The organism is Streptomyces sp. NPDC088387, assembly GCF_044753385.1.
In the GTDB taxonomy this organism is placed as follows: Bacteria; Actinomycetota; Actinomycetes; order Streptomycetales; family Streptomycetaceae; genus Streptomyces.
Genome location: NZ_JBIVNC010000004.1, coordinates 512,803 through 569,860, shown reverse-complemented (window position 1 = coordinate 569,860; position 57,058 = coordinate 512,803). Strand labels below are relative to the sequence as shown.

The window sequence follows — 57,058 nt, the reverse complement described above, 5'->3', positions numbered from 1 at the left end:
CGGTCAGCGGGGCGACGGCGGTGAGGAGATCCGCGTCCAGCGCGGCATGTTCGGCGCCAACAACGGCGGCGACACCTCCGGCTACGGCGGCCTGGTCCGCTCGGTCCGCCTCCCGGGACCCTCCAACCGCCCCTACGGAGGCTGGTTCGACGAGGTCGCCGACGAGCTGGAAGGCGCCCTGGAGGAACAGGGACTGCTCCCCGAGAACGCGATCGACAAGACGATCGTCGACCGCGGCGAGCTCACCTTCCACATCGAGCGCGAGCACCTGGTGCGGGTCGCGAGCACCCTGCGCGACGACCCGGCCCTGCGGTTCGAACTGTGCACCGGCGTCAGCGCCGTGCACTACCCGAACGACAAGGGCCGCGAGCTGCACGCCGTCTACCACCTGCGCTCGATCACCCACAACCGGCTGATCCGCCTCGAAGTCAGCGCCCCGGACAGCGATCCGCACATCCCGTCCCTGGTCCCGGTCTATCCGACCAACGACTGGCACGAGCGCGAGACCTACGACTTCTTCGGCATCGTCTTCGACGGTCACCCGGCGCTGACGCGGATCATGATGCCGGACGACTGGCAGGGCCATCCGCAGCGCAAGGACTATCCCCTCGGCGGCATCCCCGTCGAGTACAAGGGCGCCCAGATCCCGGCTCCGGACCAGCGGAGGTCGTACTCATGAGCACGCAGCACGCCACTCCGCGCGAGACCACCGAGGGCACCGTCTACACGGTCACCGGTGGCGACTGGGACGAGGTCGTCCAGTCCGCGGCCCGCGCCGACGACGAGCGCATCGTCGTCAACATGGGACCCCAGCACCCCTCCACCCACGGAGTGCTCCGCCTCATCCTGGAGATCGACGGCGAGACGGTCACCGAGGCCCGCTGCGGCATCGGCTACCTGCACACCGGCATCGAGAAGAACCTCGAATACCGCACGTGGACCCAGGGCACCACCTTCGTCACGCGCATGGACTACCTCACGTCCTTCTTCAACGAGGCCGCCTACTGCCTCGCCGTGGAGAAGCTGCTCGGCATCGAGGACCAGATCCCCGACCGCGCGACGATCATCCGGGTGCTCCTGATGGAGCTGAACCGGCTCTCCTCCCACCTGGTGTGCATCGCCACCGGCGGTATGGAGCTCGGCGCGACCACGATCATGATCTACGGATTCCGTGACCGCGAGATGATCCTCGACATCTACGAGCTCATCACGGGCCTGCGGATGAACCACGCGTACATCCGCCCCGGCGGACTCGCCCAGGACCTGCCGCCCGGCGCGGTGGACCAGATCCGCGAGTTCGTGAAGAAGATGAACAAGAACCTCCCCGAGTACGACAAGCTCGCCACGGGGAACCCCATCTTCAAGGCCCGTATGCAGGACATCGGCTATCTCGACCTGGCCGGCTGCATGGCCCTCGGCGCCACCGGCCCGATCCTGCGCTCCACCGGTCTGCCGCACGACCTGCGCAAGACCCAGCCGTACTGCGGCTACGAGAACTACGACTTCGACATCCCGACCGCCGACACCTGCGACGCCTACGGCCGCTTCCTCATCCGCCTGGAGGAGATGCGCCAGTCGCTGAGGATCGTCGAGCAGTGCCTTGACCGGCTCCAGCCCGGCCCGGTCATGGTCGGCGACAAGAAGATCGCGTGGCCCGCCCAGCTCGCCCTGGGTCCGGACGGTCTGGGCAACTCCCTCGACCACATCCGGCAGATCATGGGCACCTCCATGGAGGCCCTGATCCACCACTTCAAGCTGGTCACCGAGGGCTTCCGGGTCCCGCCCGGCCAGACCTACGCGGCCGTCGAGTCCCCCAAGGGCGAACTCGGCGTACACGCCGTGTCCGACGGCGGCACCCGCCCCTACCGGGTCCACTTCCGCGACCCGTCCTTCACCAACCTTCAGGCCATGGCGGCGATGTGCGAGGGCGGCCAGGTCGCCGACGTCATCGTCGCCGTCGCGTCCATCGACCCCGTGATGGGAGGCGTCGACCGGTGACCACCTCATCCTCGGAACGCGGTGTCAGCCTGGGCATGCCCCAACTGCCCGCGCCCGACTACCCGGACGACGTCCGGGCCCGCCTGGAGGCCGACGCCCGCGAAGTCGTCGCCCGCTACCCGGACTCCCGGTCCGCCCTGCTGCCGTTGCTGCATCTCGTGCAGTCGGAGGAGGGCCATGTCACGCGCACCGGGATGCAGTTCTGCGCGGACGTGCTCGACCTGACCACGGCCGAGGTCACCGCGGTCGCCACCTTCTACACCATGTACCGCCGCAAGCCGAGCGGCGACTACCAGGTGGGCGTGTGCACCAACACGCTCTGCGCGGTGATGGGCGGCGACGCGATCTTCGAGGCGCTCCAGGAGCACCTGGGCGTCGGCAACGGGGAGACCACCGGCGACGGCAAGGTCACCCTGGAGCACATCGAGTGCAACGCGGCCTGCGACTTCGCGCCGGTGCTGATGGTCAACTGGGAGTTCTTCGACAACCAGACCGTGCAGAGCGCGAAGCAGCTGGTCGACGACCTGCGCACCGGCCGTGACGTGACGCCCACCCGCGGGGCGCCGCTGTGCACCTTCAAGGACACCGCCCGCATCCTGGCGGGCTTCCCCGACGAACGCGACGGGGCGGTGGCGGGCGGCGGCAGCGCCGGACCCGCGTCCCTGGTGGGACTCCGCCTGGCCAAGGGGGAGACCGGACCGGCGCGCGTGGTCCAACCGCGAGAGGGCGGCCCGGACAGCGGGCCGCGGGACGGGGCCCTGCACGAGCCCTCGCCCACCGAGCACCTGAGCTCACACGACGCGCCGCAGGACACGTCGGCATCCGATCCGGCCCACCCGGCGGGTCCTGCCGCCGAGGAGGGGGAGTGATGACGTTGGCACCCGAACTGAAGGACACCAGTCCGGAGAAGCTGCTCGCACCCGTGTTGTCGTCCTTCTGGGACGAGGACGAGTCCTGGACGCTGGACGTCTACCGAAGGCACGACGGGTACGAGGGGCTCCGCAAGGCTCTCGCGATGTCGCCGGACGACCTGATCGCGTACGTCAAGGACTCCGGTCTGCGCGGGCGCGGTGGGGCGGGATTCCCGACCGGAATGAAATGGCAGTTCATTCCGCAGGGTGATGGGAAACCGCACTATCTAGTTGTCAACGCCGACGAATCGGAGCCCGGAACCTGCAAGGACATTCCGCTCCTCTTCGCGAACCCGCACAGCCTCGTCGAGGGCATGATCATCGCGTGTTATGCCATCAGGTCTTCGCATGCCTTCATCTATCTGCGTGGTGAAGTCGTCCCCGTGCTGCGGCGGTTGCACTCGGCCGTCGCCGAGGCCTACGCGGCGGGCTTTCTCGGCGAGAACATCCTGGGCAGCGGGCTGAACCTCGACATCACCGTGCACGCGGGCGCGGGCGCGTACATCTGCGGTGAGGAAACCGCACTGCTGGACTCGCTGGAAGGCCGCCGTGGCCAACCGCGGCTTCGTCCTCCTTTCCCTGCCGTCGCGGGCCTCTACGCATGCCCGACTGTTGTGAACAACGTGGAGTCCATCGCGTCGGTTCCCGCCATTCTGAACAACGGCAAGGAATGGTTCAGGTCGATGGGCAGCGAGAAGTCCCCGGGCTTCACGCTCTACTCGCTCAGCGGCCATGTCACGAGCCCCGGCCAGTACGAGGGCCCGCTCGGCATCACCCTGCGCCAGCTGCTCGACATGGGCGGCGGCATGCGGGCCGGCCACCGGCTGAAGTTCTGGACGCCGGGCGGCTCCTCGACGCCGATGTTCACCGACGAGCACCTCGACGTCCCGCTCGACTACGAGGGGGTGGGCGCCGCCGGCTCGATGCTCGGCACCAAGGCCCTCCAGTGCTTCGACGAGACGACCTGCGTGGTCCGCGCCGTCACCCGGTGGACCGAGTTCTACGCCCACGAGTCCTGCGGCAAGTGCACACCCTGCCGTGAAGGCACCTACTGGCTCGTCCAGTTGCTCCGCGACATCGAGGCCGGCAAGGGCGCGATGTCCGACCTGGACAAGCTCAACGACATCGCCGACAACATCAACGGCAAGTCCTTCTGCGCCCTCGGCGACGGCGCGGCTGCGCCGATCTTCTCCTCGCTGAAGTACTTCCGCGAGGAGTACGAGCAGCACATCACGGGCCGCGGCTGCCCCTTCGACCCGGCCAAGTCGACGGCCTGGGCCGATCGCACGGAGGTGAACGCATGACGGTGACCACGAGCGCTCCCGCCGGTGGCGGAGAGGCGGCGGTCCCGCCGGAAGACCTGGTGTCGCTGACCATCGACGGTGTCGAGATCAGCGTACCCAAGGGCACCCTGGTCATCCGGGCCGCCGAGAAACTCGGCATCGAGATCCCCAGGTTCTGCGACCACCCGCTCCTCGACCCGGTCGGCGCCTGCCGGCAGTGCATCGTCGAGGTCGAGGGCCAGCGCAAGCCGATGGCGTCCTGCACCATCACGTGCACCGACGGCATGGTGGTGAAGACCCAGCTGTCCTCGCCGGTCGCGGAGAAGTCGCAGAAGGGTGTGATGGAGCTTCTGCTCATCAACCACCCGCTGGACTGCCCGGTCTGCGACAAGGGCGGCGAGTGCCCGCTCCAGAACCAGGCCATGTCCCACGGCCAGGGCGAGTCCCGCTTCGAGGGCAAGAAGCGGACCTTCCAGAAGCCGGTGCCGATCTCCACCCAGGTACTGCTCGACCGCGAGCGGTGTGTGCTGTGCGCGCGCTGCACCCGCTTCTCCAACCAGGTCGCCGGCGACCCGATGATCGAGCTGCTCGAACGCGGCGCGCTCCAGCAGGTCGGCACCGGCGAGGGCGACCCCTTCGAGTCGTACTTCTCCGGCAACACCATCCAGATCTGCCCGGTCGGCGCGCTCACCTCGGCGGCGTACCGGTTCCGCTCCCGCCCCTTCGACCTGGTCTCCTCGCCGAGCGTGTGCGAGCACTGCTCCGGCGGCTGCGCCACCCGCACCGACCACCGGCGCGGCAAGGTCATGCGACGGCTCGCCGCCAACGAGCCCGAGGTCAACGAGGAGTGGATCTGCGACAAGGGACGCTTCGCGTTCCGCTACGCGCAGAGCACCGACCGGCTGCGCAACCCGCTCGTGCGCAACGCCGAGGGCGAACTCGAACCGGCCTCCTGGCCGGAGGCCCTCCAGATCGCCGCCCAGGGGCTGCTCGCCTCACGCGGCCGGACCGGAGTGCTGACCGGCGGTCGGCTGACCATCGAGGACGCCTACGCGTACAGCAAGTTCACGCGGGTCGCGCTCGACACCAACGACATCGACTTCCGCGCGCGGGTGCACACCGGCGAGGAGGCCGACTTCCTCGCCGCGCGGGTCGCGGGCCGCGGACACGACCTCGACGGTACGGGGGTCACCAACTCCTCCCTGGAGAAGGCACCGGCCGTCCTGCTCGTCGGGTTCGAGTCCGAGGAGGAGGCGCCCGGCGTCTTCCTGCGGCTGCGCAAGGCCTGGCGCAAGCACGGGCAGAAGGTCTTCTCGCTGGCCACGCACGCCACACGCGGTCTGCACAAGGCGGGCGGCACCCTGCTGCCGGCCGCCCCCGGCACCGAGACCGAGTGGCTGGACGCGCTCGCGAGCGGCACCGGCCTCGAAGGCCCCGGCGAGCAGGCCGCACAGGCGCTGCGGGCCGAGGGCGCGGTCATCGTCGTAGGAGAGCGGCTGGCCGCCGTGGCGGGCGGGCTGACCGCCGCCGTGCGGATCTCGACCGCGACCGGGGCCCGGCTGGTGTGGATTCCGCGGCGGGCCGGCGAGCGCGGGGCGATCGAGGCGGGTGCGCTGCCGTCGCTGCTGCCCGGCGGACGCCCGGCCACCGACCCGCGCGCGCGGGACGAGGTCGCCGCCGTGTGGGGCGTCGCCGAACTCCCGCACCGCTACGGCCGCGACACGGGCCAGATCGTGGAGGCCGCCGTCTCCGGCGAACTCCAGGCGCTGCTCGTCGCGGGCGTCGAGATCGCCGACCTGCCCGACCCGGCACGCGCGCGAGAGGCGCTCGACGCGGTCGGCTTCCTGGTCTCGCTCGAACTGCGGCCCAGCGAGGTCTCCCGCCACGCCGACGTCGTCCTGCCGGTCGCGGCGGTCGCCGAGAAGGCCGGCACCTTCCTCAACTGGGAGGGCCGGGTGCGCTTCTTCGACGCCGCCCTCAAGCCCGACCAGGTCACCGGCCGCCTGGCGCCGACCGACGCCCGCGTGCTCCAGATGCTGGCCGACGCCATGGACGTACACCTGGGTCTGCCCGATCTGCGTACCGCGCGGGCCGAGATCGACCGGCTGGGCGCCTGGGACGGACCGCGGGCGACCGAACCGGTCGAGACGGCCGCCCAGTTGCCGCGCCCGGCCGTCGGCGAGGCCGTGCTGGCCGGACACCGGCTGCTGCTCGACCAGGGCGTCCTCCAGCAGGGCGACCAGGCACTGGCGGGCACCCGACACGCCGCACACGCGCGCGTGTCGAGCGCCACGGCCGTCGAGGCGGGCGTCAAGGACGGCGAGCCGCTCGTGGTGACCGGCCCCGCCGGAACCGTCGAACTGCCGCTGCGGATCACCGAGATGCCCGACCGCGTGGTCTGGCTCCCGCTGAACTCCACCGGTGGCGGCGTCGCCTCCGACACCGGCGCGCTGCCCGGCTCCCTCGTCCGCATCGGCCCGGCGGCCCCCGCCGGCGAGGCCCCCCAGGAGGTGGAGGCATGAGCCCGTTCCTGGCCGCTGAAGACCTCTCGATGTTCGGCCGCGACCCCTGGTGGCTGGTCGTCGTCAAGGCCGTCTTCTGCTTCGCCTTCCTGATGATCACCGTGCTGTTCTCCATCGTGTGGGAACGCAAGGTCGTCGCCTGGATGCAGCTGCGCATCGGCCCCAACCGGCACGGCCCCTGGGGCATGCTCCAGTCGCTCGCCGACGGCATCAAGCTGATGCTCAAGGAAGACCTCATCGTCAAGCGCGCGGACAAGGTGATCTACGTCCTCGCGCCGGTCGTCGCCGCGATCCCGGCCTTCATGGCGATCGCGGTGATCCCGTTCGGCCCTGCGGGCAACGAGGTCTCGATCTTCGGCCACCGCACCACGATGCAGCTCACCGACCTGCCGATCGCGATGCTCTACGTCCTCGCGGTCGCCTCCGTCGGCATCTACGGCATCGTCCTCGCGGGCTGGAGCTCCGGATCCACCTACCCGCTCCTCGGCGGCCTGCGCTCCTGCGCCCAGATGATCTCCTACGAGATCGCCATGGGCGCCGCGTTCGCCTCCGTCTTCCTCTACTCGGGGTCGATGTCGACCTCGACGATCGTCGAGGCGCAGGCGGACCGCTGGTACGTGATCCTGCTGCCGGTCTCCTTCATCATCTACATCGTCACGATGGTCGGGGAGACCAACCGCGCCCCGTTCGACATGCCGGAGTCCGAGGGCGACCTGGTCGGCGGCTTCAACACCGAGTACTCGTCGATCAAGTTCGCGATGTTCATGCTCGCCGAGTACGTCAACATGGTGACGGTCTCCGCGGTGTCGGTGACGCTCTTCCTCGGCGGCTGGCGCGCCCCCTGGCCCGTCTCCACGTTCTGGGAGGGCGCGAACCACGGCTGGTGGCCGATGCTCTGGTTCGTGATCAAGGTCCAGCTGCTGCTGTTCTTCTTCATCTGGCTGCGCGGCACGCTGCCCCGCGTCCGCTACGACCAGCTGATGAAGCTCGGCTGGAAGGTCCTCATCCCCGTCTCGCTGGTCTGGCTGATGCTGGTCGCGACCGTGCGGACGCTGCGCAACGAGAACTACGACTTCGCCGACATCGCCCTCTACGTGGGCGCCGGCGTCCTCGCTCTGCTGTTGCTCTCCTTCCTCGTCGACATGTTCCGCGACCGCGGCAAGCCAGGGCCCGAAGTGCCCGCCGAGACCGCCGGGTTCGACCCGATGGCCGGCGGATTCCCGGTTCCGCCGCTGCCCGGACAGGAGCTGGCACCCGTACCCAGGCGCCCCTCGCGCCGGGAGCGGGAGCTGATTGTCAGTGGCGCACCCGATACTCACAGTGACGGATCGACGGATGGAAAGGAGGCGTCCGATGGCTGAGGAACCCAAGGAGGCCGGGGCCGGGTCCAAGTCGCCTGGTTTCCAGAACCCCGTGGCCGGCTTCGGCGTGACCTTCAAGGCCATGTTCAAGAAGCGGCTGACGGAGCAGTACCCGGAGCAGCAGAAGACCACTGCCCCCCGGTTCCACGGACGGCACCAGCTCAACCGCCATCCGGACGGCCTGGAGAAGTGCGTCGGCTGCGAGCTGTGCGCCTGGGCCTGCCCCGCCGACGCGATCTACGTGGAGGGCGCGGACAACACCGAGGAGGAGCGCTACTCCCCGGGCGAGCGGTACGGGCGGGTGTACCAGATCAACTACGCCCGCTGCATCCTGTGCGGCCTGTGCATCGAGGCGTGCCCCACCCGCGCGCTGACCATGACCAACGAGTTCGAGCTGGCCGACTCCAGCCGCGCCAACCTCATCTACACCAAGGAGCAGCTGCTTGCCGGTCTGGACGAGGGCATGGTCGACTCGCCGCACTCGATCTTCCCCGGCACGGACGAACAGGACTACTACCGGGGCCTGGTGACCGAGGCCGCGCCCGGCACGGTCCAGCAGGTCGCGGTCTCCAAGGGCGAGCGGTATCCGTCGGCGAGCCCTTCGGGCGCGGTCACGGACGAGGAGGTGGACGTATGAGCGCGCAGCTCGCCGCCTACTCCACCTCCACCGGCGAGGCCGTGCAGTTCTGGGTCCTCGGCACGGTCGCGGTGATCGGCGCCCTGTGCACCGTGTTCATGCGGCGGGCCGTGCACAGCGCGCTCTGTCTCGCCGGAACAATGATCATCCTGGCGGTGTTCTACCTCGCCAACGGGGCCTACTTCCTGGGCGTCGTGCAGATCATCGTCTACACCGGCGCGATCATGATGCTGTTCCTGTTCGTGGTGATGCTGGTCGGTGTCACCGCGGCGGACTCCCTGACCGAGACCATCAAGGGCCAGCGCTGGCTCGCCCTGGTCTGCGGCCTCGGCTTCGGCGTCCTGCTGATCGGGGGCATCGGCAACGCCTCGCTGTCCGAGTTCAACGGCCTCGCGACGGCGAACGCCAACGGCAACGTGGAGGGCCTCGCGTCCCTCATCTTCACGAAGTACGTGTTCGCCTTCGAGATCACCGGCGCCCTGCTGATCACCGCCGCCGTCGGCGCCATGGTGCTCACCCACCGCGAGCGCATCGAGCGCGCCAAGACCCAGCGCGAGCTGGCCGAGGAGCGTGTGCGCGAGGGCAAGCACCTGCCGCCCCTGCCGGCCCCGGGTGTGTACGCGCGGCACAACGCGGTGGACATCGCGGGCCTGCTGCCCGACGGCACCCCCTCCGAGCTCACCGTCAGCAGCACGCTGCGTGAGCGCGGCCAGATCCGCGACGTGTCCACGGAGGCCATCAACGACCTGCGGGCGCTCGAACAGCGCGCGGAGGAGCGCCTGGAGCGGGACGAGATCGAGCCGCCGCACTTCAAGCGGACCGAGGAGGCGTCGAAGTGAACCCGGTCAACTACCTCTACCTCGCCGCCCTGTTGTTCACGATCGGCGCGACGGGCGTGCTGATCAGGCGGAACGCGATCGTGCTGTTCATGTGCGTCGAGCTGATGCTCAACGCCTGCAACCTCGCCTTCGTGGCCTTCTCCCGTATGCACGGCAATCTCGACGGACAGGTCATCGCCTTCTTCACGATGGTCGTCGCCGCCGCCGAGGTCGTGGTCGGACTCGCGATCATCGTGTCCCTGTTCCGCGCCCGCCACTCGGCCTCGGTCGACGACGCCAGCCTGATGAAGCTGTAAGGGGTCGGAAGAATCGTGGAGAACCTGATTGCGCTGCTCGTCGCGGCGCCTCTGCTCGGAGCCGCCGTCCTGCTGTGCGGTGGCCGCCGGCTCGACGCCGTCGGCCACTGGATCGGCACACTCCTGTCGTTCGTCTCCTTCGTGTTCGGCGTGATCCTCTTCGCCGATCTGCTGGGGGCGGACGCCGAGCACCGGACGCTGACGCAGCACCTGTTCAGCTGGATCCCCGTCGAGGGCTTCCAGGCGGACATCGCCTTCCGCCTCGACCAGCTGTCGATGACGTTCGTCCTGCTGATCACCGGCGTCGGCTCGCTCATCCACCTGTACTCGATCGGGTACATGGAGCACGACGAGCGCCGCCGCCGCTTCTTCGGCTATCTCAACCTGTTCCTCGCGGCGATGCTCCTGCTGGTCCTCGCCGACAACTACCTGCTGCTGTACGTCGGCTGGGAGGGCGTCGGTCTCGCCTCCTACCTGCTCATCGGCTTCTGGCAGCACAAGCCCAGCGCGGCCACCGCCGCCAAGAAGGCCTTCCTGGTCAACCGCGTCGGTGACGTCGGCCTGTCCATCGCGATCATGCTGATGTTCACCACGTTCGGCACCTTCGCCTTCGGACCGGTCCTCGGCAGCCACGAGGAGGAGGGCCTGGTCGGCGGCGCGAGCGAGGCCACGCTCACCGGCATCGGCCTGATGCTGCTGCTCGCCGCGTGCGGCAAGTCCGCCCAGGTGCCGCTCCAGTCCTGGCTCGGGGACGCGATGGAGGGCCCGACCCCGGTCTCGGCCCTGATCCACGCCGCGACCATGGTGACCGCGGGTGTCTATCTGATCGTCCGCTCCGGCGCGATCTTCAACGCCGCCCCGGACGCCCAGCTCGTGGTGACCATCGTCGGCGCGGTCACGCTGCTGTTCGGTGCGATCGTCGGTTGCGCCAAGGACGACATCAAGAAGGCGCTGGCCGGCTCGACGATGTCGCAGATCGGCTACATGATCCTCGCCGCGGGCCTCGGCCCCATCGGCTACGTCTTCGCGATCATGCACCTGGTGACACACGGCTTCTTCAAGGCCGGACTGTTCCTCGGCGCCGGCTCGGTCATGCACGGCATGAACGACGAGGTCGACATGAGGAAGTACGGCGGCCTGCGCACGTACATGCCGGTCACCTTCGTCACCTTCGGCCTCGGCTACCTGGCGATCATCGGCTTCCCGGGCCTGTCCGGCTTCTTCTCCAAGGACAAGATCATCGAGGCGGCGTTCGCCAAGGGCGGCACCGAGGGCTGGATCCTCGGCGGCGCGGCCCTGCTCGGCGCGGCCATCACCGCGTTCTACATGACGCGCGTGATGCTGATGACCTTCTTCGGCGAGAAACGCTGGCAGCCCGACGAGAACGGCAACGAGCCGCACCCGCACGAGTCCCCGAAGACCATGACGATCCCGATGATCGTGCTGGCGATCGGATCGGTCGCGGGCGGCGCCTTCTTCAGCATCGGCGACCGCTTTATGCACTGGCTGGAGCCGATCACCGGCCACGACCACGGACACTCACCGGTCAGCGCGACGACCGTCACCCTGTCCACCGTCGCGGTCATGGTCATCGGCGTGGGCATCGCCTGGGCGCAGTACGGCAGGCGCCCGGTCCCGGTCACCGCCCCGCGCGGCTCGCTGCTCACCCGGGCCGCCCGCCGCGACCTGCTCCAGGACGACTTCAACCACGTCGTCCTGGTCCGCGGCGGCGAGCACCTCACACGCTCCCTGGTGTACGTCGACCACAGCCTGGTCGACGGAGTCGTCAACGGCACGGCGGCCTCGGTCGGTGGGCTCTCCGGACGACTGCGCCGACTTCAGAACGGCTACGCGCGGTCGTACGCGGTCTCCATGTTCGGCGGTGTGGCGATCCTGATCGCCGCGACCCTGCTGATGAGGGCGGTCTGATACCGATGTCCTTTCCCCTGCTGACAGCGACGGCGGCACTTCCCGCCCTCGGGGCGATCGCCACGGCAGCCGTACCGGCCGCGCGGCGCACCGCCGCGAAATGGCTGGCGCTGCTGTTCTCGCTCGCCACGCTTGTGCTGGCCATCGTCGTCCTGGTCCGCTTCGACCCGGGCGGCGACCGCTACCAACTCACCGAGTCGCACTCCTGGATCGCCGAGTTCGGAGTCCGCTACGAACTGGGCGTGGACGGCATCGCGGTCGCGCTGATCGCGCTGACCGCCCTGCTGATCCCGTTCATCGTCCTCGCGGGCTGGCACGACGCCGACCCGCTGGAGACCGGCAACAAGCGCTGGCGGCCCACCCAGGGCTTCTTCGCGCTGATCCTGGCCGTCGAGGCGATGGTGATCATCTCCTTCGAGGCGACCGACGTCTTCCTCTTCTACATCTTCTTCGAAGCCATGCTCATCCCGATGTACTTCCTCATCGGCGGCTTCGGGGACCGGGCCCACGCGGGCACCGACGAGAACGCGGCGGCCCAGCGGTCGTACGCGGCGGTGAAGTTCCTCCTCTACAACCTGGTCGGCGGCCTCATCATGCTGGCCGCGGTGATCGGCCTCTATGTCGTCGCCGGGAACTTCTCGCTCACCGAGATCGCCCAGGCGCGCGCCAGCGGCGAGCTCACCATGGCGACCAGCACCGAACGCTGGCTGTTCCTCGGCTTCTTCTTCGCCTTCGCGGTGAAGGCGCCCCTGTGGCCGCTGCACACCTGGCTGCCCAACGCGATGGGGGAGTCCACCGCCCCGGTGGCCGTCCTCATCACCGCGGTCGTCGACAAGGTGGGCACCTTCGCGATGCTGCGGTTCTGCCTCGGGCTGTTCCCGGAGGCCAGCAAGTGGGCGACGCCCGTGATCCTGGTGCTCGCCGTGATCAGCATCATCTACGGGGCGCTGCTCGCCGTCGGCCAGCGGGACATCAAGCGCCTTGTGGCGTACGCGTCGATCTCCCACTTCGGCTTCATTGTGCTGGGCATCTTCGCGATGACCAGCCAGGGCCAGTCGGGCGCGACGCTGTACATGGTCAACCACGGCATCTCGACGGCCGCGCTGATGCTGGTCGCCGGCTTCCTGATCTCCCGGCGCGGCTCGCGGCTCATCGCGGACTACGGGGGAGTGCAGAAGGTCGCCCCGGTGCTCGCCGGCACGTTCCTGATCGGCGGCCTGGCGACGCTGTCGCTGCCCGGACTCGCCCCGTTCGTCAGTGAGTTCCTGGTCCTGGTCGGCACGTTCGCGCGCTACCCGGTGATCGGCATCATCGCCACCGCCGGCATCGTGCTCGCCGCGCTGTACACGCTGGTGCTCTACCAGCGGACCATGACCGGACCGGTGCGGGCCGAGGTCGCGAAGATGCCGGACCTCAGGGTCCGTGAACTCGTCGTCGTCGCCCCGCTGATCGCGCTGCTGATCGTCCTGGGCGTCTACCCGAAGCCGCTCACGGACATCGTCAACCCGGCGGTCAGGCACACCATGTCCGACGTGGACAAGAAGGACCCCCAGCCCGAGGTGGAGGCGGCCAAGTGAGCGCATCAGCCGTCCACAGCCTGTGGACAAACGCGGCCGACCCGATCTCGAAGATCGACACGCCGAAGATCGAGTACGGACAGCTCTCGCCCATCCTGATCGTCGTCGGCGCGGCGATCATCGGGGTGCTCGTCGAGGCGCTCGTCCCCCGCAAGTCCCGTTACTACGTGCAGATGTTCGTGTCCGTTGTCGCGCTGGCCGCCGCGTTCGCCGCGGTCGTCGCGCTGGCGGCCGACGGATACGCCAACACCAAGGCCGGCATCGTCGCGATGGGCGCCGTCGCGGTCGACGGACCCGCCCTCTTCCTCCAGGGCACCATCCTGCTGGCCGCGGTGGTCGGTCTGTTCACCTTCGCCGAGCGGCGGCTCGACCCCGAACAGCACGGCAACCGGGTCGACTCCTTCGCCGCCCAGGCCGCCGCCGTGCCGGGCAGCGACAACGAGAAGGCCGCCGTGAAGGCCGGGTTCACCACCACCGAGGTGTTCCCGCTGCTGCTCTTCGCGGTCGCCGGCATGCTCCTCTTCCCGGCGGCGAACGACCTGCTGACGCTGTTCGTCGCCCTGGAGGTCTTCTCCCTGCCGCTGTACCTGCTGTGCGCCCTCGCCCGCCGCAAGCGGATGATGTCGCAGGAAGCGGCCGTGAAGTACTTCCTGCTCGGCGCGTTCGCCTCCGCGTTCACCCTGTTCGGCATCGCGCTGCTGTACGGCTACTCCGGCTCGATGTCGTACGCGACGATCGCACAGGTCGTCGACGGCACGCTCACCACCGTCGACCCGGCCCTCGCGGACACCATGGGCAACGACGCGCTGCTGCTCGTCGGCAGCGCGCTGATCGTGATGGGCCTGCTGTTCAAGGTCGGTGCGGTCCCGTTCCACATGTGGACGCCGGACGTCTACCAGGGCGCACCGACCCCGGTGACGGGCTTCATGGCGGCGGCGACCAAGGTGGCCGCGTTCGGCGCGCTGCTGCGGATCCTCTACGTCGTCCTGCCCGGACTGCGCTGGGACTGGCGGCCGGTCATGTGGGCCGTCGCGATCATCACGATGCTCGGCGGTGCGATCGTCGCGATCACCCAGACCGACATCAAGCGGCTGCTGGCGTACTCGTCGATCGCGCACGCGGGGTTCATCCTCGCCGGTGTCATCGCGATGACACCGGACGGTGTCTCCTCGGTGCTCTTCTACCTGGCCGCGTACTCCTTCGTCACGATCGGCGCGTTCGCCGTGGTGACGCTGGTGCGCGACGCGGGCGGCGAGGCCACGCACCTGTCCAAGTGGGCCGGGCTCGGCCGCCGGTCGCCGCTGGTGGCGGCCGTGTTCGCGGTCTTCCTGCTGGCCTTCGCCGGCATCCCGCTGACCTCCGGGTTCGCGGGCAAGTTCGCCGTGTTCAAGGCGGCGGCGGAGGGCGGGGCGGCCCCGCTGGTCGTGGTCGGTGTGATCTCGTCGGCGATCGCCGCGTTCTTCTACATCCGGGTGATCGTGCTGATGTTCTTCAGCGAGCCCCGGCCGGAGGGCCCGACCGTCGCCGTCCCGTCCCCACTGACGATGACGGCGATCGGTGTCGGCGTGGCGGTCACCCTCGTCCTGGGCGTGGCACCGCAGTACTTCCTGGATCTCGCGGGAGACGCGGGGGTGTTCGTGCGCTGACGCGGACGAGGCGTGCACGCTTGTACGGGCGGCGGCCCGGCATCCCTATGGGGTGCCGGGCCGCTGTGCTGCGGACGCGTGGTGCGGGCGGCCTTGTCTTGGGGGAGGTCTACTGGTCTTCTGCCTTGGCCCTGCGCGCCCGGATCTGGGTGAGGTCCAGGTCCACGGGGAAGGGAACGTCCATTTTCAGGCGCTCGCGGAAGATACCGACGCTGGTGTACGCGCGGGTCGTGGGCTCCAGCTCTAAGGCGTGGACGGAGTGCTCCCATGCGACGGAGTCTCGTGGGTGCAATCAGACTATCGGCCGCAAACCGGCAGGCCTCCCGCGAACGTGTGACCGATGATCGTGTCGTTGACCAGGGACGGCGGGATCCGCCTGTGGATAACTCCGAGGGTGTCAGTCCTGGCACCTATCGTTGAGGCAGTGGTCGAAGCGCGACGTACGGGGGCACGGCGATGGGTGGGACGGGCGGGATCATTGGTATGGCGGCGGTAGCCGGGAGCGAAGCGCTCACAACGCTCCACAAGATCTTCGGGTACGACGACTTCCGGGGCGAGCAGGAAGCCGTGATCGAGCATGTGGTGGCCGGCGGCGACGCCGTGGTGCTGATGCCGACCGGCGGCGGCAAGTCGCTCTGCTATCAGATCCCCGCCCTGGTCAGGCCGGGTACGGGCATTGTCGTCTCGCCACTGATCGCGCTCATGCAGGACCAGGTGGACGCGCTGCGGGCGCTCGGCGTGCGGGCCGGGTTCGTCAACTCCTCACAGGACTTCGACGAGCGGCGGACGGTCGAGGCCGAGTTCCTCGCCGGCGAGCTGGACCTGCTGTACATGGCTCCGGAGCGACTGCGGCTGGACAGCTCGCTCGACCTGCTCTCGCGCGGCAGGATCTCCGTCTTCGCCATCGACGAGGCGCACTGCGTGTCGCAGTGGGGGCACGACTTCCGCCCCGACTACCTGACCCTGTCGGTGCTGGGCGAACGCTGGCCGGACGTGCCCCGGATCGCGCTGACGGCCACCGCCACGCACGCCACGCACAAGGAGATCACCCAGCGGCTGAACATGCCGCGGGCCCGGCACTTCGAGGCCAGCTTCGACCGGCCCAACATCCAGTACCGCATCGTGCCGAAGGCCGACCCCAAGAAGCAGCTGCTGAGCTTCCTGCGCGAGGAGCACCCGGGCGACGCGGGCATCGTCTACTGCCTCTCGCGCAACTCCGTGGAGAAGACCGCCGAGTTCCTCTCCCGCAACGGCGTCGAGGCGGTGCCGTACCACGCGGGCCTCGACTCGGGCACGCGCGCGGCCCACCAGTCGCGGTTCCTGCGCGAGGACGGGTTGGTCGTCGTGGCGACCATCGCCTTCGGCATGGGCATCGACAAACCGGACGTCCGCTTCGTCGCCCACCTCGACCTGCCGAAGTCGGTCGAGGGCTACTACCAGGAGACGGGCCGCGCGGGCCGCGACGGACTGCCCTCCACGGCCTGGATGGCCTACGGGCTCAACGACGTCATCCAGCAGCGCAAGCTGATCCAGTCCGGCGAGGGCGACGAGGCGTTCCAGCGACGCGCCCAGTCCCATCTGGACTCCATGCTCGCCCTGTGCGAGACGGCCCGGTGCCGCCGGGGACAACTGCTCGCCTACTTCGGCCAGGAACCCGATCCGAAGGGCTGCGGCAACTGCGACACCTGCCTCACCCCGCCCGAGACCTGGGACGGCACGGTGGCGGCACAGAAGGTGCTCTCCACGGTGGTGCGGCTCCAGCGCGAGCGCAAGCAGAAGTTCGGCGCCGTGCAGATCGTGGACATCCTGCTGGGCAAGCGGACCGCCAAGGTCATCCAGTTCGACCACGACCAGCTCTCGGTGTTCGGCATCGGCGAGGAGCTGGCCGAGGGCGAATGGCGCGGTGTGGTGCGCCAGTTGCTGGCCCAGGGACTCCTCGCGGTCGAGGGGGACTACGGCACGCTGGTGCTGACCGAGGACAGCGGCTCGGTACTGGGGCGCGAGCGGGAGGTGCCGCTGCGCAAGGAGCCCAAGAAGGCACCGGCGGCGCGGACGTCGTCCGGCTCGCGCGGCGACCGCAAGGCGAAGGCCGCCGCGGTGGAGCTGCCCGACGCGCTGCTTCCCGCCTTCGAGGCGCTGCGCGCCTGGCGCGCCGAACAGGCCCGCGAGCAGGGCGTCCCGGCGTACGTGATCTTCCACGACGCCACCCTGCGGGAGATCGCCACGGTGTGGCCGGCGTCGGTGGCGGAGCTCGGCGGCATCAGCGGCGTCGGCGAGAAGAAGCTGGCGACGTACGGGGAGGGTGTGGTCGGGGTGCTGGCGGGGCTCGGGGGGCCGCCGGACGTCTCTGCCGGGGAGGACGCAAGCGCGGGCGCGGGCGCGGTCGCGGGGGACGGTGGTCCGGGGGCCGTCGCGGGCCCGGCTGCGGGAGCGGGCCCGGGTGCGGCTCCCAAGGCAACCAGCCCCAGAGCCGGGTCCGGCTCCGCGCACGGCGACTTCTGGCCCGAGGGCGAGGTCGAGCCGGAGCCGGACGACTGGATGTAGGCGCCGCCGGCCCTAGGTCGCCGGCCCTCAGTTGCCGCCCCCCCCGTGGCCGACCGGTCGTCACAACGCCCGTGACGCGTACGCCCTGACATCCGCGTCCGTGTCCGTCGTCGCCGTGGCCAGGGCCGCCCGTGCCTCCACCGTGCCGGCGTGGGCGGTCAGGGCCAGGACCGCGGCCTTGCGGACGTCGGCGTTGGGGTCGGCGACGGCCTTGGCGAGGGCGGGTACGGCGAGGTCGGGCGCGGCGGCCGACAGCGCGGTGGCGGCGCCGGCCCGGACCTGCCAGGCCCCGTCGGACTGTGCGGCGACCGCCCGCGCGGCCAGCGGTTCCGGGCAGCCGGTGGCGGCCAGGGCCGCGTAGGCGGCGGCCCGCACCAGCGCGTCGGTGTCGTGGGTGAGGCCGGTCAGGGCGCCGAGGGACTCGTCCCGGTTCGTCGCGCCCGCACCCACCGTGCCCAGCGACTTCGCCAGCGTCACCCGCACCTCGCGGGACGGGTCCGTGGTGGCCGCGCGGGCCAGCGGGGTGACCGCGTCGAGGGAGACCAGGGCGCGGGCGGCCTCGATACGGACGGCCGGGTCGGGATCGGCGAGGCCGGTCGTGAACAGGCCGGTGTCGCCGACGCGCAGGGCGCGCAGCACGTCCAGGGCCGTGGCGCGGACGACGGGGTCGGCGCCCGTGGTGACGGCCTCGGCGAGGCGGTCGCGCAGGGCGGGCTGGGGCGGCAGCGTCTCGACGAGTTCGCGCAGGGACGCGGCCGCGGCGGCCCGGACGCCGGGGTCGGGGTCGGAGAGGGCGGTGGCGAGTGCCGGGCCGGTGCCGGGCGGGAGGGTCTCCGTCAGGACGGTGACGGCCGTGCGGCGGACCGAGGGCTCGGGGTCGGTCAGGTAGGGCTCGATGGCGGGGAGTTCGGGCGGGGACTCGGACTCGGCGAGGGAGAGGAGTCCGAGGAGCCGGGGGGAGACCGGTTCGGGGGCGTCGGGGCCGGTGGCCGTGGCCGCCGAGGGGAGTGTCCGGCCCATGGCCACGGGGGCCAGTTCGCGGGCGCCGGCCGTCGCGACCTGCTCGGCGTGGACCTCGCCGAGGTGGCGGGAGGAGCCGCCGGTCGGGGTGAAGCCGTCGACCGGGACGAGATAGGGGGCCACGGGACGGGCCGTGAACTCCATCGCACCAGAGGGGGACTTGTGCAGATCGAGGTGGTGGAACCAGGAGGCGTCGTCGCGCTGAGGGTGGTCGACGCGGTCGTGGTAGAGGCCCCAGCGGGACTCCGTGCGGGCCAGGGAGGCACGGGCGGCCATCTCCGCGCAGTCGCGGATGAAGCTGACCTCCGCGCAGCGCATCAGCTCGTGCGGGGTGACGCCGCCCATCTCCGCGATGTCGGTGCGCATCCGCTCGAAGGCCTCCAGGGCCAGGGAGAGCCGGGCACCGGACTTGGGCGGGGTCACGTAGTCGTTCACGAAGCGGCGCAGTTTGTACTCGACCTGGGTCTGCGGCGGGCCGTCCGGGTTGCGCAGCGGACGGTAGACCAGCTCGTGCGCGTCGCGCAGCTGGCCGGCCGGCAGTTCGCCGGTGTACGGGGTGTACTGCGAGGCGTCCGCGCCCGCGAGGTCGCCGAAGACGAACGCGCCGATCATGTAGTTGTGCGGGACGCAGGCCAGGTCACCGGCGGCGTAGAGGCGGGGCACGGTGGTGCGGGCCCGGTCGTCGACGCGGACGCCGGAGGCGGAGTGGCCGCCGCACAGGCCGATCTCGGAGATGTGCATCTCGACGTCGTGGGTGCGGTAGTCGTGGCCGCGGCCCGCGTGGAAGGTGCCGCGGGTGGGCCGCTCGGTGGAGTGCAGGATCGACTCCAGGGCCGAGATCGACTCCTCGGGGAGGTGGCTCAGCTTGAGGTAGACGGGGCCCCGGTCGCCGGCGATCTCGGCGGCGAACTCGGCCATCATCTGGCCGGACCAGTAGTCGGAGTCGACGAATCGTTCGCCGTGCCGGTTGACCTGGTAGCCGCCGAAGGGATTGGCGACGTAGGCGCAGGCCGGGCCGTTGTAGTCCTTGATCAGCGGGTTGATCTGGAAGCACTCGATGCCGGTGAGTTCGGCGCCCGCGTGGTAGGCCATGGCGTAGCCGTCGCCCGCGTTGGTGGGGTTCTCGTAGGTGCCGTAGAGGTAGCCGGAGGCGGGCAGGCCGAGGCGGCCGCAGGCGCCGGTCGCGAGGATCACCGCGCCCGCGCGGACGGTGACGAACTGTCCGGTGCGGGTGTTGAAGCCCGCCGCGCCCACGGCCCGCCCCTCGGCGGTCAGCACCCGTACCGGCATGACCCGGTTCTCGATGCGGATCCTCTCCCGCATCTCGCGCCGCCGCAGCTGCCGGTACAGGACCTTCTTGACGTCCTTGCCCTCCGGCATGGGCAGGACGTAGGAGCCGGAGCGGTGGACCTGGCGGACCGCGTACTCGCCGTGCTCGTCCTTCTCGAACTTCACGCCGTACGACTCCAGACGGCGCACCATGTCGAAGCCGCGGGTGGCGGTCTGGCGGACGGTGGACTGGTCGACGATGCCGTCGTTGGCGCGGGTGATCTCGGCGACGTAGTCGTCGGGTTCGGCGCGGCCGGGGATGACCGCGTTGTTGACGCCGTCCATGCCCATGGCGAGGGCGCCGGAGTGCCGGACGTGCGCCTTCTCCAGCAGCAGTACGTTCGCGCCGTGCTCCGCCGCGGTCAGCGCGGCCATGGTGCCGGCCGTGCCGCCGCCGATGACGAGGACGTCGCAGGAGAGTTCTTCGGCGTCGGTGAGGGCGGGGATCTCCACCAGAGCGTCCACCAGAGGGCCTTTCAGGAACCGGAAGGAGTTCGGGAACCGGGAGGAGTTCAGGAACTGGGAGGAGTTCAGGAACCGAGGGAAGTGAGGACGTCGCGCCGCAGCGCCTGCCGGTCCGGGGCGTCGTGCGCCGACCGGTCGCGCGGCCGGGGCACCTCGCGTACGGAGACGGCGCCGCCGGAGCCGAGCAGGGCGACCCGGTCGCCGAGGAACAGCGCCTCGTCGACGTCGTGGGTGACGAAGACGACGGTCGCGCCGGTGCCCTGCAACACGTCGACCAGCAGGTCCTGCATGCCGGCCCGGGTCTGGGCGTCGAGCGCGCCGAACGGCTCGTCCATGAGCACGGCACGGGGCCGTCCCGCGAGGGCGCGGGCGAGCTGGGCGCGCTGGCGCTGTCCGCCGGAGACGCGGTGCGGCAACTGCGTGGCGTGGCCGGTGAGTCCGACGCGCTCCAGCCAGGAGCCGGCCTGGGCGCGGCGTTCGGCGCGGGGCACCTTGCGGATGGCGAGCGGGAGTTCGACGTTGGCGCGCAGGGTGCGCCAGGGCAGCAGGGCGTCCTCCTGGAAGACCAGGGCGCGTTCGGCGGACGGCCCGTGCAGGGGCAGGCCGTCCTGGGTGATCCCGCCGGCGAGCGGCGGCAGCAGTCCGGCCAGGGTGCGCAGCAGGGTCGACTTGCCGCAGCCGGACGGGCCGACGACGGTCACGGTCTCGCCCGCCGCGACATCCAGGTCGACACCGGTGAGCACAACGGCGCCGGGCCGCCCGAGGGTGGCGCCGCGCAGGGTGAGCCGGGTGCCGCGCACGGGCGCCACCGGAGCGGCACCCCGCTCCTCGACGGTCTCCGCGCCGGCGCCGGTCTCAGACAAGGTGCTCATCGCGGGCCTCCTGGGCGTGGGACAACGGGCGGCCGGCCGGGGCCTCGCGGGACGCGGACGTGACCGGCCGGGCGGGACGCGGGCGCGGTCCGGGGACGTAGGAGGTGCGTGGCAGCCAGTGGGTGAGACGGCGGCCGAGGAGTTCCACGGCCGTGGAGGTCAGCCAGCCGAGTACGCCGATGGTGACCATGCCGACGAAGACGCCGGGGTAGTCGACGACCGTGTAGTCCTGCCAGGTGCGGTAACCGACGCCGTACTGGCCGGAGATCATCTCCGCCGAGATCACACAGATCCACGAGACGCCGATGCCGACCGACAGGCCGCCGAAGATGCCGGGCAGCGCGCCCGGCAGGACGACCGAGCCGAGGACCCGCCACCGGCCGCCGCCCATGGTCCGCACCGCCTCCTCCCACACCGGGGTCAGCGCGCGGACCGAGTGCCGGGTGGAGACCAGGACCGGGAAGAAGGCGGCGGTGAAGGTGATGAAGACGATGCCCTGTTCGTTGGAGGGGAACAGCAGGATCGCCACGGGCACGAGGGCGATCGCCGGGATCGGGCGGATCACCTCCAGCAGCGGGCCGAGCAGGTTCTCGGCGAGCCGGGACCGGGCGACGAGCACGCCGGTCGCCACCCCGAGGACGGCGGCGAGGAGGAAGCCGGAGAGGATCCGGGTGAGGCTGTCGGTGAGGTCGGTCCAGTAGACGGCCCCGGACAGCCGGTCGCCGAACGCGCGGGCCACGTCGGTGACCGTGGGGAACTGCGAGAACCGCAGCCACACATCGATGTCCTGGCTGGTCAGCAGCTGCCAGAGGCCGAGGGCGGCGGCCAGCGAGCCGAGCCGCAGCGCGTACGGGCCCAACCGCCGGCCACGCCCCCGTTTCGCCCCGCCCGCGTCGCCGCTCACGACGCCCGCTCCAGAGCCTCGGCGTACGTGACGACGCGCGCGCCGCCGTGGCCGTCGACGTAGGCCCGCGCGGTGTCCGGTGCGGTGAACGGCAGCAGTTGGCCGCCGTCGGCCACCCACACCGCCTTGTCGGCGAACCAGGTGGTGCCGGTGGTGGTGTCGGGGACATAGGCCGCGCGGACGTCGGAGCGGTGCTCGGCGACGTAACGCAGCAGTTCGGCGGGGGACTTGAAGGCGGTCGTCTTCCCGGATCCCCTCAGCCAGACCTCGCCGGCCGCGGGTGCGGGGGCGGCGGTCAGCTGCTCGGTGTACGAGGTGCCGAGGGCCTTCTTGACGTACTGGTCGTCGACGAAGCCGTCCACGTCCACGTCGCCGGTGAGGTCCGCCGACTTCAGGACCTCCACGTCCTTCTTCAGCGCCGAGACGAGGCTGGGCTTGAGGGTGGGGTCGAAGGTGGCGATGCCGTGGGCGCCGTTGTAGAGGTAGACGACCTCGGGCGGCAGACCGGTGGCGTCGGCGACCTGCTCGGCGGCGGTCACCGGGTGGTCGTTGAGGTAGTCGGTGGCCTGCGCCTGGGCCTTGAGGAACGCCTCCAGTACGGCGGGGCGCCGCTTCGCGAAGTCCTCGCGGGCGGTGACGCCGTGGAAGGTGGGCAGGTCGAGGGCGGCACCGTCGTAGAGCACCTTGGCCTTGTCCTGGAAGGCGAGCAGGCCGGGCCAGGCGACGAACTGGGAGAGCGCGTCGGTGGAGCCGGTCGACAGGGCCGATGCGCCGACCGAGGGCTCCTGGTTGAGCTTCTCGATGTCCTTCGCGGGGTCGAGCCCGGCCTCCTGGAGGGCGCGTACGAGGGTGCCGTCGGCGGCCGAACCGACGCTGGTGGAGACCTTCTTGCCCTTGAGCTCCGTGAGGGAGGCGAGTGAGGAGTCCGGGGCGGTGACGACGGTGTTGAGGCCGCCGGCGGGGTTGTAGCCGGTGACGGAGACGAGGTGGGTGGGCTGATTGAGCTGCTTGCCGCGGGCCGCGTTGATGAGGAGGGGGAAGTCGCCCATCGAGCCGATGTCGATCTTCCCCGCCGTCATCTGGGCGGTGATGGGGGCGCCGGTGGCGTAGTCCTGCCAGTCGACCTTGTAGGTGATGCCGTCGCCGAGGGAGTTGAGCTGCTTCTCGAAGTAGCCGAGGGAGCGCAGCAGGGTGCCGGCGGTGACGGTGTTGATGGTCTTGGACTGGTAGCCGACGGTCACGGTGACCGTGGAGCCGTCGCCGGCCCGCGCGTCACCGCCGCAGCCGGACAGGGTGAGCAGCAGGGAGGAGGCGGCCAGGGTGGCGAGTGCCGTGCGTTTCATGAGTGATCCGGGCCTCTCACCGAAGCAGGTAGGGCATGTTGACGGTGACCGCCCCGGTGGGGCAGCGGGCCGCGCACGGGCCGCAGTACCAGCACTCGTCGACGTGCATGTACGCCTTGCCGTTGCTCTCGTCGATCGCCAGGGAGTCCAGCGGGCACATGTCCACACAGAGCGTGCAGCCGTCGATGCACTTCGACTCGTCGATGGTCACGGGCACGTCGGCCCGCTGGGGCGCCAAGGGCATGGCTGTCTCCAGGAAGGTGCGGAACGGAGGGGCTACGGGATCTACAGGGACCTGTGCAGCAGGCCGCTCATCGTGATCCGGTCGCCGCGGAACCGGATGAACTCCAGGTCGACCGGGCGGCCGTCGGAGAGATGGGTCAGGCGTTCGAGCATCAGCAGGGCGGCGCCGCGCGGGGTCTCCAGTACGGCGGCGGAGTGCGCGTCGGCGTTCACCGCCTCCAGGGTGATCTCGGCGTGGCCGAGCCGGCTGCCGGTGGTGGCCTCCAGGAGGCGGAAGACGTCCGTGTTCTCCAGGTCGGAGCCGAGGAGTTCGGTGCCGATGTCGAGGGGGAGGTAGGTGAGGTCGAGCGAGAGGGGTACGCCGTCCAGGCGGCGCAGCCGCTCGAAGTAGAGGACGTCGGCGCCGGGTGGGACGCGCAGGCGGTCGGCGACGGGGGCGGGGGCCGGTACGGGGCCCAGGGTGCGGACCTCGTTGGTGACCCGGCCGTGTTCGCGCAGGGTCTCCGCGAGGCCCATCAGCCGGTCGAGGCCGTGTGGGTACTTCTGGCCCACGACGACCGTGCCGACGCCGGGCAGCCGGTCCACCAGGCCCTCCGCGCGGAGCAGGTCGAGTGCTTCGCGGACGGTGTTGCGGGATGCGCGGTAGTCGCCCGCGAGGGTGGTCTCGTGGGGGAGGACGCCGTCGGGGAAGGTGCCGGCGAGGAGTTGGTGGCGGATGAGGTCGGCGAGTTGCCGGGCCCGGTCGGCGCGCAGCCGGCGCCGGGCGCGATGGGCTGCGACGGTGGTCGCGCCCTGGCCGGCGTGGTCTCGGATGCGGTCGGTGGGGGGCATGGCTGGAACCATACCGATCTGGTCGGGAACGCCGTGTTGCGGGAATGTTGCGCCACCGGAGCCTTCGGCGGGGGGCGGGGTGACCTGGGTTTCTGGCGCTGGCGCCCCAAGATCTGCCACCTTGCCGCTGCGCTGCGCTGCGCTGCGCTGCGCTGCGCTGCGCTGCGCTGCGCTGCGCTGCGCGGGGCGCGGTCTCCGGTGCCGGCCGGTGGGGGCGTTCGCGCAGTTCCCCGCGCCCCTGAAAAGGCCGTCACTCGGCCGCGGGCCGGTGGGGGGCATTCGCGCAGTTCCCCGCGCCCCTTGAAGGGTTGTTGTTCGGCCGCGGGGCGGTGGGGGCTGGTCGCGCAGTTCCCCGCGCCCCTTAAAGGCAAAGCCTTGCGGCGCCCCGTTGCGCAATGCCCCCGCGGTTCCGTCAGCCCAGGGCTGTGATTCCTGGGAGGAAGGTGATCAGGAGGGGGAGTAGGGGGATCAATGTCGCTGCCGTGGTGGTCAGGGCTCGGTGGCGGGGGTTCAGGCGGGGTTTTGGTTCGAGGAGGCGGTCGACACGCTCGCCGAGGAGGCGGTGAGTGGACGCGCAGGACAGCACACCGCGGTGCTGGTTGAGCTCGATCAGCGCGAGTGCCGTGGTCAGATGGCCACACCGCCGCGAGGCGGTGTCATCGGCGGCGAGTTCGACAAGCCGTCGCGTCTGGTCGCAGAAGTGCGAGAACAGCGGCACCCGCGGAAACCCGGTGGCCAGCGCCGTGGAGAGATGGAGCAGCCAGTCGTGGTGGGCGCGGGCATGCCCCCGCTCGTGCGTGAGGACGGCGTCCAGCTGGTGGTCGGTGAGCTTGTGCAGGGCACCGGTGGTCACCACGAGCTGGGCCGGATGCCCCGGCAGCCACCACGCGTCGGGGTAGTCGTCCTCAAGGACCAGCAGCGGCCCGCGCGACCGAGGCAGCCCGGCCGGCAGCTCGGGAGCCCGCTCCCGCAGATGCGCACGGGTCGTCCCGCGCCGCCGCCGCACCTCCACCAGCTCACGAGCCAGCATCGCCGTCGTCCAGGCGGCACCACCCGCGAGGAGCACCGTGAGGCCCACCGCCCAGACCGGCGCGGCCGACAGGTCGTACGCGGCGGTGACGGCCGGCGGCGCCGGCGCGAAGACCTGGTCCCGTACGGTCTGGAAGACCGCCGCCGCGCCCAGGACCAGCGCGGTCAGACAGCACAGCAGTACGGTCGCGACCAGGCACTGCCACACCCACAGCCCGACCACCGGTTCCCGGTCGGGCCACTCGGCCCGGGTCAGCGCACGAGGGGTCGGCACGGCGGCCATCAGGGCGACGACGCTCAGCAGGAGCAGGGTGACGGTCATCCCAGGGGCTCCGGATCCTGGTCGGTGTGCGGGCAGCCCGGTGGGGCTCGGTAGCGCTCAGTGGGCTCAGTGGGCTCAGTGGGACGGGGTCGGGCGGTGCACCGCTCACCCGGCATGCCGGGCACGGGCATGGGCATGCACAGGCGCCCGCCGCCAGTATGACGGCCCCGGGCACCCGGAGTCAGCCGTTGATGCCGCCCTTCACACCCACCTCTTCCGTCACGCCCCTCCGGCCGGCGGCCCGGACCCGCCCCCGACCACCCCGTAAAGCGGCCGTCACCGTCCCAAAACCCTCCCCGCGACCTCCCCCAGGCCCACCCGCACGCCCCCGGGTCCAGGTGCCCACCCCGTGAGTGTCACCACATCCCCGTCCTCCAGGAACGTCCGCTCGCCGCCCGGCAGTTCGAGCGGATCCCGGCCGTTCCAGGTCAGCTCCAGCAGCGAGCCGCGCTCCCGCTCGCCCGGTCCGCTCACCGTGCCCGAGCCGTAGAGGTCGCCGGTGCGCAGGGAGGCGCCGCCCACGGTCAGGTGGGCCAACTGCTGCGCGGCCGTCCAGTACAGGGTGGCGGCGGGCGGCTCGGAGACGACATGGCCGTTGACGGCGACGGAGAGCCGCAGGTCGTAACCGCCGGGCTCCTCCCCGGTGTCGTCGAGGTAGGGCAGCAGCGGGTGTGTCCGCTCCGGCGGTGCCACGCGGGCGTCCTCCAGCGCGTCGAGCGGGGTGATCCACGCCGACACCGACGTGGCGAACGACTTGCCGAGGAACGGGCCCAGGGGGACGTACTCCCAGGCCTGGATGTCGCGCGCCGACCAGTCGTTGAGCAGGCAGAGCCCGAAGACGTGGTCCCGGAAGTCGGTGAGCGGGACCGGTGTGCCCAGGTCGGTCGGCGCGCCCACGACGAAGCCGATCTCGGCCTCGATGTCCAGCCGCACGGAGGGGCCGAAGACCGGCGCCGGGTCGGCGGGGGCCTTGCGCTGCCCGGACGGCCGTACGACATCCGTGCCGGAGACCACGACCGTGCCCGAGCGGCCGTGGTAACCGATCGGCAGGTGCTTCCAGTTCGGCGTGAGGGAGTCGGCCGCGTCGGGGCGGAAGATCCGCCCGACGTTACGGGCGTGGTGCTCGGACGAGTAGAAGTCGACGTAGTCCGCGACCGCGAAGGGAAGGTGCAGGGTCACCGACGACAGCGGGTGGGTCAGCGGCTCGACCACCTCCCGGTGCGAGGGCACCGTCACCCACGCCGTGAGCGCGCGCCGCACGTCGGACCAGGCCGTACGGCCCGCCGCCAGCAGCGGGTCGAGGCTCGGGCGCGCCAGCAGGGCGGCGTAGGGGGAGCCGAGGGCGAGGGCCGCGGCGCCGGCGTCGAGCACGTGGTCGCCGATCCGGACGCCGACGGTCCGCTCCCGCGAACCGGCGGCGGAGAAGACACCGTACGGAAGGTTGTGAGGGCCGAAGGGGTCGCCCTCGGGGACGTCGAACGGGGGCATGTGGTTCTGCCTCACTCTCGTGTGGGTGGCTGCGCCACACGTTACGGCTGGGGTCGGGCTTTCGACGGCAAGGTCTAGAAGGCCTAAAGAGTTCGCAATGTCCTGAAAACTCACGGTCGGAGGCGGCGATTCCGGCTTAGCTTCCTTTGCGGGGGCGGACGGGAAGCATCCGGTCCGCAGGGGGACACGTGGGGGGACCCGTGGCCAAGCGCACCTGTGGTGTGCCCGTGGACGTCGACCGTGACGTGCCGGGCCTGATCGTGAAGTTCGGCGACTACCCGCTGCATCACGGCGGGGTCGGCGCCATCCGCAGTCTGGGGCGGCTCGGCGTCCCGATGTACGCCATCACCGAGGACCCGTACACGCCCGCCGCCGCCTCCCGCTATCTGACGCGGGCGTTCGTCTGGCCGACCACGGGCACCGAGGAACCGGGCCGGCTCGTGGAGGGCCTGCTGCGGATCGGCCGCCGGATCGGGCGCCCGGCCGTGCTGATCCCGACCGACGAGGAGGCGGCGGTCCTGATCGCCGAGCACCGCGCCGACCTGGCCGGACACTTCCTCGCCCCGCCCGTCGACCCCGCGCTGCCGCGCCGCCTGGCCAGCAAGCAGGGGCTGCACGAACTCTGCGTCGAACACGGTCTCGCCAGTCCGGAGACGGTCGTTCCGGTGTCGTACGACGAGATCGTCGCCTTCGCCGACCGGGCCCGTTTCCCGGTGGTGGCGAAGAACCGCGAGGCGTTCGTCCGGCGCACCCGGCCCGCCGTGCACGGCACCACCCGTATCACCACCCGCGACGGACTGCTCGCGCTCGCCCGCGGCTGGGGCGCGCCCGGCGGCGATCCGGGAGTGGTCCTCCAGGAGTATCTGCCGCGCGAGTCGGCCGAGGACTGGATCGTGCACGCCTACTGCGCCGCCGACACCACCCCGCTCGCGCTCTTCACGGGAGTGAAGGTCCGCTCGTGGCCACCGCACGCGGGAATGACGGCGCACGCCTACGTCGTCGACAACCCGGAACTCGCCGACCTCGCCGCACGTTTTGTCAAACAACTCGGCTTCACCGGCGTCATCGACCTCGACCTGCGCTTCGACCGGCGCGACGGTCAGTACAAGCTGCTCGACTTCAACCCCCGTACGGGCGCGCAGTTCCGGCTCTTCGAGAGCGAGTCGGGTATCGACGTCGTCCGCGCGCTCCACCTGGACCTGACCGGCCGCCCGGTCCCGGAGGGCGAACAGCGCGCGGGCCGCCGCTATGTCGTGGAGAACATCGACCTGCCCGCGCTCCTCGCCTACCGCCGCAGCGGCTGTACGACGCCGCACGCGCCGCACCGGGCGAGCGGCACCGAGCTGGCCTGGCTGGCGGGCGACGACCCGCTGCCCTTCGTCACCATGCTCGCGCGCCTCGTCCGCCCCGGCGCGAAACACCTCGCCCAGCTCTGGCGCACCCACCGCGCCGACCAGCCCCAACGCACCCAGCACTCCGACGGCACCGGTCGCGCCGACCAGCCCCAACGCACCCAGCACTCCGACGGCACCGGTCGCGCCGACCAGCCCCAACGCACCGGCCGCACCGATCGCACCGATCGCACCCCACGCACCGGCCGCCCCCACCGCCCCGGCCGCCCCCACCGCCCGGACCGCTGACGCCGCCCCCGACCGCTGACGCCGCCCCGACCGCTGGGCGCCGGCGCCCCCGCCCACCACGTACCGAGCTCACCCGCCACATGTCCTGGGGAGGCACCCGCACATGCTGCAACCCGTCGCCATCGTCGGCGCAGGCCCCTTCGGTCTGTCCACCGCCGCCCATCTGCGCGCCCGCGGCATACCCGTCCGGGTGTTCGGCGAGCCGATGGTCAGCTGGCGCGACCACATGCCCGCCGGCATGCTCCTCAAGTCCACCCCGGCCGCGTCCAGCCTCGACGCCCCGCAGCCCGGCCACACCCTCGCCGACTACTGCGCCGCGGCCGGAATCCCCCGGCTGGTCACCGACGAGGACATCGTGCCGGTCGAGACCTTCGTCGCGTACGGCGACTGGTTCCGCAAGCGGCTCGTCCCCGGACTGGAGCAGGTCCGCGTCGTCTCCGTGGACCACCGCACCCCGGGCGCCGGCTTCGAACTCAAGCTCGACTCGGGCGAGTTGTTCACCGCGCGGGCCGTCGTCGTCGCCACCGGGCTCTCCGGGCTCGCCCATCTCCCGCCCGAGCTGGCCGCCGCCGTACCCGACGGACCGGGCCCCGCGGCCCCCGTCTCGCACAGCTCCCAGCACCACGACCTGAGCCGCTACGCCGGCCGGGAACTGATCGTCGTGGGCGCCGGACAGTCCGCCCTGGAGACGGCCGTGCTCGCGGCGGAGGCCGGCGCCGACGTACGGGTGGTGGCCCGCGGCCGCGGCTCCGTCGCCTTCGGGGCGCCCCCGTGGCGGCAGCCCGGGCTGCGCCCGCGGTCGCCGTTCGGCCGGGCCTGGTCGCTGTACGCGCTCACCTACTACCCGCACCCCTACCGCCGTCTCCCGGCCGGGCTGCGCCACCACCTCGTACGCCGGGTCCTCGGCCCGCTCGGCGCGTGGTGGCTGCGCGAGCGGTTCGAGGGCCGGGTCCGGGTCAGCGAGGTCGCGGGCGTGGAGCGCGCCGAACCGGACGGCGGCCGCACGGCGCTGACGGTCCGTACCCACGAGGGCCGGCCGGAGCGACTGACCGCGGACCATGTCGTCGCCGCCACCGGATACCGCGTGGACCTCGCCGCGATGGACTTCCTCGGCCCGGAGCTGCGCACCCGTCTGGAGGTCAGCCGCGGCACCCCGCGACTCGGCGCGGGCTTCCGCTCCTCCGTCCCGGGCCTGTACTTCACCGGCCTGCCCGCGGCCTCCTCCTACGGTCCGGTGATGCGGTTCGTCTGCGGTACGGAGTTCGCCTCGCCGCGCCTTGCGGACCATCTCGCGGCGGCCCACGGCTGACCCGGCCCACCCGGGGCGCACCCGGTTCGGGCGCCGACACCCACCCCCGGGCGTTCGCATACCCCACGTGGGAGTGAAAACCGGATCCGTTTTCAACGCGCGCTCACGGCGCCCCGCGGGCCGACGCGGGGCCCGTCCGGGCAAAGGGCCGAATGGTACAGGGGAGTTGGCTGGTGCGGACGGGACGCGGGGGAACCCGGCCGACGTCCGGTTCGCACCGGGTCGGTGCCGCGCGATGTCCGTATTCTCTGATCATGGCCGCACCCACCGCATATGCCGCGCGCACCACGTACGCACTTGTCGCCACCGACCTGGACGGGACCCTGCTGCGCGGCGACGACACCTTCTCCGACCGCTCGTTGGCCGCGCTCGCCCGGTCGGCACGGGCCGGGGCCCGGCATCTCGTGGTCACCGGCCGGCCCGCGCCCCGGGTCCGCCCGCTCCTCGCCGAGCTGGGCAGCACCGGCCTCGCGGTGTGCGGACAGGGCGCGCAGCTGTACGACGCCGGCCGGGACCGCCTGCTCTGGTCGGTCACCCTGGACCGGGAGTTGGCCGAGACCGCGATCGGCAAGATCGAGGCGGAGGTCGGCCAGGTGTACGCGGCGGTCGACCAGGACGGGGTGCACGGGCTGACGCTGATCGAGCCCGGCTATCTGATGCCGCACCCGACCCTGCCCGCGGTGCGGGTCGGGTGGCGCGACGAACTGTGGGCCGAGCCGATCAGCAAGGTGCTGCTGCGCCATCCTTCGCTGTCCGACGACGAGCTGGCGTCGGTGGCCCGCTCGGTGGTCGGTTCGCTCGCCACGGTCACCATGTCGGGCCCGGGGACGGTCGAACTCCAGCCATGCGGGGTGACCAAGGCGACCGGTCTCGCGCTGGCGGCCCGGCGGCTCGGTGTGCGGGCCGAGGACACCATCGCGTTCGGGGACATGCCCAACGACATCCCGATGTTCGACTGGGCGGCGCACGGGGTGGCGATGGCCAACGCGCACCCCGAACTCAAGGCGGTGGCCGACGAGGTCACGACGTCGAACGAGGACGACGGCATCGCCGTCGTCCTCGAACGACTCTTTCCCTGAGAACGGCTCTTTCCCCGAAGGGAATTCACCCCTCACGGCCCCAACAAAGCAGTCGCGTACAAAACAGTCGCGTTCCTTTACGGGCCCCAACCCGCAAAGCAATGCGCTCGGTCAGTAGGCGCCGAAGACGTTGTCGATGGAGCCGTACCGGGCGGCCGCGTAGTTGCAGGCGGCGACGATGTTCGCGACCGGGTCGTACGGGTCGTACAGGGTGCCGGGCACGTGGTACGCGGCGAAGGTCGGGTCGATCACCTGGAGCAGGCCCTTGGAGGGCGTGCCCGCGAGGGCGTTGGAGTCCCAGTTGTTGACGGCAGACGGGTTGCCGGAGGACTCGCGCATCACGTTGCGGTAGATGCCGTCGTAGGTGCCCGGGATGCCGTTCTGCGCCATGACGGAGAGCGACTCGCGGATCCAGCCGTCGAGGTTGTTCGGGTACGCGGTGACCGCCTTGGTGGCGGTCGGGGTGGCCGCGGACGCGCTGGTGGCGCCGATGACCGGCAGCGCGAGCACGGCCGCGCCGGTGCCGGCGACGGCGAGCGTGCGGGTGAGGCGGCGCATGGAGGTGAAGCGGTGCAATGCGGACATGGGGATGGATTCCTCTCCGACGCCTGCGAGGTGAGCTGTCGGGTTCGGGCGGGGAGGTGCCCGGCCGGGCCCTTGCGGGCACGGCTTCACCCCGAGCCGTTCCGGCGCGTCCTTCGACGTCCGGCCCGGCGACTTACCTGGGTCCCCCACTCCTGCCGTGGATCTTTGTCGGTGGTGTGGGCGGCGGCAGGATTAGGCGTCCGCCCGACAGCGCTGGAACGTATGCGAAGCCCATGTCCGAAACAAGTAGCGGATTCACATATAGCGGCTTGTGATCTTCTTTCCGGGTGTTTGCCGCGCATGATCCTTTGCTGCTGGAAAGGGTCAACTCGCGGACCCGCAAAGGTGAATCGGCGCGGGTCTGTGAAATTCCTGTGCGCATGCGTCAGTGAGTCATGTCACGCACGATCGCAAGAGTGGTAAATCGGGCAATGAGCCCAAGTCCCTATCAACCAGCCGTCCGTGGAATCCGCTTCTCCCAGGTGCGATGGAAGACCACGTCGTCGCCCTCGGTGCAAATCACCTCATTGGAGGTCAAAAACTCCCCCTCCTCGCACCGGATCTCCGACCGCGTCCGGACCGTCGTGTCCCAGGCGAGTTCGGGCCGGTGGAGGCGGACCGTCCAGTCGGAGCGGGTCCGCGCGGACAGCGCGTCGCCCTCGGTGACCGTGTACGTCTCCAGCGCGTCCTCGGTGAACTCCAGCCCGTCGGGATAGACGCGGGTCCCGCCGTACCGGGGGTCGACCTCCAGCCGCCACTCGCCCTTGGCCACGTCCCGCACCACCAGCCGCTCGGGACGCGGCTCGTCCAGCGTGACGGGGGAGGAGACACCGAGCGGAGCCGATTGCTCGGGCTCCTCGAAACCGATCCCCTGGTCGGGTGCCGGCGCGCGGACCGGCAGTTCCAGGGCGCTGCCCGCCGGGTCCAGCGTGAAGCCGGCCTCGGAGCCGGGCTGCGGCCAGATCCACGGCCAGTACGCCGAGGAGACGGCCAGCCGGACGCGGTGCCCGGCCGGGAAGGCGTGCCCGATGCCGTTCAGCTCGAACGACACCTCCTCGGTCGCGCCCGGTGTCCACGGCACAGCCCGGTCCCGGCCCTCGCGCGCCGACAGGTTCAGCACGCCCCGGGTCACCAGGGTCGAGGAGCCGTCCGGGGCGACGTCGCAGAGCCGGGCGACCACCTGTCCGCGCGGCACCTCGCAGCGCAGCCGCAGCCGTACGCGCGGCCGTCCCAGCACCCAGGTCTCCTCGCCCAGCGGGAACTCGAAGCAGACCGACCGCGCGTCCTCCTCGCGCTGGTCCGGCGGCAGGTCGGCGTCGTTCCCGAAGGGGAAGAAGCGGCCCGCGTCGACGCCGGTGTGCATCGGGGACCGCACCGGCAGGGGGGCGCCCTGGAGGGCGTAGGTGACGGGGGTGACGGCGGGGGAGGGCCAGGCGGGCTCGCCGACCCAGCGGCCCGGCAGGGTGTCGTAGACCGTGGCCGGCGGGTGCGAGTCGCTGACGTAGGCGCGCAGCAGGGGCTCGGGGAGGTCGCCCTCGCCCTTCAGCCAGTGGTCCCACCAGCGCAGGGTCTCCTGGAGGAAGCCGATCGCCGGGCCCGGCGGCAGGCCGCGGTCGGGGTACTGGTGCGACCAGGGGCCGATCAGTCCGCGCACCCGGTCGGCCGGGAGGTGTTCGACGAGCCGCAGCACGGTGTCGCGGTACGGGTCGTGCCAGCCGCCGACGGCGAGCACCGCGGCCTTGATCGCCCCGTAGTCCTCGCAGACGCTGCCGTGCCGCCAGTAGTCGTCGCGCGTCTGGTGGCCGAGCCAGGTGTGCAGCAGGGGTTGCACCGCCTCCAGGCGGTTCAGCCACATCTCCCGCCAGGCCTCGCCGGCGTACCGCGGGTCCGGCGGGCGCGACACGAAGGTGAGCATGGTGGCCGCCCATGCGTGCATGTCCACCGCGAGGACGGAACCACCCATGTAGTGCACGTCGTTGTCATAGCGGTCGTCGGTCGAGCAGACCGTGACGATCGCCTTGAGCGGCTCGGGCGCGAGGGCCGCGATCTGGAGGGAGTTGAACCCGCCCCAGGAGATGCCGAACATACCGACCTTGCCGTCGCACCAGGGCTGCGCCGCCAGCCAGTTGACCACCTCGACGCCGTCGGCCAGCTCCGTCGCCGAGTACTCGTCGCCGGGCAGGCCCTCGCTGTTGCCGTGCCCGCGCACGTCGACGCGGACGGAGGCGTAGCCGTGGCCCGCGTACCAGGGGTGGCGCTGGAAGTCGCGCGGCGCCGTCCAGTCGGTGAGCCGGTAGGGGAGGTACTCCAGGAGCGCGGGTACGGGCTCGTTGGTCAGCGGGCGCCACACGCGCGCGTAGAGCAGGGTCCCGTCCGCGAGCGGGATGCGGACGTCGTCGTGGGTCGTCTCGTGGGGGAAGGACGTACGGATGTGCATGACGGGGACCCCAGTGGTTCGGTCGGCTCGGTCGGCGGCTTCAGTGGACGGGGTGCATCGTGCGGCGCAGCCAGGGCGCCGCGGCGATCACGGCGAGTCCGGCGGCGACCGCGATCGCGCCGTTGACGCCGAAGTAGGCGGGCTTGGAGACGTCGTCGTAGAGCTTCACGGTCTGGGCCTGGACACCGTTGGCGAGCGCCAGGGACAGGAACCACAGGGACATGGTCTGGCTGGAGAAGGCGGCGGGCGCCAGCTTGGTGGTGGCGGACATGCCGGAGGTCTCCAGCAGGATGTCGCCGAGGCCGAGCAGCAGATAGGAGCCGACGATCCACCAGACGGACATGAGGTAGTCGTCGGACGAGTGGCCGGAGGTGGGCAGGACCATCAGCAGGAAGGACAGCCCGCCGAGCACCACCCCGATGGCGATCTTGTTGGAGGCGTGCGGCTGGCGGCGGCCCATACGCACCCACAGCGCGGCCACGAAGGGCGCGAGGCCGACCTCGAAGGCGCCGAGCGCGGAGGCGTACCAGCTGGCCGGGAAGTCGAAGCCGAGGATCTTCGTCTCGGCGTTGGTCGAGGCCAGCAGGATCATCGTCGAGTACGCCTGGAACAGGATGAAGTTGAAGACCGTCGAGGCGAGGAAGAGGACGATGTACGGCCGCAGCCGGCCGCGTTCCTCCGCGGTGACCCTCGGGCTCGCGAACATCACCGCGAAGTAGGCGACCGGTGCGATCACCGAGACCAGGGTGAGCAGGTCGACGAAGCGGTCCATGGTGAGCCAACCGGCGACGGCCAACCCCGTGCCGACCGCCGCGGCGGCGACGATCCCGGCCGCGATGAGCAGGACCGCGCGGCGCATCGCGTCGGGGGCCAGCGCGAACTCGGCGGCGTTCCTGCGGCCGGCGAGGTGGCGCCGCCCGGCGACGTACTGGACCAGCCCGAAGGTCATACCGACCGCGGCGGCCGAGAAGCCCCAGTGCCAGCCCTGGTGGTCGCCGAGCCAGCCGGTGATCAGCGGGCCCGCGAAGGCGCCGATGTTGATCGCCATGTAGTAGAGGGCGAAGCCGGCGTCCCGGCGCTCGTCGTCGGTGCGGTAGAGCTTGCCGACCATGGTGGCCACGTTGGGCTTGAGCAGTCCGGTGCCGGCGCTGATCAGGCCGAGGCCCACCCAGGTCATGGCGGCGGCAGGCACGGCCATCGCGTAGTGGCCGCAGGCGATCAGGATGCCGCCCCAGAGCACCGCGCGGTACGAGCCGAGGATCCGGTCGGCGAGCCAGCCGCCGGCGACGGAGACGAGATAGACCAGCGTTCCGTAGGCTGCGGATACGGAGGCGGCCGTTCCGGCGGACATGCCCAGTCCGTCGTTGGCCACCGAGTCGGCGAAGTAGAGCACGAGGATGGCCTGCATGCCGAGGAACGAGAACCGCTCCCAGACCTCCAGACCGGAGAGCGTGAGCAGGCCTCTGGGATGGCCGAAGAAGGCGTGGTCGTCCTTGGCCGGCGGTCCTTCGCCGGGCCCGGCATCGAGGTCGGTTTCAGACACGCTCCACTACTTCCACGCAAGTCGATAAATATCCGCTCGTATCAGGTGATCAAAAACATACCGGTCGTGATCGGGTATCGCCCGGGGTGCGCGGGTGGGCGGCATGGGTGATCGAAACATGACCGGATACGCTGACGTGAGTGATGGCAGCGACCTATCGACATACCGGGTAATCGGCAGTAGACACCAGCAGACAGGAGATCCCTCGTGACCGTCGTCGGGCCGTTCGGGCTGAGCGTGCGGGACCAGGTTCTGGAGGCCGATGTCCAGGCAGGATTGACGGCTGTCGAGGAAGGGCTGCTAGAGGCCACCAAGAGCGAGGTCCCCTTCATCACGGAGGCCGCGCAGCACCTGGTGCGGGCCGGCGGCAAAAGATTCCGGCCACTGCTCGTGATGCTCGCCGCCCAGTTCGGCGACCCCTACGCGCCCGGGGTCGTACCCTCCGCCGTTGTTGTCGAACTGACCCATCTCGCCACGCTCTACCACGACGACGTCATGGACGAGGCCGCCGTCCGGCGCGGGGTGCCCAGCGCCAACGCCCGCTGGGACAACTCGGTCGCCGTGCTCACGGGCGACTTCCTGTTCGCGCGCGCGTCGCACATCCTGGCCGACCTCGGCCCCGAGGCGGTCCGGGTCCAGGCCGAGGCGTTCGAACGGCTCGTCACCGGACAGATCCTGGAGACCGCCGGACCCGCCGACGGCCGCGACCCCGTCGACCACTACCTCGACGTGCTCGCCGGCAAGACCGGTTCGCTGGTGGCCGTCTCCTGCCGGTTCGGCTCGCTGATGTCCGGCGCCGACGAGCCCGTGGTCGACGTCCTCACCCAGTACGGCGAGCGGCTCGGGGTCGCCTTCCAGCTCGCCGACGACGTCCTCGACATCGCCTCCGAGACCCGCGAGTCCGGCAAGACCCCGGGCACCGACCTGCGCGAGGGCATCCCGACCATGCCCGTGCTGCGGCTGCGCGAACGGGCCGAGCGGCTGGGCCTCGCCGAGGACATCGCCCTGTGCGAGCTGCTCGCCTCCGACCTCAGCGACGACGCACGGCACGCCGAGGCACTGTCCGCGCTGCGCGCCCATCCGGCACTTGAGCAGGCACGACGCGACACCGTGCGGTACGCCGAGGAGGCCCGCGCGGCCCTGGTGCCGCTGCGCGAGTGCGAGGCACGGCAGGCTCTCGAGGAACTCTGCGACGCGGTGGTGCACCGGGCGGGTTAGCACCCGCAGACGGCGGTACCCGGGGCGGCGTCCGCTCCCGACCCCTACGGGTCGGGGGAGGCGCCGCCCCTTCGCGTCATACCGCAGCAGTACATGGAGTTGACTCTGGGGGCTGACGTTTCCCGCCTGCCGATTTGGTCAGATGGTGACCACGGACGACACCACTCCTCACCGATTCGGGTGAGAATGGCGGCTCAGGGTGGGACGAGTGCACGGACGCGAAGAGCACCAGGAGTTCGAAGGCCGCCGCCTACACGGAGGTAAGGCACACATGGCACCGTACGAATCCGACGACAGCACGACTGCCGCGGACGCCGACGAGCTGCGAGCGGCCCGGCGCAAGAAGGCCGCACGCTACGTCGTGCCGGTCACGGTCGTGGGAGTGGCGGCGGCGACCATCGGGCTGGTCCCGGCGATCGCCGACTCCGGCAGCCCCGACCTGCCCAGGATCAGCGCGGAACAACTCATCCAGAAGATCGCCGAGTCGGACACGGAGCAGCTCTCCGGCACGGTGAAGATCACCACGGATCTCGGACTGCCGAACCTCGGCGGCCTGGAGAGCGGGCTGATGTCCGGCGCCACCCAGGGCGGCGGCGACGGCGAGGGCTCCGCGGCCGACCCCACGGCCAAGCTCACCGAGCTGGCCAGCGGCACACACACGCTGCGCGTCGCGGTCGACGGCCCCGAGAAGCAGAAGCTGTCGCTCCTGGAGGACGCCGCCGAGTACAGCGTCATCCACAACGGCAAGGACGTCTGGGGCTACGACAGCGGCTCCAACGAGGTGTACCACTCGACGTCCGCGGAGGGCGCCGACGCACAGCAGGACGTCCCGGCGACCCCCAAGGACTTCGCCGAGGAAGCCCTGAAGTCGGTCGACGACACCACGTCGGTCACCGTCGACGGCACCGCGCAGGTCGCGGGCCGCGACGCCTACAAGCTGGTCGTCAAGCCGAAGCAGTCCGGCTCGACCGTCGGCCAGATCTCCATCGCCGTGGACTCCAGGACGTTCACGCCGCTGAAGTTCACGCTGACCCCGGCGAGCGGTGGCGCGGCCGTCGTCGACGCCGGCTTCACCAAGGTCAGCTTCGACCGGCCGGCCGCCTCGACCTTCGACTTCACCCCGCCCAAGGGTGCGAAGGTCACCGAGGAGCCGGCCGGCGAGAAGCCGTCGGGCGAGGCCGCGCCCGGGCACCGGGCGCCGAAGTCCGAGGACGACCTGGCCAAGAGCGCCGAGGCCGAGGGCTTCAAGGTCCTCGGTGAGGGCTGGAACGCGATCGCGGTCCTGGAGACCGGCGGCGAGGGTGTCCCCTCCGGCGGTGAGGTCGGCGGCGACCTGGGCGGCTTCCTGGACTCCCTCGGCGACCAGGTGAGCGGCAAGTTCGGCGAGGGCACGGTCTTCAAGACGCGCCTGATCAACGCCCTGATCACCGACGACGGCAAGGTCTACGTCGGCGCGGTCACCAAGGACGCGCTGGTGAAGGCGGCCGACGCCGGGAAGTAGCAGCGGCGGCGGTCGGCGGCCGGGCGGTGCACCCCACCGCCCGGCCGCCGACCCGTACGTCTGCGTATGTGTACGTGTACGTGTACGACGAACCGGGGGAGCCCGCATGGACGGACCGTCCACCACGGAACCGCAGCGGGACGCCGCGGGTGAGGGCGTCATCCACACCCGCGCGCTCACCAAGCGCTACCGCGGCGGGCAACTCGCCGTGGACGGCCTCGACCTGACCGTCCCCGAGGGCAGCGTCTTCGGCTTCCTCGGTCCGAACGGCTCCGGCAAGACCACCACCATCCGCATGCTGATGGGCCTCATCGAACCGACCTCGGGCACGGCACGCGTCCTCGGCCGCCCCATGCCCCGCGCCACCCGCGCGGTCCTCCCGCACGTCGGCGCCCTCATCGAGGGCCCCGCCCTCTACGGCTTCCTCTCCGGCCGCGACAACCTCCTGCGCTACGACGCCGCCGACCCCACCGCCGACCCGCGCACCCGGCGCGCCCGCGTCACCGCCGCGCTCGACCGCGTCGGCCTCGGAGCCGCGTCCGGCAAGAAGGCCAAGGCCTACTCCCTCGGTATGAAGCAGCGCCTCGGTCTCGCGGCAGCCCTGCTCCAGCCGCGCCGGCTGCTGGTCCTGGACGAGCCGACCAACGGACTCGACCCGCAGGGCATGCGCGAGATCCGGGCCCTGATCCGCGAGCTGGCCTCCGACGGCACCACCGTCTTCCTCTCCTCCCACCTCCTCGACGAGATCGAGCAGGTGTGCACCCACGCCGCGGTGATGACCCAGGGCCGCCTGATCACCCAGGGCCCGGTGGCGGACCTGGCGGCGGGGGTGAGGGGCCGGTTGGTGGTGATCACCCCGGACACGGGGGAAGCGGCGCGGTTGCTGAAGGAGCAGGGTTCGGCGGACGTCATCGTCGCGGAGGACCGAGTAACCGCGGAGCCGCCGAATGGCGAACTGGCGGATATCAACGCGGCGTTGGTGACTGCGGGCGTAAGAGTCCGAGGCTTCGGAGTCGAACGGGCCTCGCTGGAGGACGCGTTCGTGGCGCTGACAGGGGAGGGCTTCGATGTCGCAGGCTGAACTCAACCCCCTTCAGGGGCGCGGGGCCGGTTCCGATCTGCGGCTACCGCCGCGTGGGCGCGACCAGCAGCAACGGACCGTCGGCAGCCGAACAACCTTCCACGGCTCCCTCCTGCGCAACGAACTCCGCGTAACCTTCCGCCGCTGGCGCACCCTGGCCCTGCTGGCCGTACTCGCAGCCGTACCCATCCTCGTGGGCATCGCCGTGAAGATCGAGACCGGCGACGGCGAGTCGGTCGGCGGAGGCGGCGGCGAAGGCCCCGCGTTCATCTCGCAGATCACCAACAACGGCCTGTTCCTGGTCTTCACCGCCCTCGCCGCCACCCTGCCGTTCTTTCTGCCGATGGCGGTCGGCGTGGTCGCGGGCGACGCGATCGCCGGCGAGTCCAGCGCCGGGACCCTGCGTTATCTCCTGGTCGCCCCGGCGGGCCGCACCCGGCTGCTGTTCACCAAGTACGCGACGGTGATCGCGTTCTGCGTCGCCGCGACCCTGGTGGTCGCCGTGTCGGCGCTGCTCGTGGGCGCGCTCCTCTTCCCCCTGGGCGACCTCACGACCATCTCCGGTACGCGGATCAGCTTCGCCGAGGGCCTGGGCCGCGCCCTGCTGATCGCGCTGGCCGTCGCCGCGTCACTCATCGGCATCGCCGCGCTCGGCCTGTTCGTCTCCACGCTCACCACCAGCGGCATCGCGGCCATGGCGACCACGGTCGGACTGCTGATCACGGTCCAGATCCTCGGCCAGATCCCGCAACTGGACGCGCTGCACCCGTACTTCTTCTCGAACTACTGGCTGTCCTTCGCCGACCTGATGCGCGAGCCGATCTACTGGGACGACCTCACCAAGAACCTCGGCCTTCAGGCCCTGTACGCGGTCGTGTTCGGCTCGGCGGCCTGGGCGCGCTTCACCACGAAGGACATCACCGCGTAGCCCACCGCGTCTCCGGGGGCCTGGTCCTAGTAGGGGAACGGGAAGCGGGCGAGGGGCGCCTCCTGGGCGAAGAACGTCTTCGCGCGGGCGAGCGCCTCGGAGTCGTGCAGTACGTCACCGGGCTTGCTGCCGTTGCCGAGCAGCACCCCGCCGAACCGCATCCGCATGTACGCCGCCGCGTTGTGCAGGGTCCCGATCAGCGGGTCCGCGACCTCGAACTCCTCGTGCGCCAGGGCCGTCACACCCCACAGCGTGCGGTCCGCGAGCGTCTCCTTGAAGTCGGCGCCGGGGGTGCGCAGCCAGCCCGACCAGTAGTCGAGGTAGCGCTTGGTGGTGGCGGACACCGAGTACCAGTACAGCGGCGACGCGATCACGATGTCCGTCGCCGCGAGCGTCGCGTCCAGCAGCCGGGCCACATCGCCCTGGGTGGGCCGTATGTGGTCGCTGTCGTGCCGCAGGTCCTCGAACTCGGGCACGTCCAGCTCGGCGAGGTCGAGCCACTCCTGCTCCACGTCGTCCGGCAACTGCTCGGCTGCCGCGCGGGCCAGCAGCTCGGTGTTGCCCTCGCTGCGGCTGCTGCCGAGGACAAACAGGAAGCGGCGGTTCATGGGTCCCCCAGGGAGTACGGGTGCGGCGAGTGTCCGGCGCGGAACAATTAAGTGCGCACACATCATATGCATGTGCATGCATCATCTGTCCAGGGCCAGGCGGCCCGGGCCACCGTGAGCAGCAACTCCTCCCGGCCGTGCGGCGCCACGAGCTGGAGCCCGGCCGGGCAGCCGTCGTCGCCGAAGCCCGCCGGGATACTCAGCGCCGGATGCCCGCTGAGGTTGAACGCCCAGGTCAGCTCGGTGGAGTACCGCCCACCCGGGCCCTCGTGACCGTGCGGGGCGGTCGGGACGGTGGGGGTGAGGAGCAGCTCCGCGTGCGCGAAGAGCGCGGCGAGCCGCCGGTCGTTCACGGCCCGCAGCCGGTGCGCGTCGGCCGGGTCGGCGCCGGGGGTGCGCAGGGCCAGCCAGGCGGGGGCGGGGTCGGTGAGCCGGAGCGGGGGCGTGGTGGCCGGCTTCACCACACCGGCGGCGGCGAGGCGGAGGGCGGCCGCGTGGGCCAGGGCGAGGGGCTCGGGGTCGGGGGTGGCGAAGCCGAGGTCGGGGGACCAGAGGGCGGGGACGGGTTCGTTCCTTTCGACGTGGCTCGGGTGCGGGTCGGCCGCCGACGCGCCCGGGGAGACCACCCGCCAGTACATCGCCGCGTCCGTCGGGCAGCGGGTGAGCACCCCCGGCGCCGCGAGACCCGTCCGGTCGGCCGTCGGGAGGTGGCCGTTCGTCGTCTTCAGGCCCAGCACTCCGCACCAGGCCGCCGGGATCCGTACCGAGCCCGCCCCGTCGTTCCCGGTCGCCAGCGGCACCAGACCGGCCGCCACCGCCGCGGCCGACCCGGCCGAGGAGCCGCCCGGCGTCCGGTCCGCCCGCCACGGATTGACCGTACGGCCGTACTGTCCGAGTCCCCAGGTCTGCCAGGCGGTGCCGGGGCCGGGTACGGAGGTCGCGCCCACCGGCACACACCCCGCCGCGACCAGCGCCACCGTGTCCGCCGCGCGCAGTCCGGTCCGCCGCCCCTTCACCCCGATCGGCACGCCGGCCAGCGGCAGCCGTTCGCCCGCGGCGACGCGCGCGTCCACCTCGGTCGCGCGCCGCAGTGCCGCCTCGGCCCACACCTCGGAGAACGCGCTCAGCGTCGGCTCGGCCCGCTCGATCCGGTCCAGCGCCGCCGCCACGACGTCCACGGCACGCGCCGCCCCGGATCCCACGGCGGAGGCGATCTCGTGCGCGCAGGGCGCCGGTCTCACCGACCCGCGCCGGTCAGCCGGGCCAGCGCACGCGTCCCGCGCGGCGGCCCGCCGTCCCTCTCGCCGAACCGCCACGCCGGCACCCACGGCACCCGGTACACGTCCACGACGTCCTCGATCGGCCCGATCCGCCGCTCCAGCCGACGCGGCAACCGGCCCGGCGCGTCCGCCACCAGCACCACGGCGTCCAGATCGACCCCGGCCGGAGCCAGACGGTTGCGGAAGGCCGCCAGGGTGCGGGCGACGGCGTCCAGTCCGGCCGCGTGTGTGCGGGCGACCAGGAGCACGGACGCCGGGTCGTCGGCGCCGGGCCAGGCGCGTCCGCAGTCGTGACCGCCGTAGACCTCGGCGAGGGTGGAGACACCGGCACCGCCGTGGGTGCCGACCCAGGAGAAGCGGCGTGGAGTGACCCGGCCGGGGCCCACGGCACCCGGGACCGGGCCGGGGCCGGGGTCGGGGGGCGGTGCGGGCACCGGTCCGCGGATCCAGATCTCCGGCCCCCGTGACCCGTCCGTACGCATGACCCGCCGCCCGCCTCTCGCCGTCGCCCTCGTTGCCGTAGGACGATCCTCCTGCCCGGAATGCGGCGGTGTGAGTCCGGGGCCGTTACTTGGGACGAGCCTGTGACGCTGTGGTGACGCGTGCACCGGGGCGAGGCGGGACACTCGTCGGTAGGTGTGCGCGGAAGGTTCGCGGACAGATCCGAGTGAGGGAACCGATGACTCGACTCAGCCGCGAGAAGAAGCGGGAAGAGCAGCGCGCCGTGCACCCGGCCGCCGCCGCGTCCCCGATCGACGTCCGCGTTCTCGGGGCGGACGACGCGTCCGTCGCGGGAGTGCCGGTCGTCGCGAGGCCCGGCCGGGAGCTCCAGCACGCCGTCCTCGAACATCTCCACCGTGCCGCGCTCGCCGCCGGTGGCCCGGTCCTCGCCACGGTCCACGACGAGCGCATCGGCTACGTCATCCCCCTCCGCGTCGACCCGGACGGCTCCAGCCACCTGGCGGGCGAGCCGATATCCACCCGCGCGGCCGCGAGGAAGAACCCGACGCCCCGCCCCACGGGTTCCCCCGCGGCCACCCCCAGGTCGACCACAACGCCTGCCTGGGCCGCGGCCCCCGAGTCGCCCGCCCCGGCACCCCCGGCGCCCTCGTCCGAGCGGCCCGCCGCACCTGCGCCGAGCGCCTCGCCTGTTCCGCCCGCACCGCAGGCACCTTCACCCGCTCCGCCCGCCGCACCCACGCGCCAAGCGCCTCCACCCGCCCCGCCGGCCGCGCCCGCGGCGCAGGCGTCTCCAGCCGCCGCGCCCGCACAGCCCACCACGTCCGCGCCCGCGCCTGCACCCGCGCCCGCGCGCCAAGCGCCCCCCGCCGCGCCCGCGCCCCAGTCGGCGCCGATCGCGCCCGCGCCCGCGCCTGCACCCGCGCGCCAGGCGCCTCCCACCGCTCCCGCGCCCCAGTCGGCGCCGATCGCTCCGCCCGCGCCCGCACCCGCGCGCCAAGCGCCCCCCACCGCTCCCGCGCCCCAGTCGGCCCCGCCCGCCCCGGCGGCACCCGTCGCTCAGCCGACCCCCGACGCCCCGCCGCTCTTTCCGCCGCCCACTCCCCTCGGTGACAACACTCCGACGTTTCCCTTGCGGGCGTTGCCCGGGACCGTGGTGGCGCCGAAGGGGGAGTTCGGGCCGCCGCCGGTGATGCTGGGGGCCCGCGCTCCCATCGACGACCAGACCGTGGCCGCGCTGCGGGCCGCCGACCCCGACCCCGTGCCCACGCACACCCCGCCCAGGGGGTTCGACGCCGTCGCCGAGGCGGTGCTGGACGAGACGCCGCCCTCGGGGACCGTGCTCGCCGGGCCGATGACACTGATCGGCGACGCCGTGAAGGAGGGCCGTACGGACACGGCGGCCACCCTCGCCGAGCAGGCGCTGGCCGAGGCGACCGGCACCCTCGGCGCCGAGCACGCCGAGGTCCTCAAGCTGGCCGAACTCGCCGCGTACGTGGCTTACCTGGCCGGTGAGCCCGAGCGGGCCTTCCGGCTCTCGCTCGATCTCGCGGCCAGTTACGTCCGTGTGCGCGACGCGGAGGCCGCGTACGGCAACGTCCAGAGCGCGGCGACCGCCTGGCGTGCCGTACGCGACCCGCGCCGGGGCCTGGAACTGGGCCGTGAACTGCTCGGTGTGTGGGTGGAGTTGGCGGCCGAACCGGAGAGCCCGGCCGCCGAGGACCACGAGGAACTGGACTCGGCCCTGTCCCGCATGGACCGCCTCACCGCCCGCGCGGCCCGCACGGACTGACGCTCGACGCGGCGGAACTCAGTCGGACAGCTCCCACACCGCGTGCGCCACCGCGTCGCTGTTCCGGTTCAGCGCGGTGTCGTTGATGTTGGTCGTGGTGTCGCAGGACGAGTGGTAGCAGCTGTCGAAGGCCCGCCCCGACGTACCGCCCCACTTCGCCGCCTGCGCCGCCGACTTGACCCGGCTCGCGCCGGTGAACAGCCCGCCGACCGGTATGCCCACGTTCTTGAACGAGGCGTGGTCGGAGCGGCCGTCGCCCTCGGTCTCGATCTCGGTCGGCACCCCGAGGCCGGTGAAGTAGTCCTTGAAGGTCTTCTCGATCACCGGGTCGTCGTCGTAGACGAAGTAGCCGGGGTTCGCCGAGCCGATCATGTCGAAGTTCAGATAGCCGTCGATACGGGCGCGGTCGCCGGTCAGCAGGCTGTTGACGTAGTACCGCGAGCCGACGAGTCCCAGCTCCTCGGCGCCCCACCAGGCGAACCGCAGGTGCTTCACGGGCTGGTAGCCGGCGCGGGAGACGGCGAGCGCGGTCTCCAGTACGGCGGCGGAGCCGGAGCCGTTGTCGTTGATGCCGGCGCCGGACGTCACGCTGTCGAGGTGCGCGCCGGCCATGACGACCTGCTCGGGGTCGCCGCCCGGCCAGTCGGCGACCAGGTTGTACCCGACCCGGCCCGACGACGTGAACTGCTGGATGGTGGTGGTGAATCCGGCGGCGTCCAGCCTGGCCTTCACATAGTCGAGGGACGCTCTGTAACCGGGCCTGCCGTGCGCCCGGTTGCCGCCGTTGGCGGTGGCTATGGACTGGAACTGAGCGAGGTGCGCCTTGACGTTCGCGACCGGTATGTCGGGCGCGGCAGCGACCGTGGGCGCGGAGGCGGGCGCGGCACCGGCGAGGGATCCGCCGGTCAGCACCGTGGTGACCGCGACGACGGCAGCCGTGGCCGCCCGCCCGGAAACGGAGAGCTTCATGTGGGGCTCCGAATTCCGTGGGGAATCCCGTGGGGTGTCCACAGTGATTCCACAGTGAATGGGGTGCCTGGATGGTGAAGCTGTGACTGTCCACCGTCAAGAGGTCGATTTGGTCACGCCGTTGTGCGCGTGTGCCGTCAACCAGCCGCGTCTCACTGCACGCAGAACTCGTTCCCCTCCGGATCCGCCATGATCACCCACTGCCCCTGCGCCTCCTTCACCTCCCGCAGCACGCTCGCGCCCAGCCCCGTCAGCCGCTCGACCTCGGCCTCGCGCTGCCCGTCCTCGGAGTGCAGATCCAGGTGGAGCCGGTTCTTGACCGTCTTCGGCTCCGGCACACGCTGGAAGAGCAGTCGCCGTCCGAGCCCGGTGCCGGTCCCCTCGTCGAAGGGGTCGTCGGGGTGCCGTACGGCCACCAGGTCCCGGAAGGCCAGGCGGGCGTGGAACTCGACGGTGGCCTCGCGCGGCAGCGCGCCGAGCTCCAGCAGGCGCTCGATGAGGGCGTTGTTGTCCTCGACCTCGTAGCGCAGCGCGGCGCCCCAGAAGTCGGCCTGCGCCTGCGGGTCGGCGCAGTCGACCACGATCTTGAAGTTCATCGGCCGGGCGGCGGGAGAGGAGGGAGGAGAGGGAGTGGTGGGGGTGGTGGGGGTGGTGGAAGTGTCGGGGGAGGAGTCCCCGGATTCGCTCATGCGGCCATCTATAGCGGTTGCGTGAGCGCGCGGGCAAGGAAGACGCGGGCCCGGCCCGTCGACCGCGGCCGGCCCCCGGAAGGGCTGGAACTCGCCGTCGCGGAAGCGGAGTCGGCGCCCGTACGGAACACCCGCGACGCGCTCCTCGCCGGCGCACGACGGGCCGCGTCACCCGCTCTCCGCTAGCGCGCGACGGGCTGCGCCACCGGCTCCTCCTGCTTGGCGTCGTACGCCGCCCGCGCCGCCGCGATCTCCGGCTGGTGCTCCTCGGTCCAGGTCACCAGGGTCTGGATCGTCGCGTGCAGGGTCCTGCCGAGCGCGGTCAGTTCGTAGTCGACGCGGGGCGGCACCACCGCGTGCACGGTCCGCAGGACCAGTCCGTCGCGCTCCAGCTGGCGCAGGGTGACCGTCAGCATCCGCTGGCTGACCCCGTCGATCTCGCGCCGCAGCTCGGTGAAGCGCAGCCGGCGGTTGTCCAGCAGGGCGATCACGAGGAGCGACCACTTGTCGGCGATCCGGTCCAGGATCTGCCGTACCTCGCAGTCCTCCCGGGTGTCCCACTGGAAGGGGTCCGCGTCGCCGTAGTCGACCAGGCCGGTGCCTTCGCAGTTACTCGGTGACTTTGAAGTGCCTTCTTCCATGTCTCCCGATGGTGCCGCAGGCTGGCGGTGGTTACAAGAGGGAACCGACCCTCATCTCCGTAACCTCCCCCCTTTGCTCGGAGGAGTCTCCATGGGTACCCGCGCCTGGGCCCTACTGCTAGTCCTGTGCGGAACGATCTTCCTGGAGGGCATCGACGTCGCCATGCTGGCGATCGCCATCCCCTCCATCCGGGCCGACCTGGCCCTCACCACCGGCGCCGCGGCCTGGGTGATGAGCTCCTACGTCCTCGGGTACGCCGGTTTCACCCTGCTCGGCGGCCGGGCGGCCGACCTGCTGGGCCGCCGCCGGATGTTCCTGGTCTGGCTGACCGTCTTCCTGGCCTTCTCCGGCCTCGGCGGCCTCGCGACCGAGGGCTGGATGCTGATCGTCGCCCGCTTCGTCACCGGCGTCGCGGCCGCGTTCATGACCCCGGCCGCGCTCTCCCTGATCACCACCTCCTACGCGGAGGGCCCGCAGCGCAACCAGGCGCTGCTGGTCTTCGCCGGCACCGCGGCCGGCGGCTTCTCGCTCGGCCTGGTGATCGGCGGGCTGCTCACCCAGCTCGGCTGGCGCTGGGTGTTCTTCGCGCCGGTACTGCTGGCGGGGGCGCTGCTGGTGGCGGCGGTACGGCTGGTGCCCAAGGAGGAGGCGGCGCCCAGGGAGAAGGCGGCGCCCAGGGAGGAGGCGGCGCCTGAGGAGACGGATGCGCCCGATGAGGCGGAGGCCAACGCCGGGACCCGTCCCCGTCCCGGCCGCTTCGACCTTCCCGGTGCCGTCACCGCCGCGAGCGCCATGCTGCTGGCCGCCTACACCGTCGTACGACTCGAACACGGCCTGCGCGACTGGCCGTCGACCCTGCTCGCCGGGGTCGCGGCGGTGGCGCTCGGGGTGGCGTTCGTCGCCGTGGAGCGGCGGGCCGAGGCGCCGCTGGTGCGGCTCGGGCTGCTGCGCAACGGCGCCACCGTCCGCGCGGACCTCGGCATGCTGCTGTTCGTCGGCGCCTTCTTCGGCTTCCAGTTCGTGCTGACGCTCTATCTCCAGGAGCTGCGCGGCTGGTCGTCGCTCCAGACCGCGGTCGCCCTGCTCGTCATGGGCATCGACGCCGTACTCGCCCCGACGCTCACCCCCCGGCTCGTCACCCGCTACGGCAACGTCCGGGTCGTCCTCGGCGGATTCCTGCTCGCGCTCCTGGCGTACGTGATGTTCCTGCCGGTCGGCATGGACTGGACGTACGCGGCGATGTTCCCGACCCTGATCGTCGCCGGTCTCGCGTTCGCGCTGGCCTACGGGCCGCTGACCATCGCGGCGACCGACGGTGTCGACGAGCACGAACAGGGGCTGGCGGGCGGGCTGCTGACCACGGCGACCCAGTTCGGCTCGGCGGTCGGCATCTCCGCGGTGACCGCCGTCTACGGCTTGGCCTCCGCCGGGGCGGGCCCGGGTCCCGAGGAGAGACTGTCGGCGTTCCGCGCGGCGCTCATGGTGCCCGTGGTGATGGTGGTCCTGGGCACGCTGGTCTCGGCCCTGAGCGTGCGCGCCGCCCGGCGCGCGGTGCGCAGCGCGTCCCAGGTGAGCAGCGTCAGCGCCAGCCAGACCAGCGCGAACCCGGCCCAGCGCTCGGGCGGCATGGCCTCGCGGAAGTAGAGGACGCCCAGCAGGAACTGGAGGACCGGGGCCAGGTACTGCAACAGCCCCAGTGTGGACAGGGGCACGCGGATCGCGGCCGCGCCGAAGCAGACCAGCGGCAGCGCGGTGACGACGCCGGTCGCGGCGAGCAGCGCCGCGTGCCCCGCGCCCTCGGTGGCGAAGGTCGCCTCGCCCCGGCTGCCCAGCCACACCACGTAGGCGAGGGCGGGCAGGAACTGCACGGCGGTCTCGGCGGCCAGCGACTCCAGGCCGCCGAGGTTCACCTTCTTCTTCACCAGTCCGTAGGTGGCGAAGGAGAAGGCGAGGGTGAGCGAGATCCACGGCGGCTTGCCGTAGCCGACCGCGAGGACCAGGACGGCCGCGAAGCCGACGCCGACGGCGGCCCACTGCACCGGCCGCAGCCGCTCCTTCAGCAGCAGCACACCCATCGCGATGGTGACCAGCGGGTTGATGAAGTAGCCGAGCGAGGCCTCGACGACCTGGTCGTTGTTCACGGCCCAGATGTAGACGCCCCAGTTGACGGTGATCACCGCCGCGGCGACCGTGATCAGGGCGAGCCTGCGGGGCTGCCGCAGCAGCTCACCGGCCCAGGCCCAGCGCCGGACGACGAGCAGGACCGCCGCGACCAGGACGAGTGACCACACCATCCGGTGGGCCAGGATCTCGACCGCGCCCGACGGTTCGAGCAGCGGCCAGAACAGGGGGACGAGCCCCCACATCCCATAGGCCGCGAAGCCGTTCAGCAGACCTGTCTGCCGCTCACCCCTCGACTTCCCGGTCACGGGCCCCTCCTTCACGCGTCGCCTCGCCCGGACGAAGGTAGCGCCGGGCGGGGCTCGCTGTCATGCCCGTATCGCCATACGGTCATGACAGTGCGCGGAGGGCTCAGTTCTCGCGCGTCTTGAGGGCGTCCGCGACGGCGTCGGCGAGCGGGGTGGTCGGTCGTCCGGCGAGGCGGGACAGGTCGTTGCCGCCGCCGGCCAGCTCGCCCTTCTCGATGGACAGGTCGGCCCCGACCAGGATCTTCACAAAGCCCTCGGGCAGTCCGGCGCCGACCAGGATGCCGGTGAGCACCTCGGGCGAGACCGCGTTGTAGCCGATCTCCCGGCCGCTCTGCGCACTGAGCTCGGCGGCGTACTCGCCGAGCGTCCACGCGGTGTCGCCGAACAGTTCGTACGTGGTGTTCTCGTGGCCCTCGCCGGTCAGCACGGTCACCGCGGCGGCCGCGTAGTCGGCGCGCGCGGCGGCGGCGATCCGGCCGTCACCGGCGGCGGCGACCACGGCGTTGTGCTCGAAGACCGTGGCGAGCTGCTCGGTGTAGTTCTCGTGGTACCAGCCGTTGCGCAGGAACACGTACGGCACCCCCGAGTCCAGGACGGCCCGCTCGGTCGCGCGGTGGTCGTCGGCGAGCGCGGCGGTGAGGCTGCCGGGGGCGCTGGTGTAGGCGAGCAGGGCGACGCCGGCCGCGCGGGCGGCGTCCACGACGGCCCGGTGCTGGGCTACGCGGTCCGCGGCGACCTCGCTGCTGGAGATCAGCAGCACCTTGTCGCCGGCACCGAACAGGCCCTCGAAGGTCTCCGGCGCGTTGTAGTCGGCGACCGCGATCCGGACGCCGCGGGCGGCGAGGCCGGCGGCCTTGGCCTCGTCGCGCACCACGGCGGTGATCTGCCCGGCCGGTACGCGCTCCAGCAGCTGCTCCACCACGTGGCGGCCGAGGTGTCCGGTGGCTCCGGTGACAAAAACGCTCATGACTGGTTCTCCCTGGGGGTGCTTGGCTTGGCACTAACCCTAGGAGGGGCACTAACTATTCAAAAGTACCCACTTTGAAGTAAGGTACTGACATGGCAGTAACTGACTTGCGGGCCGCCGACGAACCCATGTGTCCCTCCCGGCTCGTCCTGGAGCACGTCACCAGCCGCTGGGGTGTCCTCGTCCTGATCTCGCTGCTCGACCGGCCGCACCGGTTCAGCGAGCTGCGCCGGGCCATCGAGAAGCTCGGGCGCCGGGTCAGCGAGAAGATGCTGACGCAGACCCTTCAGACGCTGGAGCGGGACGGCTTCGTCGACCGCGACGCCAAGCCCGTCATCCCGCCCCGCGTCGACTACTCCCTGACCCCGCTGGGGCGCGAGGCCGCCGAGCAGGTCCGTGACCTCGCGCGGTGGACGGAGCGTCGGATGGCGGCGGTGGAGGAGGCTCGGGGGCGGTATGACGGGGCGAGGGCGGACGTGGACGCGGGGGCGGAAGCCGCTTCGGCGTAGGGGGCGTATAGGGGCGTATATGCGAAGGGCCCGGGTGCCTGATCCGGCACCCGGGCCCTGCTCTGCTGTTGTCACGCGCCGCTGTCGCACGCCGCTTTCACGCGCCGCTTGAGGTCAGCCGACGACCGTCCAGGTGTCGTTGCCGGCCAGCAGTGCGGCGAGGTCGCCCTTGCCGTTCTGCTCGATGGCCGCGTCGAGCTGGTCGCTCATCTGGACGTCGTACACGGGGCGTTGGACGGAGCGCAGGACGCCGATCGGCGTGTGGTGCAGGGTGTCGGGGTCGGCGAGGCGGGAGAGCGCGAACGCTGTGGTTGGTGAGGCCGCGTGCGCGTCGTGGACCAGGACCTGCGCCTCGTTCTGAGGGGTGACGGTGACGACGGTCAGGTCGCCGGTCGCGGGATCGCGGACCACACCCCGGCTGCCGTCCGCGCCGAAGCGGATGGGCTGCCCGTGCTCCAGCCGGATCACCGCCTCCTGGGCCTGGTCCTTGTCCTTGAGGGCCTCGAAGGCGCCGTCGTTGAAGATGTTGCAGTTCTGGTAGATCTCGACGAGGGCCGTGCCCGGGTGGGCGGCGGCCTCGCGCAGCACCTGGGTGAGGTGCTTGCGGTCGGAGTCGATCGTGCGGGCCACGAACGAGGCCTCTGCGCCAAGGGCGAGGGAGACCGGGTTGAAGGGCGCGTCGAGCGAGCCCATCGGCGTCGACTTGGTGATCTTCCCGACCTCGGAGGTGGGCGAGTACTGGCCCTTGGTCAGACCGTAGATCCGGTTGTTGAACAGCAGGATCTTCAGGTTGACGTTGCGGCGCAGGGCGTGGATGAGGTGGTTGCCGCCGATGGACAGCGCGTCGCCGTCACCGGTGACGACCCACACGCTCAAGTCCCGCCGGGAGGAGGCCAGTCCGGTGGCGATGGCGGGGGCGCGGCCGTGGATGGAGTGCATCCCGTACGTGTTCATGTAGTACGGGAAGCGGGACGAGCAGCCGATGCCCGAGACGAAGACGATGTTCTCCTTGGCCAGGCCGAGTTCGGGCATAAAGCCCTGCACGGCCGCCAGGATCGCGTAGTCACCGCAGCCGGGGCACCAGCGCACCTCCTGATCGGACTTGAAGTCCTTCATGGACTGCCTGGCCTCGGCCTTGGGGACGAGTGAAAGCGCCTCGATCGTGCCCGTGCCTTCCGTGGACGTCTCAGCCATCGATGGCCTCCTTGAGCGCCGTGGCGAGCTGTTCGGCCTTGAACGGCATACCGTTGACCTGGTTGTACGAGTGGGCGTCCACCAGGTACTTCGCCCGGACCAGGGTGGCGAGCTGACCGAGGTTCATCTCGGGGATCACCACCTTGTCGTAACGCGTGAGGACCGCCCCCAGGTTCCGCGGGAACGGGTTGAGGTGGCGCAGATGCGCCTGCGCGATCGGCGCCCCGACCGCTCGCAGCCGCCGTACCGCGGCCGTGATCGGCCCGTACGTCGAGCCCCAGCCCAGCACCAGCGTCCGCGCCCCGTCCGGATCGTCGACCTCGACGTCCGGCACGTCGATCCCGTCGATCTTCGCCTGCCGGGTACGGACCATGAAGTCGTGGTTGGCCGGGTCGTAGGAGATGTTGCCCGTGCCGTCCTGCTTCTCGATGCCGCCGATCCGGTGCTCCAGACCCGGCGTACCCGGCACCGCCCACGGCCGGGCCAGCGTCTGCGGATCACGCTTGTACGGCCAGAACACCTCCGACCCGTCCTCCAGCGTGTGGTTCGTGCCCTGCGCGAACTGCACACTCAGATCCGGCAGTTCCTCCAGCTCCGGAATCCGCCACGGCTCACTGCCATTGGCCAGATAACCGTCCGACAGCAGCATCACCGGCGTCCGGTACGCCAGCGCGATCCGCGCCGCCTCCACCGCCGCGTCGAAACAGTCCGCCGGCGTGCACGGCGCCACGATCGGCACCGGCGCCTCACCATTGCGCCCGAACATCGCCTGCAACAGGTCCGCCTGCTCGGTCTTGGTGGGCAGACCGGTCGACGGACCGCCGCGCTGGATGTCCACGATCAGCAGCGGCAGCTCCATGGAGACCGCAAGACCGATCGTCTCCGACTTCAGCGCCACACCCGGACCGCTCGTCGTCGTCACCGCCAGGGAGCCGCCGAAGGCCGCGCCCAGCGCCGCACCGATACCCGCGATCTCGTCCTCGGCCTGGAAGGTCCGCACCCCGAAGTTCTTGTGCCGCGACAGCTCGTGCAGCACGTCCGACGCCGGCGTGATCGGATACGAGCCCAGGAACAGCGGCAGATCCGCCAGCCGGCCCGCCGCGATCAGCCCGTACGCCAGCGCCAGATTCCCCGAGATATTGCGGTACGTACCGACCGGGAAAGCCGCCGCCGCGGGCGCCACCTCGTAGGAGACCGCGAAATCCTCCGTCGTCTCCCCGAAATTCCAGCCCGCACGGAAAGCCGCGATATTCGCCGCCGCGATCTCCGGCTTACGTGCGAACTTCGACTTCAGAAACTGCTCCGTACCCTCCGTCGGCCGGTGGTACATCCACGACAAAAGGCCGAGCGCGAACATGTTCTTGCTGCGCTCGGCCTCTTTACGGGAAAGATCGAATTCCTTCAGTGCCTCGACCGTCAACGTCGTCAAAGGCACCGGGTGCAGGTGGTATCCGTCCAGCGACCCGTCTTCGAGAGGATTGCTGTCGTAGCCGACCTTCTGCATCGCCCGTTTGGTGAACTCGTCCGTGTTGACGATCACCTCCGCACCCCCCGGCACATCGGCGATGTTCGCCTTCAGCGCCGCCGGATTCATCGCGACCAGCACGTTCGGCGCGTCACCCGGAGTGAGGATGTCGTGGTCGGCGAAATGAAGCTGGAACGACGACACACCCGGCAGCGTCCCCGCAGGGGCACGGATCTCCGCCGGGAAGTTCGGCAGCGTCGACAGGTCGTTGCCGAAGGACGCGGTCTCCGAGGTGAAACGGTCGCCGGTGAGCTGCATCCCGTCACCCGAGTCCCCCGCGAACCTGATGATCACCCGGTCCAGCCGGCGGACGTCCTTCGCCCCCGCCGGTTTGCGCTGCTCTCCTACGACGGCTCCGTCGGCCTGTTCCTTCTCGCTACTGACCTGGCTGGTCACTGAACTGGACCTCCTTCGAGGCTGCTGTCGGGGTGCGGCCTTCCCGCGGGCCCACCCAGGATCAACCCTACGTCTGCCGGGGTCGCCCTCCCTGGGCCATTCGCATGATGAACCCCCCTTTGGGACGAAGCGCCGCCGGAGACGATCGAGCCGCCGAAGATCCGCCCTGAAGGGTGATTCGAGTGCGTCACGAGTTCAGATAGGTGAGTACCGCCAGTACACGTCGATGGTCACCGTCACTCGGCGAGAGACCCAGCTTCAGGAAGATATTGCTGACGTGCTTTTCGACGGCCCCGTCACTCACCACGAGCTGCTTCGCGACGGCCGAGTTCGTCCGCCCCTCGGCCATCAGTCCCAGCACCTCCCGCTCCCGCGGAGTGAGCCCCGCGAGCACGTCCTGCTTGCGGGACCGGCCGAGCAACTGCGCGACCACCTCGGGGTCCAGCGCGGTGCCGCCCTGCGCGACGCGGACCACCGCGTCCACGAACTCCCGCACCTCGGCCACCCGGTCCTTCAGCAGATAGCCGACCCCGTGACTCGAACCGGCCAGCAGTTCGGTGGCGTAGCGCTCCTCCACGTACTGCGACAGCACCAGCACCCCGAGCCCCGGATGCGCCTTGCGCAGCCGCACCGCGGCCCGCACACCCTCGTCCGTGTGCGTCGGCGGCATCCGTACGTCCGCGACCACCACGTCCGGCAGCGCGCCCTCGGCGTCCAGCTCCGTCACGGTCTTGATCAACGCTTCCGCGTCTCCCACCCCGGCGACCACGTCGTGCCCGCGGTCGGTCAGCAACCGAGTCAGGCCCTCCCGCAGCAGCACTGAATCCTCGGCGATGACCACGCGCACCTTGTCCTCCACGATTTCTGGCCCCCCAGCCACCCGCGCCGGCCCTGCCCCCGTCCGTCCGCGGCGACCCGGCTCCGTCCACTCCACGAACAAGTCCAGCATTCCAGTATTCGGACCCGGATGCGTATGGGCGACGCCGATGACTGGGGTCGCGACACCGTTTCGTCCGGCGATCGGGCACCGGATAGGGGTCGGCTGGGGCAGGAGGGACCCGCGAAACGCACGCGGGAGGGGCTTGGGCACGGTGTGCGGGGGAGCCGCGCTGTCCAAGGTGGTGGGTGCGGGACGGGCTCGCGGCACGTGTGCCCGAAGGGCCTGCGGGCGGGTGCCGGCAGGGCTCACGGCATGTGTGTGGGAGGGGCGCCGATGGCGGCGCCCCTCCCCACGGGGTCTGTCACTACGGCGTGGTCACCGACGCCACGGCAGCTCCGCCGTCACCCGGGTCGGGCCGCCCTCCGGCGAGTCCACCACCAGGATCCCGTCGACCGCGTCGAGCCGGCCCGCGAGCCCGGCGAGACCCGAACCGGCGCTGGTGTCCGCGCCGCCCACCCCGTCGTCCACGACCTGGAGCATCAGCCGGTTCTCCACCCGCCACACGTCCACCCACGCCGTCCTGGCCCGCGAGTGCTTGCTGATGTTCTGGAGCAGCTCCGACACCGTGAAGTACGCGATCCCCTCGATCGCCGGCGCCGGCCGCTCCACCAGATCCACGTCCACATGCACCGGCACCGTGCACCGCGAGGCCACCGAGGACAGCGCCGCGTCCAGCCCCCGGTCCGTGAGCACCGCCGGGTGGATACCGCGGGCCAGATCCCGCAGCTCCTGCAACGCCGTCTTCACCTCGCCGTGCGCCTCGTCCACCATCCGGGCCGCCGCCTCCGGGTCCTCGGTCACCTTCTCCTTCGCCAGGCCGAGCCCCATCGCCAGATTGACCAGCCGGGCCTGTGCCCCGTCGTGCAGATCCCGCTCGATGCGTCGCAGGTCGGCGGCGGCCGTGTCGACCACGACGCCGCGGTCCGACTCCAGCTCCTCCACCCTCGTCGCCAGTTGCGACGGGCCGAGCAGCCCGAACACCATCAGCCGGTCCACCGTGGTCAGCGCCCGCACGATCCACGGTGAGGCCAGCACGAACAGCAGCCCCAGCAGCCCGGTCACCGTGATCTCGAACGGGTTGTCCAGGTACATCCGGTTGCCGCCGTCGCTGTACAGCTGGACACCGTCCGGACCGCCCGACAGCGGAAGCGCCCAGAACCACACCGGGTACGTCATGAGCGTCCACCCCGTGCACCAGAACGCCACCGTGACGCCGAACGAGAGGACCGCCCACGGCAGGTGCAGCACCGCGTACAACATGGCCCGCCAGGACGAACCGCTCTTGAGGACGGCCCACATCCAGGCCAGCGGGCCACCCTTGCGCACCCGCAACGGCTCGGGAGCGGCCACGTCGAGCTGGAGCAGCCCGCGCGCCCTGGTCCGCTCCAGCGAACCGATGCCCCGGCAGCCCACCAGCGCGGCCGCCAGGACCGGAACACCGAGGAACGTCACCAGCAGTCCCACACCCAGCGAGAACATCGTGACGGCGTAGGTGAACAGCACAATGCTGATCGGCAGGCTGAGCAGCACATACAGGAACTCCCGCCAGGCCCGCGCCTCGAACGGCGCCCGTATCCCGGCCGGCAGCCGCCGCCCGCCCCGGTGCCCGAACCCGGCCCCGAAATCGTGTCCGTACTCCGAAGTGGTCATCGCCGTCGTCCCGTTCCCTCTCGCTCGCCACCGGTCCCTGGACCGTTCTCTGTTGATGCCTCCAGCCTGCTGTTTCCGCCGTCGCCGAACCATGGAGTCCGTCGGCCTCTTGAACGGGGGGTTTTCCCTACCCCGCCCGTCACCCCGCCCGTCACCCCGCCCAACACGGCGGCGGGGCGGCACCGAGGGCTCCCCCCCGGTGCCGCCCCGCTCCCGCAGGACCGGCCGGCTAGGCCCTCCGCTCCCGCCACGGCAGCTCCGCCGTGATGGTCGTGGGACCGCCTTGGGGGGAGTCCACG

The 57,058-nt window shown here is 71.2% G+C and carries 47 protein-coding genes, 2 pseudogenes and 1 riboswitch (2 of these 50 running past the window's edge); of the genes and pseudogenes, 24 read left to right on the top strand and 25 right to left on the bottom strand.

Annotation, left to right across the window (positions count from 1 at the left end):
• The 12 genes in view from ACIQAC_RS14065 to nuoN are tightly spaced (at most 15 nt apart) and all read left to right on the top strand, a layout consistent with a single transcriptional unit that may run on beyond the window.
• Window positions 1–679: the 3' portion of an NADH-quinone oxidoreductase subunit C gene (locus tag ACIQAC_RS14065; RefSeq protein ID WP_402190316.1), read on the top strand. 128 nt of this gene lie to the left of the window's left edge; 679 of the gene's 807 nt are visible here — the last part of the coding sequence; its start codon lies off the left edge, out of view; it ends in the stop codon at window positions 677–679.
• Complete coding sequence (locus ACIQAC_RS14060) at window positions 676–1,998, top strand: NADH-quinone oxidoreductase subunit D (RefSeq protein WP_402190314.1); 1,323 nt, start codon at window positions 676–678, stop codon at window positions 1,996–1,998. The genes ACIQAC_RS14065 and ACIQAC_RS14060 overlap by 4 nt, the downstream gene beginning before the upstream one ends.
• Window positions 1,995–2,867 (top strand): NADH-quinone oxidoreductase subunit NuoE, encoded by an 873-nt coding sequence (gene nuoE, locus ACIQAC_RS14055; RefSeq protein ID WP_402190312.1) that lies wholly within the window; start codon window positions 1,995–1,997, stop codon window positions 2,865–2,867. The genes ACIQAC_RS14060 and nuoE overlap by 4 nt, the downstream gene beginning before the upstream one ends.
• Window positions 2,867–4,213, top strand: coding sequence for an NADH-quinone oxidoreductase subunit NuoF (nuoF, locus tag ACIQAC_RS14050; protein WP_402190309.1), 1,347 nt, complete (start codon window positions 2,867–2,869; stop codon window positions 4,211–4,213). Before nuoE ends, nuoF begins: the two co-directional genes overlap by 1 nt.
• Window positions 4,210–6,714 carry an NADH-quinone oxidoreductase subunit G gene (locus ACIQAC_RS14045; protein ID WP_402190307.1) on the top strand — a complete coding sequence of 835 codons (2,505 nt, stop codon included), beginning with the start codon at window positions 4,210–4,212 and terminating at the stop codon, window positions 6,712–6,714. Before nuoF ends, ACIQAC_RS14045 begins: the two co-directional genes overlap by 4 nt.
• The gene (gene nuoH / locus ACIQAC_RS14040; RefSeq protein WP_402190306.1) at window positions 6,711–8,075 is read left to right on the top strand and encodes an NADH-quinone oxidoreductase subunit NuoH; all 1,365 of its coding nucleotides are present in this window, start codon (window positions 6,711–6,713) and stop codon (window positions 8,073–8,075) included. The genes ACIQAC_RS14045 and nuoH overlap by 4 nt, the downstream gene beginning before the upstream one ends.
• Entirely contained in the window at window positions 8,068–8,712 is a 645-nt protein-coding gene (gene nuoI / locus ACIQAC_RS14035) for an NADH-quinone oxidoreductase subunit NuoI (protein ID WP_402190303.1), read from the top strand. The genes nuoH and nuoI overlap by 8 nt, the downstream gene beginning before the upstream one ends.
• On the top strand, window positions 8,709–9,551 hold the full coding sequence (locus ACIQAC_RS14030) for an NADH-quinone oxidoreductase subunit J (protein WP_402190301.1): 843 nt from the start codon (window positions 8,709–8,711) through the stop codon (window positions 9,549–9,551). Before nuoI ends, ACIQAC_RS14030 begins: the two co-directional genes overlap by 4 nt.
• Window positions 9,548–9,847 carry an NADH-quinone oxidoreductase subunit NuoK gene (gene nuoK / locus ACIQAC_RS14025; RefSeq protein WP_351837913.1) on the top strand — a complete coding sequence of 100 codons (300 nt, stop codon included), beginning with the start codon at window positions 9,548–9,550 and terminating at the stop codon, window positions 9,845–9,847. The genes ACIQAC_RS14030 and nuoK overlap by 4 nt, the downstream gene beginning before the upstream one ends.
• 15 nt (window positions 9,848–9,862) lie before the next feature.
• Window positions 9,863–11,776 (top strand): NADH-quinone oxidoreductase subunit L, encoded by a 1,914-nt coding sequence (gene nuoL, locus ACIQAC_RS14020; RefSeq protein WP_402190298.1) that lies wholly within the window; start codon window positions 9,863–9,865, stop codon window positions 11,774–11,776.
• A gap of 5 nt (window positions 11,777–11,781) precedes the next feature.
• Window positions 11,782–13,353 (top strand): NADH-quinone oxidoreductase subunit M, encoded by a 1,572-nt coding sequence (locus tag ACIQAC_RS14015; RefSeq protein ID WP_402190295.1) that lies wholly within the window; start codon window positions 11,782–11,784, stop codon window positions 13,351–13,353.
• Entirely contained in the window at window positions 13,350–14,999 is a 1,650-nt protein-coding gene (nuoN, locus tag ACIQAC_RS14010) for an NADH-quinone oxidoreductase subunit NuoN (protein WP_402190293.1), read from the top strand. The genes ACIQAC_RS14015 and nuoN overlap by 4 nt, the downstream gene beginning before the upstream one ends.
• Before the next feature lie 109 nt (window positions 15,000–15,108).
• On the opposite strand, the pseudogene ACIQAC_RS14005 reads toward nuoN, so the two are convergent.
• A pseudogene (locus ACIQAC_RS14005) lies at window positions 15,109–15,255 on the bottom strand (Uma2 family endonuclease); the annotation flags it as partial.
• A 200-nt stretch (window positions 15,256–15,455) separates the two neighbouring features.
• Between ACIQAC_RS14005 and recQ the strand changes: the two are divergent.
• Window positions 15,456–17,543 (top strand): DNA helicase RecQ, encoded by a 2,088-nt coding sequence (gene recQ / locus ACIQAC_RS14000; RefSeq protein WP_402190290.1) that lies wholly within the window; start codon window positions 15,456–15,458, stop codon window positions 17,541–17,543.
• A 60-nt stretch (window positions 17,544–17,603) separates the two neighbouring features.
• On the opposite strand, the gene ACIQAC_RS13995 is transcribed toward recQ, so the two are convergent.
• The 8 genes from ACIQAC_RS13995 to fahA form a co-directional block, all read right to left on the bottom strand.
• On the bottom strand, window positions 17,604–20,357 hold the full coding sequence (locus tag ACIQAC_RS13995) for a fumarate reductase/succinate dehydrogenase flavoprotein subunit (RefSeq protein ID WP_402190288.1): 2,754 nt from the start codon (window positions 20,355–20,357) through the stop codon (window positions 17,604–17,606).
• Window positions 20,358–20,422: 65 nt separating this feature from the next.
• Window positions 20,423–21,229 (bottom strand): ABC transporter ATP-binding protein, encoded by an 807-nt coding sequence (locus ACIQAC_RS13990; protein ID WP_402190285.1) that lies wholly within the window; start codon window positions 21,227–21,229, stop codon window positions 20,423–20,425.
• Window positions 21,213–22,088: an ABC transporter permease gene (locus tag ACIQAC_RS13985; protein WP_402190736.1), complete on the bottom strand. Its 876-nt coding sequence runs from the start codon at window positions 22,086–22,088 to the stop codon at window positions 21,213–21,215. Before ACIQAC_RS13985 ends, ACIQAC_RS13990 begins: the two co-directional genes overlap by 17 nt.
• A gap of 41 nt (window positions 22,089–22,129) precedes the next feature.
• Window positions 22,130–23,476 carry an ABC transporter substrate-binding protein gene (locus ACIQAC_RS13980; protein WP_402190282.1) on the bottom strand — a complete coding sequence of 449 codons (1,347 nt, stop codon included), beginning with the start codon at window positions 23,474–23,476 and terminating at the stop codon, window positions 22,130–22,132.
• A gap of 16 nt (window positions 23,477–23,492) precedes the next feature.
• Window positions 23,493–23,720, bottom strand: a complete 228-nt coding sequence (locus ACIQAC_RS13975) for a ferredoxin family protein (protein WP_010986276.1) — start codon at window positions 23,718–23,720, stop codon at window positions 23,493–23,495.
• A gap of 41 nt (window positions 23,721–23,761) precedes the next feature.
• Window positions 23,762–24,550, bottom strand: coding sequence for a GntR family transcriptional regulator (locus tag ACIQAC_RS13970; RefSeq protein WP_402190279.1), 789 nt, complete (start codon window positions 24,548–24,550; stop codon window positions 23,762–23,764).
• A gap of 412 nt (window positions 24,551–24,962) precedes the next feature.
• A complete protein-coding gene (locus ACIQAC_RS13965; RefSeq protein WP_402190276.1) occupies window positions 24,963–25,901 on the bottom strand; it encodes a M56 family metallopeptidase in 939 nt (312 codons plus the stop codon).
• A 276-nt stretch (window positions 25,902–26,177) separates the two neighbouring features.
• On the bottom strand, window positions 26,178–27,389 hold the full coding sequence (gene fahA / locus ACIQAC_RS13960; protein ID WP_402190733.1) for a fumarylacetoacetase: 1,212 nt from the start codon (window positions 27,387–27,389) through the stop codon (window positions 26,178–26,180).
• A gap of 200 nt (window positions 27,390–27,589) precedes the next feature.
• Here fahA and ACIQAC_RS13955 point away from each other — a divergent pair, with 200 nt between their 5' ends.
• The 3 genes from ACIQAC_RS13955 to ACIQAC_RS13945 all read left to right on the top strand — a co-directional run bounded on the left by ACIQAC_RS13955 (window position 27,590) and on the right by ACIQAC_RS13945 (window position 31,417).
• Window positions 27,590–29,029, top strand: coding sequence for an ATP-grasp domain-containing protein (locus tag ACIQAC_RS13955; protein WP_402190273.1), 1,440 nt, complete (start codon window positions 27,590–27,592; stop codon window positions 29,027–29,029).
• Between the two features lie 103 nt (window positions 29,030–29,132).
• Window positions 29,133–30,338 (top strand): FAD-dependent oxidoreductase, encoded by a 1,206-nt coding sequence (locus ACIQAC_RS13950; protein ID WP_402190270.1) that lies wholly within the window; start codon window positions 29,133–29,135, stop codon window positions 30,336–30,338.
• A gap of 254 nt (window positions 30,339–30,592) precedes the next feature.
• Window positions 30,593–31,417 (top strand): HAD family hydrolase, encoded by an 825-nt coding sequence (locus ACIQAC_RS13945; protein WP_402190268.1) that lies wholly within the window; start codon window positions 30,593–30,595, stop codon window positions 31,415–31,417.
• A gap of 111 nt (window positions 31,418–31,528) precedes the next feature.
• On the opposite strand, the gene ACIQAC_RS13940 is transcribed toward ACIQAC_RS13945, so the two are convergent.
• The 3 genes from ACIQAC_RS13940 to ACIQAC_RS13930 form a co-directional block, all read right to left on the bottom strand.
• Window positions 31,529–32,002: a transglycosylase SLT domain-containing protein gene (locus ACIQAC_RS13940; RefSeq protein ID WP_402190265.1), complete on the bottom strand. Its 474-nt coding sequence runs from the start codon at window positions 32,000–32,002 to the stop codon at window positions 31,529–31,531.
• 5 nt (window positions 32,003–32,007) lie between these two features.
• Window positions 32,008–32,143: riboswitch (cyclic di-AMP (ydaO/yuaA leader) on the bottom strand.
• Window positions 32,144–32,450: 307 nt separating this feature from the next.
• The gene (locus ACIQAC_RS13935; RefSeq protein WP_402190263.1) at window positions 32,451–34,439 is read right to left on the bottom strand and encodes a CocE/NonD family hydrolase; all 1,989 of its coding nucleotides are present in this window, start codon (window positions 34,437–34,439) and stop codon (window positions 32,451–32,453) included.
• 40 nt (window positions 34,440–34,479) lie between these two features.
• The gene (locus ACIQAC_RS13930) at window positions 34,480–35,982 is read right to left on the bottom strand and encodes a peptide MFS transporter (protein WP_402190261.1); all 1,503 of its coding nucleotides are present in this window, start codon (window positions 35,980–35,982) and stop codon (window positions 34,480–34,482) included.
• Window positions 35,983–36,189: 207 nt separating this feature from the next.
• On the opposite strand from ACIQAC_RS13930, the gene ACIQAC_RS13925 reads away from it, so the two are divergent.
• From ACIQAC_RS13925 to ACIQAC_RS13910, 4 genes are all read left to right on the top strand, one after another.
• Window positions 36,190–37,200 (top strand): polyprenyl synthetase family protein, encoded by a 1,011-nt coding sequence (locus ACIQAC_RS13925; protein WP_402190259.1) that lies wholly within the window; start codon window positions 36,190–36,192, stop codon window positions 37,198–37,200.
• Window positions 37,201–37,471: 271 nt separating this feature from the next.
• Window positions 37,472–38,701 (top strand): outer membrane lipoprotein carrier protein LolA, encoded by a 1,230-nt coding sequence (locus ACIQAC_RS13920; protein ID WP_402190257.1) that lies wholly within the window; start codon window positions 37,472–37,474, stop codon window positions 38,699–38,701.
• A 106-nt stretch (window positions 38,702–38,807) separates the two neighbouring features.
• Window positions 38,808–39,782 (top strand): ABC transporter ATP-binding protein, encoded by a 975-nt coding sequence (locus tag ACIQAC_RS13915; protein WP_402190254.1) that lies wholly within the window; start codon window positions 38,808–38,810, stop codon window positions 39,780–39,782.
• Window positions 39,769–40,710 carry an ABC transporter permease gene (locus tag ACIQAC_RS13910; protein ID WP_402190253.1) on the top strand — a complete coding sequence of 314 codons (942 nt, stop codon included), beginning with the start codon at window positions 39,769–39,771 and terminating at the stop codon, window positions 40,708–40,710. Before ACIQAC_RS13915 ends, ACIQAC_RS13910 begins: the two co-directional genes overlap by 14 nt.
• A gap of 26 nt (window positions 40,711–40,736) precedes the next feature.
• On the opposite strand, the gene ACIQAC_RS13905 is transcribed toward ACIQAC_RS13910, so the two are convergent.
• The 3 genes from ACIQAC_RS13905 to ACIQAC_RS13895 form a co-directional block, all read right to left on the bottom strand.
• Window positions 40,737–41,318, bottom strand: a complete 582-nt coding sequence (locus ACIQAC_RS13905; RefSeq protein ID WP_402190250.1) for a flavodoxin family protein — start codon at window positions 41,316–41,318, stop codon at window positions 40,737–40,739.
• Window positions 41,319–41,380: 62 nt separating this feature from the next.
• Window positions 41,381–42,559 carry an amidase family protein gene (locus ACIQAC_RS13900; protein ID WP_402190247.1) on the bottom strand — a complete coding sequence of 393 codons (1,179 nt, stop codon included), beginning with the start codon at window positions 42,557–42,559 and terminating at the stop codon, window positions 41,381–41,383.
• Entirely contained in the window at window positions 42,556–43,080 is a 525-nt protein-coding gene (locus ACIQAC_RS13895) for a DUF6668 family protein (RefSeq protein ID WP_402190245.1), read from the bottom strand. Before ACIQAC_RS13895 ends, ACIQAC_RS13900 begins: the two co-directional genes overlap by 4 nt.
• Before the next feature lie 197 nt (window positions 43,081–43,277).
• On the opposite strand from ACIQAC_RS13895, the gene ACIQAC_RS13890 reads away from it, so the two are divergent.
• A complete protein-coding gene (locus tag ACIQAC_RS13890; protein WP_402190243.1) occupies window positions 43,278–44,849 on the top strand; it encodes a tetratricopeptide repeat protein in 1,572 nt (523 codons plus the stop codon).
• Between the two features lie 18 nt (window positions 44,850–44,867).
• On the opposite strand, the gene ACIQAC_RS13885 is transcribed toward ACIQAC_RS13890, so the two are convergent.
• Together ACIQAC_RS13885 and ACIQAC_RS13880 are read right to left on the bottom strand one after the other, a co-directional pair.
• Window positions 44,868–45,818: a M28 family metallopeptidase gene (locus tag ACIQAC_RS13885; protein WP_402190241.1), complete on the bottom strand. Its 951-nt coding sequence runs from the start codon at window positions 45,816–45,818 to the stop codon at window positions 44,868–44,870.
• Window positions 45,819–45,970: 152 nt separating this feature from the next.
• The gene (locus ACIQAC_RS13880; protein ID WP_402190731.1) at window positions 45,971–46,414 is read right to left on the bottom strand and encodes a VOC family protein; all 444 of its coding nucleotides are present in this window, start codon (window positions 46,412–46,414) and stop codon (window positions 45,971–45,973) included.
• A 114-nt stretch (window positions 46,415–46,528) separates the two neighbouring features.
• Here ACIQAC_RS13880 and ACIQAC_RS13875 point away from each other — a divergent pair, with 114 nt between their 5' ends.
• Window positions 46,529–46,693, top strand: a complete 165-nt coding sequence (locus tag ACIQAC_RS13875) for a hypothetical protein (protein WP_402190240.1) — start codon at window positions 46,529–46,531, stop codon at window positions 46,691–46,693.
• Here the strand turns inward: ACIQAC_RS13875 and ACIQAC_RS13870 are convergent.
• A complete protein-coding gene (locus ACIQAC_RS13870; protein WP_402190237.1) occupies window positions 46,690–47,148 on the bottom strand; it encodes a winged helix-turn-helix transcriptional regulator in 459 nt (152 codons plus the stop codon). The two genes, ACIQAC_RS13875 and ACIQAC_RS13870, sit on opposite strands and share 4 nt — an antisense overlap.
• On the opposite strand from ACIQAC_RS13870, the pseudogene ACIQAC_RS13865 reads away from it, so the two are divergent.
• Window positions 47,147–48,478: pseudogene (locus ACIQAC_RS13865) on the top strand (MFS transporter); the annotation flags it as partial. The gene ACIQAC_RS13870 and the pseudogene ACIQAC_RS13865 sit on opposite strands and share 2 nt — an antisense overlap.
• Before the next feature lie 80 nt (window positions 48,479–48,558).
• On the opposite strand, the gene rarD reads toward ACIQAC_RS13865, so the two are convergent.
• Window positions 48,559–49,578: an EamA family transporter RarD gene (rarD, locus tag ACIQAC_RS13860; protein ID WP_402190236.1), complete on the bottom strand. Its 1,020-nt coding sequence runs from the start codon at window positions 49,576–49,578 to the stop codon at window positions 48,559–48,561.
• A gap of 103 nt (window positions 49,579–49,681) precedes the next feature.
• The gene (locus ACIQAC_RS13855) at window positions 49,682–50,545 is read right to left on the bottom strand and encodes an NAD(P)H-binding protein (protein ID WP_402190234.1); all 864 of its coding nucleotides are present in this window, start codon (window positions 50,543–50,545) and stop codon (window positions 49,682–49,684) included.
• Between the two features lie 92 nt (window positions 50,546–50,637).
• Between ACIQAC_RS13855 and ACIQAC_RS13850 the strand changes: the two genes are divergently transcribed.
• A complete protein-coding gene (locus ACIQAC_RS13850) occupies window positions 50,638–51,054 on the top strand; it encodes a winged helix-turn-helix transcriptional regulator (RefSeq protein WP_402190231.1) in 417 nt (138 codons plus the stop codon).
• A 114-nt stretch (window positions 51,055–51,168) separates the two neighbouring features.
• On the opposite strand, the gene ACIQAC_RS13845 is transcribed toward ACIQAC_RS13850, so the two are convergent.
• From ACIQAC_RS13845 to ACIQAC_RS13825, 5 genes are all read right to left on the bottom strand, one after another.
• Entirely contained in the window at window positions 51,169–52,248 is a 1,080-nt protein-coding gene (locus ACIQAC_RS13845; protein ID WP_402190229.1) for a 2-oxoacid:ferredoxin oxidoreductase subunit beta, read from the bottom strand.
• Window positions 52,241–54,169 (bottom strand): 2-oxoacid:acceptor oxidoreductase subunit alpha, encoded by a 1,929-nt coding sequence (locus ACIQAC_RS13840; RefSeq protein WP_402190226.1) that lies wholly within the window; start codon window positions 54,167–54,169, stop codon window positions 52,241–52,243. Before ACIQAC_RS13840 ends, ACIQAC_RS13845 begins: the two co-directional genes overlap by 8 nt.
• A 187-nt stretch (window positions 54,170–54,356) precedes the next feature.
• Window positions 54,357–55,016 (bottom strand): response regulator, encoded by a 660-nt coding sequence (locus ACIQAC_RS13835; RefSeq protein ID WP_402190728.1) that lies wholly within the window; start codon window positions 55,014–55,016, stop codon window positions 54,357–54,359.
• A gap of 408 nt (window positions 55,017–55,424) precedes the next feature.
• Window positions 55,425–56,759: a sensor histidine kinase gene (locus ACIQAC_RS13830; RefSeq protein WP_402190224.1), complete on the bottom strand. Its 1,335-nt coding sequence runs from the start codon at window positions 56,757–56,759 to the stop codon at window positions 55,425–55,427.
• 229 nt (window positions 56,760–56,988) lie between these two features.
• On the bottom strand, window positions 56,989–57,058 hold the end of the coding sequence (locus tag ACIQAC_RS13825) for a sensor histidine kinase (RefSeq protein ID WP_402190222.1). The gene runs 1,166 nt beyond the window's last position; only the last 70 of its 1,236 coding nucleotides appear in the window; its start codon lies beyond the right edge, outside the window; its stop codon occupies window positions 56,989–56,991.

Bases quoted from the DNA above. Each gene is read 5' to 3' on its own strand.
- ACIQAC_RS13970 (WP_402190279.1), bottom strand. From the start codon at position 24,550: ATGCCCCCCACCGACCGCATCCGAGACCACGCCGGCCAGGGCGCGACC.
- fahA (WP_402190733.1), bottom strand. From the start codon at position 27,389: ATGCCCCCGTTCGACGTCCCCGAGGGCGACCCCTTCGGCCCTCACAAC.
- ACIQAC_RS13850 (WP_402190231.1), top strand. From the start codon at position 50,638: ATGGCAGTAACTGACTTGCGGGCCGCCGACGAACCCATGTGTCCCTCC.
- ACIQAC_RS13870 (WP_402190237.1), bottom strand. From the start codon at position 47,148: ATGGAAGAAGGCACTTCAAAGTCACCGAGTAACTGCGAAGGCACCGGC.
- ACIQAC_RS13890 (WP_402190243.1), top strand. From the start codon at position 43,278: ATGACTCGACTCAGCCGCGAGAAGAAGCGGGAAGAGCAGCGCGCCGTG.
- ACIQAC_RS13990 (WP_402190285.1), bottom strand. From the start codon at position 21,229: ATGAGCACCTTGTCTGAGACCGGCGCCGGCGCGGAGACCGTCGAGGAG.
- ACIQAC_RS14045 (WP_402190307.1), top strand. From the start codon at position 4,210: ATGACGGTGACCACGAGCGCTCCCGCCGGTGGCGGAGAGGCGGCGGTC.
- ACIQAC_RS13965 (WP_402190276.1), bottom strand. From the start codon at position 25,901: ATGACCGTCACCCTGCTCCTGCTGAGCGTCGTCGCCCTGATGGCCGCC.
- ACIQAC_RS13895 (WP_402190245.1), bottom strand. From the start codon at position 43,080: ATGCGTACGGACGGGTCACGGGGGCCGGAGATCTGGATCCGCGGACCG.
- ACIQAC_RS13975 (WP_010986276.1), bottom strand. From the start codon at position 23,720: ATGCCCTTGGCGCCCCAGCGGGCCGACGTGCCCGTGACCATCGACGAG.
- ACIQAC_RS13935 (WP_402190263.1), bottom strand. From the start codon at position 34,439: ATGCACATCCGTACGTCCTTCCCCCACGAGACGACCCACGACGACGTC.
- ACIQAC_RS13945 (WP_402190268.1), top strand. From the start codon at position 30,593: ATGGCCGCACCCACCGCATATGCCGCGCGCACCACGTACGCACTTGTC.
- ACIQAC_RS13920 (WP_402190257.1), top strand. From the start codon at position 37,472: ATGGCACCGTACGAATCCGACGACAGCACGACTGCCGCGGACGCCGAC.
- ACIQAC_RS13980 (WP_402190282.1), bottom strand. From the start codon at position 23,476: ATGAAACGCACGGCACTCGCCACCCTGGCCGCCTCCTCCCTGCTGCTC.
- nuoI (WP_402190303.1), top strand. From the start codon at position 8,068: ATGGCTGAGGAACCCAAGGAGGCCGGGGCCGGGTCCAAGTCGCCTGGT.
- ACIQAC_RS14060 (WP_402190314.1), top strand. From the start codon at position 676: ATGAGCACGCAGCACGCCACTCCGCGCGAGACCACCGAGGGCACCGTC.
- ACIQAC_RS13915 (WP_402190254.1), top strand. From the start codon at position 38,808: ATGGACGGACCGTCCACCACGGAACCGCAGCGGGACGCCGCGGGTGAG.
- ACIQAC_RS13880 (WP_402190731.1), bottom strand. From the start codon at position 46,414: ATGAACTTCAAGATCGTGGTCGACTGCGCCGACCCGCAGGCGCAGGCC.
- ACIQAC_RS13855 (WP_402190234.1), bottom strand. From the start codon at position 50,545: ATGAGCGTTTTTGTCACCGGAGCCACCGGACACCTCGGCCGCCACGTG.
- ACIQAC_RS14015 (WP_402190295.1), top strand. From the start codon at position 11,782: ATGTCCTTTCCCCTGCTGACAGCGACGGCGGCACTTCCCGCCCTCGGG.
- ACIQAC_RS13950 (WP_402190270.1), top strand. From the start codon at position 29,133: ATGCTGCAACCCGTCGCCATCGTCGGCGCAGGCCCCTTCGGTCTGTCC.
- ACIQAC_RS13845 (WP_402190229.1), bottom strand. From the start codon at position 52,248: ATGGCTGAGACGTCCACGGAAGGCACGGGCACGATCGAGGCGCTTTCA.
- ACIQAC_RS13885 (WP_402190241.1), bottom strand. From the start codon at position 45,818: ATGAAGCTCTCCGTTTCCGGGCGGGCGGCCACGGCTGCCGTCGTCGCG.
- ACIQAC_RS13905 (WP_402190250.1), bottom strand. From the start codon at position 41,318: ATGAACCGCCGCTTCCTGTTTGTCCTCGGCAGCAGCCGCAGCGAGGGC.
- nuoF (WP_402190309.1), top strand. From the start codon at position 2,867: ATGACGTTGGCACCCGAACTGAAGGACACCAGTCCGGAGAAGCTGCTC.
- ACIQAC_RS13910 (WP_402190253.1), top strand. From the start codon at position 39,769: ATGTCGCAGGCTGAACTCAACCCCCTTCAGGGGCGCGGGGCCGGTTCC.
- nuoH (WP_402190306.1), top strand. From the start codon at position 6,711: ATGAGCCCGTTCCTGGCCGCTGAAGACCTCTCGATGTTCGGCCGCGAC.
- recQ (WP_402190290.1), top strand. From the start codon at position 15,456: ATGGGTGGGACGGGCGGGATCATTGGTATGGCGGCGGTAGCCGGGAGC.
- ACIQAC_RS13940 (WP_402190265.1), bottom strand. From the start codon at position 32,002: ATGTCCGCATTGCACCGCTTCACCTCCATGCGCCGCCTCACCCGCACG.
- ACIQAC_RS14030 (WP_402190301.1), top strand. From the start codon at position 8,709: ATGAGCGCGCAGCTCGCCGCCTACTCCACCTCCACCGGCGAGGCCGTG.
- ACIQAC_RS13830 (WP_402190224.1), bottom strand. From the start codon at position 56,759: ATGACCACTTCGGAGTACGGACACGATTTCGGGGCCGGGTTCGGGCAC.